Below are 57,671 nucleotides of genomic sequence, written 5' to 3' on the forward strand. Positions count from 1 at the left end.
TGCGAGAGCGATGATCCATCAGCCAAAGCTGTTACTTGCAGATGAGCCGACAGGAAATCTTGATTCTAAATCATCAAAAGCTGTAATGGAAATGCTTGAAACAATTAATAAGCAAGATGGGACAACGATGATGCTCGTAACACATGATGCACTAGCAGCTAGTTACTGTAATCGTGTTGTCTTTATCCGTGACGGAAAGTTTTATTCAGAAATTCACCGTGGTGATAACAGGCAAGCCTTCTTCCAAAGAATTATTGACACACTTTCTTTACTAGGAGGGGATGCACATGACCTTTCGTCAATTCGCGTTTAATAACGTCATTCGTAATAAAAGACTGTATGCTGCGTATTTTCTAAGCAGTCTATTCACAGTGATGGTGTTTTTTACCTTTTCAATTTTTGCTAATCATCCCTCATTAAGTGGAGATGAGATGAACAGAGTAGTGACAAAGGGCATGGGAACATCCGCAGGAATTATCTATGTTTTCTCTTTTTTCTTTATTTTGTACTCAATGAGCTCGTTTTTACAATCCCGTAAGAAGGAATTTGGTCTGCTCATGATGCAAGGCATGTCGATGAAGCAAATCCGTTTGATGGTATTCTTAGAAAACATGTTAATTGGTTTACTAGCAACGATAGGTGGTATCTTATTAGGCCTCGCGTTTGCGAAGGTTATCTTGTTAGTAGCAGAGAATGTGTTAATCATTGAAAGCGCACTACCCTTTTATTTTCCAACAAAGGCAATTAGTATAACTTTCATTTCATTCTTGCTCTTGTTCTTTATTATTTCTATCTTTGTGACATATGTATTACGAAGTAAAAAACTAATTGAATTAATTAAGGGAAATAAAATGTCAAAGGGAGAACCTAAAGCACATCTTATTTTAACAATTCTAGCAGTGTTGTTACTTGGTTCAGGTTATATTGCGGCACTTTTAGTACAAGGTGTTATGGTTGTTTTTGCAATGCTCCCTGTCATCATTGTTGTAACGATCGGTACGTATCTGCTATTCACCCAATTAAGTGTCTATTTAATTAGAAGATTGAAAAAGAATGAACATATTTTTTGGAGTAAGACGAATATGCTATTATTCTCTGATTTAGCGTTTCGTATGAAGGACAATGCCAGAACGTTTTTTATGGTAGCAATGGTATCAACGGTTGCTTTTTGTGCAATCGGCTCTTTATTCGGTTTCCAATCAGTTCTTACTTCTGGAATAAAACAGGCAAACTATACTACCTTTAAATTTACACCTCATGAGGAAGGTGAAGCAGAAAAGGTAGAACGGATTAATGAAATATTGGCTGAAGAAGATATAAAAACAGAAACAGCCCATATGATTTTAACAAATTTTGAAATGGATGCGACTCAGGTCATGATTGCCAGTGAAGCTGATTATAACAATTTTGCAACTCTCATTGGTGAAACAAAGGTAGATGTCAAAGAAGGAGAAGCTCTAGTTGTTAAATTCCAAGGTGCAAGCTTTGAAGCACCCAAGAATTTACTCGATAAAGCAATTACGTTAACGACGGGTAACACATTGAAACCTGTTGATGAGATAAGTTCGAAGGCAATACCTGCGTTAGAATCCTATTACATTGTTTCAGATCATGATTATCAAAATTTGCCTAAACCGATTTCTGAGCAAGGTGTTTATGTGTGGCAAGTAGTGGATGGTAAAGCTGAAGTGTTATCCGCATCAGAACGTCTCTATAAGGAAATTCCAAGACATGAGTTTACGTCAGTCGAATATGAGGTTTATGAAATCATGAAGTTTTACGGACCTGTTTTATTTGTCGGACTATTTATTGGAATTGTCTTTTTCGTATCAGCTGGTAGTTTCCTTTATTTTAGGCTCTATATGGATTTAGATGAGGATAAACAAAAGTTCAAGTCAATTTCGAAGATGGGTCTAACCGAAAAAGAATTAAAAAAGGTACTAAACAGACAAACAATAATTCTTTTTTTCGCCCCGATTATTGTGGCGCTTATCCATGGAGCTGTAGCACTTACTGCTTTATCAAACCTCTTCCAATTCAATATAGTAAAAGAATCGGTAATCGTGCTATCCGTATTTTTAGCTATTCAAATTGTGTACTTTTTTATTGTACGTTTTTTCTATACAAAGCAAATTAAGGCTGCACTGTAACTGGGGGACTGTCCCCGGTTATTTTTTTATAAATAAGGTTGATGAAACCATAAACACGCTTCATAAGTCATGGATTCGATAAATGAGGAAGGCTTTACTCATAAACCGTTTTAATATAAATGCCAAGATATGTACATTTTCGACTTTATACGATGTACATTTTAGAGAGAATTAATTTGTTCTACATACTAGGGATGAAGGTGTTCGGCTAGAGAGGGAGTAGAGATTCGTCTTTCATGGGAGAGATGAAGACCAAAAAGAAAAAGAGCAGGCGTAAAATGGTCTTCATGATAGGGATGAAGACCAGAAAAGAAAAAGAGCAGGCGTAAAATGTCCTTCATCAAAGCGATGAAGACCAAAAGAGAAAAAGAGCAGGCGCAAAATGTCCTTCATGATAGGGATGAAGACCAGAAAAGAAAAAGAGCAGGCGCAAAATGTCCTTCATCAAAGCGATGAAGACCAAAAGAGAAAAAGAGCAGGCGCAAAATGTCCTTCATGATAGGGATGAAGACCAAAAAAGAAAAAGAGCAGGCGTAAAATGGTCTTCATCAAAGCGATGAAGACCAAAAGAGAAAAAGAACAGAAGTAAAATGTCCTTCATCAAAGCGATGAAGACCAAATAGGGAAAAGAACAGGCGCAAAATGTCCTTCATCAAAGATAAAGGTCAAAAATGAGGGGGAGTAGACGAGAACTGCTCTTCATAATTCGATGAAAGTAAAGAACGGCAATTGGTAATGATTTATCTTTGGGAGCTAATCAAAAGTTTGCCATACATGACGACGTGGCTATGAAGCTCACTAACTCCCCGCTTTGCTGCCGTGCTGATGCTGCAATTAATCCATAACTATAACTAATTATTAAGCAATAATCGAGCAAATATATCCTCAATCATAAAAAGATGTCGATCCATGTATTTTATTAAACTATAACTATATCAATATTTGTAAAATGTTGAAGTTTAGTGTAACATTTTTGTAATATGAAACGTCTAATAAGTGAGAATATTTATGTAAAGAAGGTATGGGGAAGATGCAGCGTCAAAAGGCAAAGAACAAGCAGAAAAGAAGGAGAAGACTGATTGGGGAAATCGGATTACTTTGCTTTGTTATTCTTTTATTTGTTTATTCTTATAATCTATCACATTCTAAAGCTTCAGTCGAAGCAGATGCCGCAACAGAGGTCAAGGATGCAGTATCAGAAAAGGAAAAGGATAATCAAGTAATGCAAGTGAAAGCAAAGGAACTGCCAAATGATTTAACCGCAACAAAAGAGGATAGTCGTAAACAAGAAAAGAAAGAGTCTGAAACGGATGTACAAGAAATTGCGATTAATGCAGAAGAAAAGGAACAACCTAAGGAAACAGCTAATCCTGCATCAAATGTCGTCTACCTTACCTTTGATGATGGCCCGCATGAAGTATCAGATGAAATTCTCACTGTACTCGATGAGTATAATGCAAAGGCAACCTTTTTTATGCTTGATGGGAAAATGAAGGAATATCCGAATGCAGTGAAACAAATGGTGAAAAATGGTCATAGTGTTGGATTACATGGAGTTACGCATGATAGAAAAAAATTCTATCAATCTAGCAAATCTGTTTTAGGTGAAATGAATCAGGCAAGGCAAACTGTTTTTGAATTAACGGGCGTTAAGACGGATTTAATTCGTACTCCGTATGGGAGCTATCCACACATGACGGATACATATAAACAAGCAGTTTCGAATGAGGGCTATAAATTATGGGATTGGAATATTGATAGTCGAGATTGGCAATTAAGAAATGAGCGGTTTGTCACTTCCGTTATCGAGCAGTTAGGTTATGAGCGACACCCAGACGAACCGATTGTGATTCTATTGCATGAAAGGCCAGAAACATTAAAGCATCTTCCAAAACTGTTGGAGTATTTAAAAAAACAAAAATATGAATTGAAAGCATTGGATTCATCTATGACTCCAATTCAACTTTCTTAATAAATTCAACCCTCATCTTTTGAGGGTTTTTTATTACCCCCTTTATCCCAAATAAACATAGATTGCTAGGAGCAAATGTGTAAGTCACACTTAATACAGATTTCATCTTAGCTTTCCTCAATAATTTTTTAAAAGCTCACTGTCACAAAAACACTGCTTTAATCGTCACGTGTATAAAGTGATGAAAGGGAGTGTTTTTTTGTTGAATAAAAAGTATGATGTCATCGTAATCGGTGGAGGTCTAGCTGGATTAACAGCAGCACTATATTTAGCAAAAAGTGGGAAACGTGTAGCAGTACTTGATAAAGGAACTTCATTTGGTGGTAGAGCGAGTACGAAGGATGTTTCCGGATCGATGTACAATTTAGGTCCTCATGCTTTTTACAAAAAAGGTAAAGCAGTTAAGAGCTTGGAAGCTTTAGGAATTCGCATGAATGGTGGTTCTCCGAGTTTGAAGGGGGTTGTTTTTAGTCATGATGAGGCATTTACATTGCCTAGTGATGTTCAAAGTGTAGTAAGTACAGGTTTGCTAAATTGGAAAGAAAAAAAGGAATTTGCTTATTTAATGTGGAAAATAGCCAAGATTAATCCGAAAAATTACGAAAATCATACATTAAAACAATGGGTTGAGCAAGAAATCTCTTCGGAACGTATTCAACAAGTCGTTTATATGTTTTGTAGATTGGCTTGTTATACAAATGCACCAGAAATCGTAAACGCAGGGGTCACACTTCGTCAGCTGCAACTTTCACTAGGGGGAGCACTATATGTGAACAGGGGCTGGCAATCTGTTATAGACCAACTCACTGAAAAAAGTGCAAATCTTGGTGTGGATTTAGTAAAGCAGTGTAAGGTGGAGGAAATAAAGATAACAAATACGAATAAATCTGTATTATATTACGAAGAAGGTGAGTTGAGGGAGCTGGATGCGGAATCGATTGTTGCAACAGTTCCACCAAAAGAACTCTTGAGATTAGTAAAAGGTATAGAGGAAAGTCAGTTAGGAGGGCAATTACAAACATGTATTCCGGTAAGAGCAACATGTCTTGATGTTACCTTGAAACATTTACCTAACGCGAAACAGCACTTTTCACTAGATCTTGACAATGCTTATTATTATTCCAACCATTCAAAAGGAGCGAAACTCACATATCATCCAAATCACCACGTCATACATGTAATGAAATATCTTACACCACAAGAGAAAAGTATACCCGAGCACTTACTAGCAACTTTTTTAGGAAAAAATCAGCCGAATTGGCGGGAATATTTAGTAACGAAACGATTTATGCCAAATGTAATTGTGTCACATCGAATCCATGAACCAGGAAAAAAGAAGTATTTAGCAAGTGCTTTGTCCGAGTTTCCGGGCCTTATATTAGCTGGGGAATGGGTTAGTGATGATTGGATGTTGGCTGAGGCGGCAATTCATTCGGCCGAAGAAGCAGTAGCAATTTTAAACGGTAAGGAGAGTGCATCGATTGGAAGCTAATCATATCGAAGACCTTTATACACGTTATAAACCATTACTTTTTTCAATCGCTTATAAGATGGTAGGAACTGTATCTGAGGCGGAAGATATTGTTCAAGATACATTTTTAACTTTTTTTCAACAGGACCTGTATGCCATACAAAATGAAAAAGCATACCTCTGTAAAATCGCCACAAACCGTGCACTTGATTTATTAAAATCTTCTAGGAAGAAACGTGAGGTTTATGTAGGACCTTGGTTGCCTGAACCCTATTTAAAAGGAAATGGTGAAGATTTACTTAACCAATATTTAGATGATGAACAGCTATCCTTCACATATTTATTCATGATGGAGAAGCTAGCCCCTAATGAACGCTCGGTGTTTATTTTAAAGGAGGGGTATAGTTTTAAGTATAGTGAAATCGCACAAATACTAGATAAAACGGAAGCTAATTGTCGCAAGCTTCTTGAGAGAGCGAAACAAAAAATTCGATCGAAAACTTATGAAACAACATTAAATAATGGAAAAAATCGTGATATTACACAAAGCTTCATAAAAGCTTTTCAAGAAGGGAAAATGAATGAAGTAATCAAATTGATGTCAGAAGATGTTATTTTATATTCTGATGGTGGTGGCATTGTCAAGGCAGCAATTAAACCAATCTATCAAAGAGACCGTGTCTTGGCATTCCTACTAGGGGTTGCATCAAAGCTACCACAAGACTTTGTATTTGAACAAGCCGAAATTAATGGACAGATAGGGCTTGTTAACCGTGTGAATCATCAGACACATAGTGTTATATGTTTTCAGGTTGATAATGAGGTAATGGATAAAATATACATTGTGATGAATCCAGAAAAATTAGCACATATTAAATGAGGTGAAGCATCGTTGAACTGCTTATGTGAAACAGGACAGACAAATAATTTAAAACTAGAAGGGGATGTAGGTGCAGACCCGGTTTGGTGCAAGGAATGCGGGTGCAATTTAGAAGTGGAAGACTTTGATGTATCAGAAGCTTTAGTAAAAAAATTGTTTGAGTGGTCGTCTAGTTATGGCTTATGGATTGATTGGGAGACGGATACTTTACGTCAAAATGGATTATTACTTGAAAATAAATTTAACCAGATTGGTAAATTACTAGTAAATGAGTTGGCAATGGAGTTGGGTGATTTATACAACATAACGTTCATTCCATCAACAAGTGCGAGGTTCTATGCTACACTATAAAGAGGAATATGATGAAAGCTGAACAAAATGTCGGAGGCTATGATGAAAACAAGAAAGATAACATCGTTGTATAAATTAGTAGTTAGCATTGTGATATTTTTCGTTCTATTATCGGGATGTGTGCCGAACGAAACAATGACACTTTTAGATGCAGAAGTATCTGGTGTGAAATTATCGATTTCAAAAGGTCTAGGTGGAATGAATGAAGATATTCTTACGTCTTTTACCGATCAACATGCAATAAATGTATTTGAAAAGTCAATAACAACTGCAGTTCACAAACCGGGTAAAGTAAAAGACGACCCTCCACAATATGATGTTATGGTTGAGTATGAGGAGGATAAGGATGGAGGAGAGCTGCCTACTCATGGCATGCATCTTTGGCTAGGACAAGAGAATGAACCAAGTACATTTATCTATATTGGTGATGATGTAACGTATGAAACGACGATTCAAGTTACAAATGAGTTAAGGCAATTAATTCAGGTAGCTATTAAAAAGGAGCATTTGTAGTGGATATACCATATGCTCCTTTTGATTACTTTTTATTTAATTGTTCTAAAAGGGAAATAATTTTATCATTTTGTTCAATTATTTTTGCGTTTTGACTTCTTAACTTAGTGAAGTCATATAAATAAATGAGTAAGATAATGACAATGAAAATAGCCAAACAACAGACCTCCAAATTTAATATTTCCTTTTTTCAAAAGTTATTTCAAGGGTACATACCCAGACAGATTCACAATCTCTTGACCTTGTTCAGATTGCATCCAATCGAGAAAAGGTTTTACATGTGGGTTTTTACTCCCAGCTGTGATGGCGTAAAATTCAGAAACAATAGGATATGTTTCATTTTGAATTGTCTCTATTGTAGGAGGAATGCCGTCAATTGCAAGATGTTTAATCTTCCCACCGGTAACCATGTTTTGTGAAAAATGTCTGAAAGAAAAGCCGATAGCATTTTTTCTGTTTTGATAATTGCTTGTCTCTTCGATGATTCCACCCATTGCTGATACAATATCTTCAGAAGGAGGCTCCATTAAATGCTTCCCGTCCATTAGCTTTTGGAGTGCAGATTGACTACCACTTCCTTCAGGTCGTTGAAAGGCTTTAATTTCTTCTTTATCTCCACCAACCTCATGCCAATTAGTTATTTCGCCAGCATAAATGGACTTAATTTGCTCTAGTGTAAGTTCATCAACACGATTATTCGTATGTACGAAGAAAACAAAAGCTTCTCTCCCAATCGGAGTTAACGTTAATTCAACTCCAAGATCTTTCGCATAATTCATTTGTTCTTCAGATGGGTGTGCCATAAATGCGATGTCAGCTGAACCGTGGATAAGCTTGTCAAAGGCACCACTTGTTTGGGATGAGACAATTTCACTCTCCTCTAATGAATAGTCCTTTTTCGGATAGACAGCCTGACCAAAAGAAGCATAGACCGGGTATAATGCTGTTGCCCCATCTAATCGTGGAAGGTTTTCAATATCGTCAATTTTAAATGTTGATGGTTCATTTAACATGACTGCCTTTGTATTCTCTTGAAATGGCTGATACTCAGATAAGTCCACATCCTGATTACTAACGACTTCTAGGCCTTTTATATAAGCCTGGTAACCTTCAAAGCAAATGAGCGAAATCATACAAATTGCGACAAAGCTAATAGCAATTTGCTTTACAAATTTCTTTTTCATATGACCATGGATAGCCAAAATCATGATAGTAGCTAAGCCTGCAGCTGTAATTGGTACAAATGTTCCGTAAAACTCAGCATGTCTGGATAGACTTGCAATAATTGTTGCAATAAATCCACCAATGATGAAAAATAAAACCGTTATAACAGTAGCGAATGTTTTCATGCATTTCTCCTTCTAAACTACTTATCTATAAGATTACTTTAGCATAAATTTCCTTTTTGTATAGGTGGAATTTGGAAGCATTTTTAGCAGGAAAGACAAGTGGAACTCTAAATAATAGGGCCAGCTTCTCCATTAGAACCTTATTACAGATTAGGTGTCCATAGCGGTCATTGATTTTTTAAAAATAATCAATATCAAATAAGAGGCATGATAAAGGTTCATCAGAGGTATCAGCTTCAAATCATGCGTGCGTAGTCATTTCATAAAAATATCTGCGCTTATACATTCCAGTAAGCTCATCAACAATAGCCATTACTTTCATCTTTTCATACATGAACACATTATCAATCGTGATCGAAGCCTGTTTTAATAAGGTAAGGGCTAAAGTAATTTCACCTTTTGCAAATCTTTGATATTCTTTTTCCAATGTGACAATGCCAATAAGATGACCTTTCATATCATGGGTTATAACGAGGAGGTGGTGCATATCTTTCTCGTTATAAGTTAGCATGTAGCCGTTGTTATATTAATAAATTTGCTGTTCAAATATATAAATATCCTTATTCTTTAAAAGTGAATTGTTAGTTAACTCACCATGTCCAACCTGTTGTTCATATTGACCTTGTCCATCTCGTATCCACATATTAGCGTAACGATAGTCAATGTAATTTTTGATATTATCTAGAACGAGATTTTGTGCTTACTTAATTGGTACATAGAACTAGTTATTGATTCTAATATTTTCATTTTTTCAAATTCAGATAAATATTTAATCCTTTATTCATTTGCCTTTACTTGTGAAAGCTTTAGTTCTTTTATTTTTATTAACATATTGTTTAGAGCATGAATGACGAGAGTGAAAGCTATAGTCATGGGGGAAACTATCTGTAGATTGTGAAATGTTTCGTGATATCGGGTTGAATTTTTTATAGCAAGAGGTGACTTAGAAGTGACTGACCACTTATAATGCATTGATAATCACGATCTTGCTTATAGGTCATACGCTTTTCGTCCTAAGTCACCATGATTAGTTATCGATGAGTAATTTTCATTTTTAAGCTGTGTAACAAAGTGATTAATTGCTCATATTCATCGATGGATATATTGCAAAGCTCAATTTCTGATGCGATTTTTTCAGTGATTACTTGTTTATGTTGCTGAGCCTTTTCTTGCAAATGAATCAAAACTTTTCGTTCATCTTCAGTAGAACGATGTTTCCGTAACCACCCATTTGTTTGCATTCTAGCAAGCATCGGAGTTAATGTCCCAGTACCAAGACTAAGCTCATTGCCTAGCTCTTTCACAGTTAGGCCATCCTTATTCCATAAGGCGAGTAGTACTAAATATTGTGGGTAGGTTAATTCAAACTCTTTCAATACATTTGTGTATAACTTCGTCAACTCACTAGATGTTTCATATAATGCAAAGCAAAGCTGGTTTTTTAATGTTAAAAAGTCTATCAAAAAATCATCACCCAAATTAGTAGATTGTTTCTTATAGTACGCTCATGATGTCACGTTCAATTGTCGCTGGTTCAGTTGTAGGCGAGTAGCGGTCTATCACTTTACCATCACGGTCAATTAGGAACTTTGTGAAATTCCACTTTATCGCCTTTGAGATAACGCCCTTTTTTTGACTTTTAAGGTATTGGAATAGAGGGTCTGCCTGCTCACCATTGACATCTACTTTAGCAAAAATAGGAAAGGTTACACCATAATTAATTTGGCAAAATTCCGTCGTCTCGCTAATATCATCAAATTCCTGGTTATTAAATTGGTCACAAGGAAAACCTAGAATTTCAAGACCCTTTTCATTGTACTTATCATAAAGCTCTTGCAATCCTTTAAATTGAGGAGTTAGTCCACATTTACTAGCTGTATTAACAATAAGAAGAGCTTTCCCCTCATAATCCTTTAAAGACTTTTCTTGTCCGTTTGGCATTTTAACGTTGAAATCATAAATTGTTGGCATTTAAATCCTCCTTCATGTAAATCGCTTACGTTTTAATCGTACACGATTTATTTGTTGGTAGCAACTTTAATTTTGTCTGACAGGACTAGTTGAAGGAAATATATATGAGGTTACTAATAGTGAAATATTAGGTGAACGATCAGATGAAGACCAAAAAGTATGATGAAGAAGAAAGAAATGTCCTTCATGACAGGCCTGAAGACTACTAAAAATGTAGAATAGAAATTGTACTTAATCGCAATTCATAGGATGATGGACCCCGATAAACAAGAGAGGTACTATCAAAGTCATTTTCTTTTTTAAAGGCTCTTTTCTAAAAGTTTGTGGCTTTTTGCACTAACCTTTTTAAGGGTTTGTTGGAGTGGAAGTGCGAGACTCCTGCGGGATGCGTGGGAGAGGTGAGACCCCGCAGGCGTTTACGCTGAGGAATACGAAAAGCGTAGGCGGCTTGCCCATCGACGTACAAACTGGAGGGGCATCGACTGAGATAAAGGAATCACGATGAGCCGAATGGCGAATCGATGATGACTTATCGTAGGGAGGTGACCTGAAGTTTGCTTGTTCGTGCCGCCGGAGCTAGACAGGCTCACCACCCACCCCGCGGAAAGCGAGTACTGTAGCGGAAACAAACCCTAAACGACAACTCAGTTAAAAGCAACAATGTTTACGAAAACAGCCTTTTTAAAAGAAGTTTCCCTTCAAAAAAATGTAAGTATGAACATGACTAAAAGCATGGTAATATAGAACTATTGGTATGTATTCTATTTGATCTGGGGAAAATCTATGGAACTATTAAGAAATGGACGTCTAAAAACTAGATTATTATTTATTTTAATGCTGATACTGTTATATGGATGGATTTATCAATTTGAATCAGATGATTTGATAAGGTCCATTGGGGTTACTATATTTGCGATAATTATCGGTATTAACAGTATGCGGCATGTTTATAAGGCTTATAAATTAGACATAGAAGGGTTAAGGAAGTTTTGGTTATTACTTAATATTGGGATAGCATTTTTTATCCTGTTTGAAAGTTTATGGTTTTTCCAGACTGTATTGTTTCAAAACCCAGTATATCTCGATGTAATCAATTTTGTTTGGGATATCTATCTAATTTTTTACCTAAGCGCAATCATATATAAAATTAAGGTAATATCGCATTATCCAACACTTAATAACCCATTCATATTTAACATTATTATATTCATGACGACAGCGTTTACGATAAGTATCCAATATTTAGTGAAACCAATTCTTGATGTGACTAATGAATCAATAATGGCAACAGTTTTAGTGATTATCTATCCTATACTAAGTTTAAGTTCGATTATCGCTACTGGAATTTTATATTATATAGCACGGTTTCTAACGAAGCGAATTGAATTAATAAGTTTAACTATACTTTTCTCAGCAATAGTTATGTTTATTGCTGATTTTGGCTTTATGTATCATTTAAGTATCGAAATATTCCCTTTAGCAAGTATATGGGATCCGTTATGGATTATTAGTATTTGGTTGTTAGGTTTGGCAGGAAAAAAGGGGCAAATGTCTTGTAATTATCAAAAGGGTAGTGATGATAAATTAAGTAATTTATACACATCACCATATCCATACTTTAGTATTCTTTTATTAGTTTTTTTAACAATTCATCAATTCCACTATAAGGTGAATGCATTATTTATTGGTTTATGTATGACAATTCTATTGGTGATCTTTAGACAGGTTCTTCTGTTAAGACATAATAAACAGATTATGAAAAAGTATAAATATTTAGCCTACCATGATCCATTAACAGGTCTTTTAAACCGGACAAGCTTTAAAATAAGGCTAAAAGCTGAGATTGATGAGGCAAAAGCAAGTAATAGTAAGCTTGCGGTCATTTTGTTAGACCTAGACAGATTTAAGAATATTAATGACACGTTGGGCCACCATGTTGGAGATTCTTTATTAAAAGAAGTTTCTAATCGGCTAGTTCTGGGATTGAATGTTGGTGAAGTTTGTTTTCGAATTGGAGGTGACGAATTTGTCATTATCCTTACAGAGACATCAGATGAACAAGCTAAAAAATTTGCTGAAAAGCTTATGACTCAGTTTTCTTCTGCTTTCCAAGTCGACGATTACTCAATTAATGTTTCACCAAGTGTTGGAATTAGTATGTACCCTGATAACGGCATTAGCCATGATACGCTATTTAAATACGCAGATGCTGCGATGTATTTGGCAAAAGAACGCGGTAACAATACGTATCAATTTTTTAATGGAACCTTACATGAAAAAATTGAAAGAAAAATACTGCTTGAAAATGGCTTAAGGAATGCAATTCAAAATCAAGAGTTACATGTTGTCTATCATCCGAAAGTAATTTTAGCTACTAGAGAAATATTTGGTATGGAAGCCTTATTACGATGGAAACATCCTGTGCTTGGATACATATCACCAGCCGAGTTTATTCCGATTGCAGAGGAAACTGGACAAATTATTCCGATAGGCGAATGGATGTTAAGGAAAGCATGTGAACAAGCAAAACAATGGGAAGACAGCGGCTTTCCACCTTTATATGTAGCTGTAAACGTTTCTGTCCGCCAATTTCAACAAAAGGACTTTGTTGAAAAAGTGACGAACATTATTCATGAAACCGGGATGAATCCAAATTACTTAGAACTAGAAATTACCGAGAGTATCATACAGGATATTGATGAATCAATAAATGTGTTAAAAGGATTACAGGAATTGGGAATCAGCCCGTCGATTGATGATTTTGGAACAGGCTACTCTTCTTTATACATTTTAAAGGAACTACCGATTGATATAATTAAAATTGACAAATCCTTCATTGATTATATAACTGAAAAAAAGGATAAACAGATGGTTAAAACGATTATTGAATTAGGTCTTAGCTTAGATTTGCGAGTAGTTGCAGAAGGCATTGAAACAGAAGAACAGCTAGCGAAACTAATTGAATATGATTGTAAGTTTGGACAAGGCTATTTATTTGCAAAACCATTAGATGCAGTCCAGTTTGAGCAATTACTTTTAAGCAAAATAAATGATAACATCTAGATTATTGCCATAGGCTAGTTCATGTAACGTACTTATTTTAAAGAAGACAGTTGGAATACTACAAACTAACGAATCTTTTTACTAACGGAGCAATTAGCCATTAATTGCTCTTTTTTTATACACTGAAAAATGAAAGGTTAACAAAAAGGTTATTGGAAATTAATTGAAGCGTGATATAATAGTAGATAACTATAAAATGAGATTATAGATAAAGCGCATACAAAATTAAATGTAAGCGTTTAATTTACTATTCTTTTGAACTTATGAAAGAAATCTAGTGAGAACTGGATGGGGTGGTGTTTTTTGTTGCCAATAAGAGTATATAGTTGCTGTTAGCAATTTCATACTAAAGAAGAGACATTCTGCCACACACTAATAAGTAGAAAACATATTATCAAAAATCAAAATCACGAAAACGTCAACAAAGAAAATTATAAGAAAAATAGTCTATAGAAATGTATAAAAAGGTTTAGACTAATGTCAGTTTGGGTATTGAACTCTATCAAGTTTGAGATATTGCGGAGGGATCGATGGTGACAATTGGTTCAAAAGTATACTATAGAAATGAAATTTATAGAATTATCTATATATATAATACAGGTATGTGTGAGATCCAAAAAGAAGATGCGACGTATAAAGTAGAGTTGGTACAAATCACGGAGGTTTCGGAAAGATAAACTTACATAGCAAAATGGGGAATAACCGATTTCAGTTAGATTCCCCATTAATCATATACATAATTAGTTTACTGTTCTGCTTAATAACATCGATTCTAATTCAATAGCTGGGACAGGAGGACTAAAGTAGTAGCCTTGTACCTCATCACAATTCTCTGAAATAAGAAACTCTAGCTGATCAAGTACTTCTACGCCTTCAGCAATGACTGTTAGATTTAGACTTTTAGAAACGGAAATAATAGCTTTTACGATTGCCGCGCTTTGTTGGTCAGATAAAATATTATGGATAAAGGACTTGTCTATTTTTAAAACATCTAAAGGAAACTTGTGCAAATAATTTAATGAAGAGTAGCCAGTTCCAAAGTCATCGAGAGAAATACTAACTCCTAATGACTTTAATTGTCCTAGTTTTTCAACGGATTGATCTAAATCGTGCATCGCCATCGTTTCAGTGATTTCAAGGTTTAAATATTTTGCGTCTAATTGAGTTTCTTGTAACGTTCGCTCAATCATTTCTAGTAAGTTCAATTGCTGAAACTGCCGGGCAGAGAGATTTATTGACATATTAATAGGTGAGTAGCCCAAGTCTTGCCATAATTTATTTTGCTTACAAGCAGTTTGTAATACCCATTCACCAATTGGGATAATTAATCCTGTTTCCTCTGCTATAGGGATGAACTCACCAGGTGAAATCATGCCCAACTCCTTCGAATTCCAACGTATTAAAGCTTCTACGCCTACTAGCTGTCTAGTGTGCACATTGATTTTCGGTTGATAAAATAATTGTAATTCACCTTTTGCCAACGCATTTCTTAATGATCCTTCGAGCAGTAATTTGCGTTTATTTTGCTTGTTCATTTCCACAGAGTAAAATTTAACATTGTTCATACCCTTTGCTTTTGCATATGACATTGCGGTGTCTGCATTTTTTAGCAATGTATCAGAGTTGTCTCCATTATAAGGGTAAAAACTTACCCCAATACTCAATGTAATAAAAACATCTTGACCATTTATTTCAATAGGTTGTTGTAATTGTTGAAGTACTTTATTCGTAAGTTGTGAAACTGTCGATTGACTGGCATCTTTTAAAAGGATTGAAAACTCATCATCACTTTGTCTCGCAATAAGGTTACTACCTGAAATAACTGATTTTATCCGTTTTGCTACTTTAATAAGAAGCTGGTCACCGATATGTGAGCCAAATGTTTTATTGAAAAACTTAAAACGGTTAATATCAAAGTAAATAATTGCTAATTGCTGGTCTACCTGTTTCTCATTAAGACTTTGGATCAGTTCTTCTAAGTGACTTTTAAAGTAACGACGATTATATAAACCTGTCAAACGATCGACATATGCCATTTGCCACATCTTTTCCTCTGCAATTTTTCGCTCTCTTATATCACGAGAAATCGCAAGGCCATATTGTTTGTCACCTAAACGGAGAAGTCGGACACTAATTTCACTCGGAATTTTCTCACCTGTCTTTGTCATATACTCACCTTCAAAGGTAGTATGGTTATGTTCGATCAGTTCTTGCTGGGTATCACTTACTTTACCCTTGCGCTTAGATGAGGTGATGTCTAGTGGTGACATGGTGAGAAGCTCTTCTTTTGTGTAACCAAATCGTTCACATGCTGACTGATTAATGTCAATGAAGTTTTTCGGCATACCGTTATCGTCCATTGCGAATAAGTATATGGCATCGTTTGCATATTCAAATAATGTTCGATATTTTATCTCATTATGAATCCGTTCTTCACTTGCCTTTTTCTTATAAGAGATATTTCGAGAAATACTGAGTACTGCCTTTTGACCATTGTAATCAATTGAAAAGGAAAGTGTTTCTACATGTAATTCATTTCCATCGAGACTAATCGCCTTCTGTTCAATCAAATCTAAGTTGCTTTTTTCGCTAAGCAGCATGAGACGAGTTCTTGCTTGCTCATGTACTGAAGGATGGAGAAATTGGTATATCGATTTTTGGATGAAATCCTCTGGGTCATCGGAACCAAGTATTTTGGCACCATTTCTATTAATATATAAGATTATTCCGTTTTGGTGGATGATGACTGTTTCTGGAATCATTTCAAGTAGGTTGAAGTAATTCTTTTGGTCTACCTGTTGCTGAGACGTGGAATTCTTTTTTACAATAGAAATGTACAAAAGAACAAGTATCAATGGTAAAGTAATGAACATACTTTTGAGAAGAGTATTTATCTGTAACGAGAGGATGAAAGCTGTTAGTAAGAAGAAGCCTACTATTGAAATCAGAATCGCAAAGGATGGTTTCTTATGAATTATGTTCTTCATTATTGTCAATTCCTTTAAGGTTATAGGTAACTCACAGTTTTGATTTCATAATTTTAATTATAGGGGGATTAATCAGAAAAAGCCAGATAAAGTTGAAGTATGTCGAATTCTGCAAAAGATAAAAAGGGCACGAAAAGTGAATAACGATAATCAAAAGAAAAAATAACAGGTGATGATCATATTGAATAAAATAATCGTAATTGGCTCTGGCATTCTCGGAGCTTCAACAGCGTTTCATTTAGCAAAGGAAGGGGCTATTGTAACGTTAGTTGATCGGAAGGATAGAGGTCAAGCTACCGATGCTGCTGCTGGAATTGTTTGTCCATGGCTAACGCAACGTCGTAACAAGGCATGGTACAAGCTAGTCAAAGGTGGGGCACGATATTATCCAGAATTAGTGGAGCAGCTTGAGGGAGAAACAGGGTACAAGAAGGTTGGAGCACTTAGTTTACATACAAATAAAGACAAATTAGCTAAAATTGCTGAAAGAGCCTATAAACGTCGAGAGGATGCACCAGAGATTGGAGAAATATCGATTCTAACTCCAGCAGAAACAAAGGGGCTATTTCCACCAATATCAGATGAATATGGAGCAGTACATATTACTGGTGGTGCCAGGGTTAATGGCAGAGCGTTACGAGATGCATTAATTCTGGCTGCATGTAAAAAGGGAGCAACCGTTTATCAAGGTGATGCTGAGCTTTTACTAGAAAGTGATAAGGTAAAGGGTGTACAGATAGATAATGAAAAGATCTATGCAGATCAAGTGATTATAACAGGTGGAGCATGGGCGAGTGAACTATTGAAGCCGTTAGGAATTAAATATCTCGTCACACATCAAAGGGCACAAATTATTCACCTTAAACTGCAGGAAATGGATACTGGTAATTGGCCTGTTATAATGCCGCCAACGAATCAATATTTATTATCATTCCCAGGTGGAAGAGTTGTTGCCGGTTCAACACATGAGGATGATGTCAATTTTGATTATCGGGTAACCGCCGAAGGAATTCATGAAATATTGGATAAAGCATTCCATGTTGCACCTGGATTAAAAGCCAGTACCTTTCTCGAAACGAGAGTAGGATTTCGGCCGTTTACACCGGGCTTTCTACCGGTAATTGGCAAACTGCCAGCTGCTGATAATATATTGTTAGCCAACGGTCTCGGTGCTTCAGGCTTAACAAGTGGACCATATTTAGGTGCAGAGCTAGCAAAGTTAGCTCTTGGCAAGCAGTTAGAAATTGATTTAGAGTTGTACAAAGTAGAAACGGCCCTAGACTATTTGTAATCTACATAACAAAAAACGCCGAAATTGAGTGGAGGTAGCTTCCATCAAATTTTGGCGTTTTTTTAACCAATTCGTTTCTCTTGCATACAAAATCGTTAAACCTGCAATCTCCCGATCATCAATCGCTAATACCTTACTTAAAATGTATTAAGGTAATAGCAGAAATGACGTGCATCTTTTTTGCTTTAAAATCTTCATTTATTCTTTCAGAGATTGATTAAATACTATATTTAATTACATTAAAGGTAAGAATACTTAGTTGATACAGGAAAAATGTAGTGAAGCCAGCTAGTGTAAAAAAGACAAGGTAAGTTTTCGATAACGTATTTTTATTCATTTTACGAACCTCACAATCTATTAATAATAGTACTAGTATGTCCAGATTATTAATTCATAAACATCCCTTTAAATTAATTTTGGAGTGGTAGCTTCTTTTATTTTATTAAGTTACTGCAAAGTCAAAAGACTATCCGAGAAAAAGTATGTTATAAAACCTGACATCATCCAATACAGTCAATCATTTAAGAAGTATAATGAGTATATCTTTTAAGTGAAGGGGATGTTAGGATGAAAAAATCTAGTGTAGGAATATTTTCGTTTTTGATCTTGACGTTGAGGACGGTTTTCACATATTAAATAAATGAATCAATCAAGATACTGAAAATGAAGGGGAGGCCATTTTCAGTATCTTTAGTTATAGGGTAAGTAAGTATAAAATTTGTACTTTGTTTCAGGTTTAGCTCCAGCGCCTAGCCCCTCGAGTTATAAGCCACATATGAATGAAGACAAAACATCTTCTATTCATTTGTGGCTTATGATTTTCGGCAGTTCAAGGCAATTGCGCTATTATTATTAAGCTATTAAGCTGCTACATCTCGTCTCTTGAAAACAGTAAATGCAAGAGCATGGAATAAGACGAAATAAATGACTAGCATCGTAATTGAGAATCCAATCGTCATCCCTTCGACTGGTGGAACGCCGTCAAAATACACACCAAGATACGTATTCGCGAATAAAAGATATTTTGTCCAGTCGAATCGACTTGCAAGTAACGTCACGATGGTGTTACCCGTAAACAATAAGAATAATGTAATACCGATGGCAAGTGAACTATTACGGAAGATCGTTGAAATCATAAATGCTAAAGTTGTCAGCATGATAATGTCAATAGATGAGATGAAATACTCACCGATTAAGTGGGTTACGATCGATTGCTCGATTACCTTGCCGTTTGTGTAAGCTAAATGGGAAACATCATTAGTCGGCATTCCGAATAACACTAATCCAACAATTGCTGAGATGACAAAGATGAAGACTAATAAAAATAATCCGAAAAGAAGAACTGTCAAATACTTTGAAAGTAGTATTTTTGATCGCCTAATTGGTCGAATTAGTAACAGCTTAATCGTTCCTGTTGAGAACTCTGATGAAACGATTCCAGATGCGATAATAATAATAAAAACTCCGGCAAAGCCAAATATGGATACGGACTCTTTCACAAAGGTCCATAAATGTGTTTCAGTTTCAGGTGGGATATTTTCTTTTAGCCGATATTCATTAATGGCAATTTCCCTTTGATAAAACGAGTTCAAATTTGAGTTTTGCTGTCCAGTTTCTTCAAGATTCTTTTTGTTTTCAGCGATTATGCTTTCAGTTTCCTGCTTCCAATCTGCTTGTTGAGTAGGCTCTGACTGAGTTTCGGAATATTTATAAAGTCCGCCCATACCGATGACCAATAATGCGAGGATACCGACCATGACAAATGTTCCGACACGTTTAAATATTTTAATCCATTCGTTTTTAATCAAATTAACCAACGTTTTTCCCTCCTTGTTCAGTTAGTTCCAGGAAACGATCTTCCAACGATTTTGAGATAGGTTTGACTGAATATACGTTAATATCATCTTTTATCAGTTGCTTTAGTAGCAATGGAATTTGCTCTTTATCTGCATGTAACGTAAAGCCCTTTTCGGTTATAATTGCATTCATATCATTCGTTAGCCATGCCTTTGTAGATCCAAGCTCACCCGTTTCAAATTCAAATAGCTGTTGTTCTGCTTGCTCTTGTTCGTTATGGATGCTTTGAATCGTTGTTAGCTTACCATTTTGGATAATCGCAATTCTGTCACACATCATTTCCATTTCAGATAGCAAATGACTTGATACGATAACACTCATTCCTTTTTCACGAGTAAGCACTTTTAAATGGTCTCGAATTTCGCGGATACCAGCTGGGTCTAACCCGTTCGTAGGCTCATCTAATATGAGTAGCTTCGGGTCATGAAGGAGACATTGAGCAAGGCCAAGTCGCTGCCTCATGCCTAATGAATAGGTTCGGACTTTATCGTGTATTCTCTTTGTAAGTCCGACAAGTTGAATCACTTCATCCACTTTCTCCTTCGTGATTCCTTTGTGCATTCGTGCATATTGCATTAAATTTTGATAGCCTGATAAATATTTATACATTTCAGGATTCTCAACGATTGCTCCAATGTTGCGAACCGCAGCTTCAAAGTCTTGTTTTATGCTTTTTCCACAAACAACAATATCACCTTTACTTATTTCCATTAGACCTACAATCATCCGAATTGTTGTTGTCTTTCCAGCTCCATTGGGCCCTAAGAACCCGAACACTTCACCTTTCGTAACCGAGAAGCTTAAATCGTTAATAATTGTTTTACCTTTAATTATTTTCGTGACATTCTTTAATGTAAGTAGTTCATCCATTTAGGAAACCTCCTCAATATTTTGAATTAATTCTTTAAACCACTGTAATACAGAAAGTCCTTGCTCTTCGCGTAATACTTCTACTTGTTCTTGGCCAATGACGGTACCGTAATAAATCGCAACGACTTCATCGAGTAGCGGTTCTATTTCGTTTATTTCATGTGTTGCAATTAAGATAATTTGGTTTTCAAAGTCAATATATTGAAGGAGACTCTTTACAATGGCATCTCTAACCATCGGGTCTAACCCCGAAAATGGTTCATCGAGTAAAATGATATCAGTGTCTCTAGCTAAAGTTGTGACTAGCTTTAAACGGCCGCGATTACCTTTAGATAGACTTTTGACCTTTTTACTACTGTCTAACCTCATTTCAGAAAGTAGTTTGCTAGCTCTTTCTCGGTTAAAGTCTGCAAATTGACTTGCATAAAAATCTACCGTTTCCTGAACTGTAAAGGTGTCATAAAACATGTCTAGTTCTGTTAAATAAGCGACAGATTCGCTCGTGTTACGAGTTACGGCTTCACCATTTACCTTCACTTCGCCACTAGTTGGGAAGACTAGACCGGTGATGAGTTTTAATAATGTAGATTTGCCGCTTCCGTTAGGACCAACTAAACCGTAAATTTTCCCCTTTTCGAAAGCCAGATTTGTTTCATTTAATGAGATGTTTTTTCCGTACTTTTTCATAACTTGATTAATTTGGATTGTCATAAGAGTCCTCCTCAAGATACTGTTTTAAATAAGCCATCATTTCTTGTTTCGTTACACCCATCTCTTCCATCTTTTCAACGAAATTTTGGATGATTTTATTTTGCAAAGAGCCTCTAACTTCGCTTAATAAATCCTCATTTTCAACAACGAATGTACCTTGGCCACGTTTTGTTTCCACAATGCCCATCCTTTCTAATTCAGAATATGTGCGCTGCACTGTGTTTGGGTTTACACCCATTTGAACAGCCATTTCTCGTACAGAAGGTAATTTATCACCTATTTTTTGTTTCCCACGCACAATATCAACGGTTATTTTGTCAACGATTTGCATATAAATCGGCTTCGATGATTGAAATTCGTCTGGCACGTTTTACACCTCGACTCTCTTGGTGAGTAATTTTGCTGCGATGAAAATGAGGATGATTGATAACAGCGCATAATATAGAAAAGGAACGACAGGAATAACGCCTTCATCGAAATAAACCGTCCAATTTGCCTCTTTTAGTTCTAAATTAGGAGATGTTATCAGATGTACTTCATATTTACTTATAAGTTCTTTTATAAATGGAATTCGAGCTATAAACGATTCGAACAAATTGTAGAAAAAGTATATGGCTAGCATAATAAGCCAGCGTATCGGCTTTATGATTTGTTTCGATGCTAACGAATGATAGAGAGTCCAATAGAAGCAAACCCAACAACCAAAGAAAAAGCCAAATAGTAATAGAATCAGGTTTAGATAAAGGAGTGCTTCAATAAAAAGTGGTATCCCAAGTTGTTCGTAAACCTCTCTACCAAACCAATAAAGACTGATTGCTCCATAAATTGAGAGCAGAACTTGAACGATTGCTTGATATGATAATGAAGTGACAAATTTAGAGAGAAGTAACGCCAAGCTTGAACGTGGAGAATATAGCCAAATTTGAGTTTTGCCTTCAATTTTTAACATTGCAAAAATCATGATTGGTGTATAAATGACCATCGACAAAGCTGACATGATAAAAACCGGTAATGTCCCCACAGGCTGGTTAAAATACGATGATAAACTAAACCCGGCAATCCAGGCTAAGCCATAGATAACTAAGGAAGTAATAAATTCTGAACGTGAGATGCGAAAATCTTTTTTTAGTAAGCCTTGTATAGGTCCCATAAGTAATCTCCTTTTGTATTAGTGTCCTATTTGGATAGTACACTAATACATTATGATTGGTCAAGGGGATTTGGAAATATAAAATGTAAGATATTTATAAAAATGTACTTAATCGTTAGGGGAGTGTGATGAGAGTGCAATTTAAGTGTATTGAGCTATTGGACGTTAGTATAGTAGAGGTACGCCATTGACCAACTAGCATTGAATGATAAATTGCGATTTATTTATGTATATTGATATAGAAAAAACATTAGTTTGATACTGAAATTATCGTCTTGTACAGGGGAAGAAATTATTCTATTATATTAATTGTAGTTGTTTTTATAGTATAGTTTTATCGAATAAGGTTGCGATTGTGAGGTTAAACTCGTTCTAGCAGTGAGGACGAGTTTTTTAGTTCTTAAGCAATCAGCTAGAAATACGAGTTATGTATTGAAAAAATCTCAATAATGCTAGTTTTCAATGTTATTAAAGAGCAAGTACGTATAAACTATCAAGGATAGTGCGTCTGAAAAAAGAAATATGGTATGAAAGTGAATGAATATTTCTATATGGTAGGTCCGCAAACGACAATCGTGCTTAAGTATGACACTTAGTATTCATTGTTATGTTATAAATAGAAGGAGATTGAATTGTGAAAAGAAGTGATACGCTACTAATTGGTCTTATGTTATTTTCGATGTTTTTTGGAGCGGGGAATTTAATATTTCCTCCATTTTTAGGTGCACAATCAGGTACATCCTTTTGGGCAGCAATGCTTGGCTTTATTGTGACAGGAGTAGGACTCCCATTTGCTGTGTTATATGCTGTTTCACTAGTAAAGGGCGGAGTACAAACGATAGGTAACAGGGTACATCCGTTGTTTAGTACAGTCTTTATGATTATCGTTTACTTATGTATTGGCCCGTTTTTAGCAATTCCCCGAAATGCTAATGTTGCATATGAGATGGGGGTTGAACCGTTCATTAACGGGTTTTCTCATCCAACCTTTAATTTGTACATTTTCACTTCCATTTTCTTCGGTCTTGTCTATTTTGTTAGCTTGAATCCTGAAAAAATGGAAAGATACATGAGTAAATGGATTACACCGATTTTATTGATTTCAATGATCGTTCTCTGTGTTGTCGGATTTGTAAGACTTGATACACCACTGCAAAGTCCTACAGAAGCATATGCTACAGGTGCATTTTCAAAAGGATTTATTGAGGGATACAATACAATGGATGCACTTGCAGCACTGGCATTTGGTATAGTTATATTAACATCGATCCAAGGTAGAGGAATTACCGACCGTAAAGATCTGACACGCTATACGTTGAAAGCAGGACTTATTGCGGGAGGGCTTCTATCACTCGTCTATATTAGTCTTGGACTAATTGGTGGGAAAATGGCTGCAGTTGACACGTTTAAAAATGGGACAGCTATCTTGTCAGCTACTTCAACATTATTACTTGGAACGAGTGGGAAAACATTGCTAGGCATTATTTTTACGCTTGCTTGTTTTACTACGGTTGTGGGTTTAACAACTGCTTGTGGTCAATATTTTTCAAAACTATTGAAAAATGTGAGTTATAAAATGGTTGTTATCATTGTGACGGCTATTGGTTTTGTGCTCTCTAATATGGGACTTGAACAAATTTTGACATTTTCAGTGCCGTTTCTAGTGACAGCCTATCCGATAACAATTGTGCTCATCATCTTAACGTTTTTAAATCGCTTTTTCAGAAATTCACGTATTGTCTATGGGATAACAATCTTGTTTACTGCAATATTTGCGATAATTGGTGGTCTCGCTTCGACTGGACTTCATTTAGGTTATTTACAAAGTGTCATATCCTACTTACCATTCGCATCAATCGGACTTGAGTGGATCGTTCCAGCGCTTGTTGGATTGCTCATCGGATTAGTCGTCAGTAGATTTAAGACAACTCAGCAAGACCTCTAGGAAAGAGGTCTTGTTTTTATTTATTAAGAAATAAAATATTGAACATCGATGAAAGCTATTATATACTTAAATTAACTTAGTTAACCGCTTAACTATCCGGAGGCATTATGAATCAGAAAATTACAATTAGAGATGTAGCAAAATATGCAAACGTTTCCTCTGCAACTGTATCCTATGTCCTTAACGGAGTAAACAAGGTTTCAGACGAAACAAAAAATCGTGTATTACAAGCAATTGAAGAATTAAATTACCAACCTGATTTCACAGCAATTAGTTTATCGAAACGCGAATCAAAAATGATTGGTGTCATCATGCCTTTAGTCGGCGAATCCCTTGCACCATTATTTAAAGAAAATCATTATATTAGTGAATTACTTAGCGGTGTAGAGTTTATGTGTCGCAGTAAGGGATATGATTTTCTCATCTCTGGTATCTCCAAAGCAGAAGAATGTAAAACATGGGTAATGAAACGAAATTTAGATGCATTATTAGTCTTAGGGAAGTTCCCGAAGAAAGTATTCTATGAAATGAAAACGCTATCGACACCATTGATATTCGTAGACTCCTTTGAGGATTATTCCGCTTCCTATTACAATATTCGAATCGACGATGAACATGGTGGATATTTAGGTACGAAGCACTTAATCGAACTTGGTCATCGTAATCTATGTTTTATACCAAATGGTAGGATAGACTGTGATGTCGATGGACAACGATTTCAAGGATTTAAACGAGCGCTAGCTGAAGCAAACATAGAGTTTCATCCAGGGATGGTTATTGAAGGAAGCACAAACTCCTTTGAAAGTGGCTATGAAATCGGTGAGGAGCTTGTCAGACAACGTCAACTTACAGGAATTTTTACTTCTTCAGATATAAAAGCACTAGGTATTATGAAGTCACTGACCGATATCGGTGTAAATGTGCCGCAAGATGTTTCAGTCGTAGGGTTTGATGATTTAATGATAAGCCGCTACTCATCACCTAGTTTAACTACGATTCGACAAGATGTATTTAGAAAAGGTTCTGTAGCAGCAGAGGTTGCTATACAAGTGATTGAGAAAAAAGAAGATGAACCAAAAGAAATTATGCTGCCAGTTGAATTAGTCGTTCGTGGTAGTACAACAAAAATTTAAGGAGGTGAGGGAGAACTCTACAAAGTTAACCGGTTAACCAAAAATAGAGCTTGTTCTATATTGCTGAAAGTTACACATATATTAATAACAAGGATTCAATTCAAGTTTGCAGTTATTTAGTGCATGTAAAGATAATCAAAAAAAAAAATAATAGATTAGGTGAGATAAATGACAAACGTTACTGTATGGAATGAAAATAGACATGAACAAAAAAATCCACTTGTTAGTGAGATTTATCCAAACGGAATTCATGGTGCGATCGCACAATTTTTAAAAGCGGCTGACCTCGATGTGATGACAGCTACACTTGATGAACCAAAGCACGGGCTAACAGAAGAAGTGTTACAAAAAACAGATGTTCTAATTTGGTGGGGCCATTTAGCACATGATGAAGTTCAAGACGAAATAGTAGAGAAAGTAAAACAACGCGTACTAGATGGTATGGGATTAATCGTTCTCCACTCAGGTCACTTTTCAAAAGTGTTCAAACAATTAATGGGAACGAGCTGTGATTTGAAATGGCGTGAAGCAGATGATCGTGAGCGTATTTGGGTCATTGACCCGAGCCATCCAATTGCTGACGGTATCGGCGAATATATCGAGCTTGAGAAAGAGGAAATGTATGGCGAGCATTTTGATATACCAGCGCCGGATGAACTCATTTTCACAAGTTGGTTTGAAGGTGGAGAGGTATTCCGCAGTGGCTGTGTTTTCAAGCGAGGTAATGGCCGAATCTTCTATTTCCGTCCAGGTCATGAAACTTATCCAACATACCACAATGAACAAGTTCAAACAGTGATTAAAAATGCAGTGAACTACGTAAAGCCTGTTCAACGCAAACGACCTGTTTATGGAAATGCCCAGCCATTAGAAGTGATTGCTAAGAAGTAATCGATGTTTGAAGCAGATCTTGAAGAATCCGCTTACAGGAAGGTAGATTAAAAGGCTAAAAAAATAATTTATCATAAAGGGGAATGTGTCATGAGTAAATTAAAAATTGCAGTAATTGGTTGTGGTAGTATTGCGAAGTTTCGTCACCTACCAGAATATAAAGTAAATCAACATGTTGAAATCACCGCAGTTTGCGATATTTTCGAGGAACGTGCGAATGAGATTGCAAGACAATATGAAGCTAAAGCATATACAGATTATAAAGAGCTTTTTGCAAATGAAGAGGTAGATGCAGTAAGTGTTTGTTTACCAAACTACTTACATGCACCAGTTTCGATTGATGCACTAAACAGTGGTTTTCACGTGCTTTGCGAAAAGCCGATGGCAACATCACAAGCAGAAGCAGAAGCGATGATTGAAGCAGCAGAAAGAAATGGAAAGAAACTGATGATTGCTCATAACCAACGTTTTGCACGCTCTCACCAATTAGCAAAACAACTCATTGAAAATGGTACAGTCGGAAAAATTTACAGCTTCCGTACTGCATTTGGACATCCAGGACCTGAAGGCTGGAGTGTAGATGGCAGAGATAGCTGGTTCTTCGAAAAGGATAAAGCATATATCGGAGCAATGGGTGATTTAGGTGTACATAAGTCAGACCTGATCCGTTACTTACTAGGAGAAGAAATTACGGAAGTAGGAGCATTTATTGAGACAACGGCAAAGGAAAATACAGATGTTGATGATACAGCTGTTTGTGCGCTGAAAACTGAAAGCGGTATTATTGGCACACTTGCAGCGAGCTGGTCTTATACAGCTAAGGAAGATAACTCGACCATTATTTATGGAGAAAAAGCAATTTTACGTCTAGAAGATAATCCAACATACTCACTTGTTGTGCAATATACAAATGGTGAGGTCGTAAACTATGAGCTTGGCAAAATTCAATCAAATGAAGAAGGCGGTCAAAACACATCACATGTTATCGACCATTTTGTTTCAGCAATAATTGAAGATAGAGAACCATTAATCAATGGAGAAGAGGGCATGAAATCACTAGCTGTTATTTTAGCAGCAATTAAATCAAATGAAACAAAAACAATTGCGAAAGTGTTTGAGTAACAATGAGTAAATTACGAATCGGAATTATCGGTGTAGGCGGAATTGCTCAGGGCCGTCACATCCCAGCGTTTCAATCGTTAAAAGACGATTGTGTCATTACAGCAGTTAGCGATGTTAACCTCGAACGTGCAAAAGAGGTCGCTGAGAATTTTCAAATCACACATGTTTTTGAACAGTATCAAGACATGTTTTCTGAAGTGGATGCTGTTTGTATTTGCACACCAAATAAATTTCATGCCGAAATAACCATTGCAGCATTTGCAGCAGGTGTTCATGTCATGTGCGAAAAACCAATGGCCCTTTCTGCTGCTGAATGTGAAGAAATGCTTGCTGCAGCAAAGAAAGCGAATAAAACGTTAAAAATAGCTTATCATTATCGATTTATGAAAAATGCTCAAGCGGCCAAAAAATTAATGGGCCAAGTAGGGACACCACTCGTCACAAGGGTGCAAGCATTGCGCCGAAGAAAGGTTCCTGGCTGGGGAGTGTTTACGAATAAATCACTTCAAGGTGGTGGTAGTTTAATTGATTATGGCTGCCATTTACTAGATTTAGCGATTTGGCTAATGGGAAATCCAAAACATATTACGGTTTCGGGGAGCACCTATCAAGCTTTAAGTACGAAACCAGAAGGCACAAATGAATGGGGAGCATTTGACCGTAAAACATTTGATGTCGATGACCATGTTACAGCCTATATTAAATTTGAAAATGGTGCGTCCCTATTACTAGAAACATCATGGGCTGCAAATATATTAGAAGATAAAGAGCTTGTAAGTATTTCAGGTGTTGATGGAGGAATTAGCGTATTCCCGCTAGAACTCTATACAGAGAAAGATGGAATGCAACTAAATAGTAGTGCAGCCTGGTTAGCTGGAGAGGAAGACCCGGGTCTGGCACAGGCGAAAAATTTCGTCGACACATGCCTAGGTCGTACTGAACTCGTAGTCAAGCCGGAAGAAGCTCTACAAGTATCACAAATCATTGATGACATTTATAGGTCAGGGGAGGAATTTAAATGAAATTAGGTGTTTTTACAGTATTATTTAATGACAAGTCATTCGAGGAAATGTTAGACAGAGTAAAGGAAGCTGGCTTACATGCTGTTGAAATCGGAACTGGTGCATACCCAGGCAATAAACATTGTGATTTAGATGCTTTACTTGAAGACGAACAAAAGCGAAACGACTATTTAGCTAAAGTAACAGACCGCGGTCTAACAATAAGTGCGTTCAGTTGTCACGGTAATCCAATTTCACCTGATCAAGCTTTTGCAAAAGAATGCCATGATACACTTTTAAAAACAATCAAACTAGCATCATTATTAAATGTTCCTGTCGTCAATACATTCTCAGGTACTCCTGGTGATCATGAAGAAGCGAAATACCCGAACTGGCCTGTGACACCATGGCCAAATGAATATGGCGATGTTTTGAAATGGCAATGGGAAGAAAAGCTAATTCCATATTGGAAAGAGGTAGGACAGTACGCAGAGCAGCATAATGTGAAAATTGGTTTAGAACTGCACGGAGGCTTCCTCGTCCATACACCATATACTTTACTAAAGCTACGTGAAGCAACATGTGACGCCATTGGTGCAAACCTTGACCCAAGTCACTTATGGTGGCAAGGAATAGACCCAGTTGCAGCGATTAAAATACTTGGAAAAGCAAATGCTATCCATCACTTCCATGCTAAGGACACATATATTGATCAAGATAATGTGAATATGTATGGTCTCACAGATATGCAACCATATGGAGAAGTTCAAACACGCGCATGGACATTCCGTTCCGTCGGATGTGGCCACAGCTTAACAGAATGGAACGACATCATGAGTGCACTTCGCTTATATAATTACGATTACGTCGTCAGCATCGAGCACGAAGACCCAATCATGTCAATTGACGAAGGCTTCGATCGTGCCGTAAGAAATCTGCAATCAGTACTTATAAACGAAACGCCATCGCAAATGTGGTGGGTGTAAGCTTACACTAATAGCATAATTATGAACAGACAGTGGCTGGGTACGCTCGCTACTGTCTTTTTTATAGTAATCTATAATATTGGATGACTACGTTATGTTTGGATGGATAAGCCATAAATAGGAGAAGGTACTGTAAGGACTATTCTTAGAAAAGGGTATGAAGGCTAAAACGAGAAAGAGCAGGATCATATGGTTCTCATTAAGGGATATGAGGACGAAAATGAGAGAGAACCAGAGCGGAAATATTCTTCATAGAAGTGATGAAGCCCAAAACTGCTAAGAGTCAGAGCAGAAATGTCCTTCATAGAAGTGATGAAGCCCAAAACTGCTAAGAGCCAGAGCAGAAATGTCCTTCATAGAAGTGATGAAGTCCAAAACGACGAAGAGCCAGAGCAAAAATGTTCTTCATAAAAGTGATGAAGCCCAAAACGATAAAGAGCCAGAGCAGAAATGTCCTTCATAAAGGTGATGAAGCCCAAAACTGCTAAGAGCCAGAGCAGAAATGTCCTTCATAAAGGTGATGAAGCCCAAAACTTCTAAGAGTCAGAGCAGAAATGTCCTTCATAAAGGTGATGAAGCCCAAAACTGCTAAGAGCTAGAGCAGAAATGTTCTTCATAGAAGTGATGAAGCCCAAAACTGCTAAGAGCCAGAGCAGAAATGTCCTTCATAAAGGTGATGAAGCCCAAAACGACATAGAGTCAAAGCAAAAATGTTCATCAACTTGATGAAGCACAAAATGCAGAACTCCTTAATAGTAATAGTCCTCACCTAGTAGGTGAAGACCACAAGAAAATTCATATAATAACCCAAGCAATAACAGATAAAATCACCAATCAAATGTCCACTCAAAACTAGAGCAATCTACAAATTACCTACCACGAAACTTACTGTCATATAGCAAGTAATATAGAGTGTGCACATCAACTCAACCTTCTACTAAACCCTTCCGATCTGCTGCCAACGGTGGTTGTTCTAACCATTCGTTGTTAATAAGGATGTTAACTCCATCTTCAGCATATTTCAGAATTTCTGCAGTTAAACGTGAGAAATCAACAGCTAAGTCACTACGCATACTTTCGGAAATCCCTGCTCCGTAATTACCGATTCCAGAGTAAATCATCATGCTAAAGTGATATAGCATTAATTTTTCTGAGAAAGGTGATTCTGTCGATTCAGTCACTTCCTGGTCAGAAGACATCGGGATCGGAAGTGAATTGTTTTCTAAGTAATCAGTGAACACTTTAATATGCTTTATAGCGATATCCTTCCCCCGTAAAAAATACTGTTGAATCTTTTTTGTTGATGAAACTTGGCTGAAGGCAGTTGCTAATGTTGTGCCGATTTGATTTGTTTGGATATTAAAAAATAAATTTGTCACTTCACTACCAGTAAGAGCATCTCGTCTACCGAGCCCTTCTAAAAAGAAGGATTGTTTTTTCACAAATTCCTCTTTCTCCGGATAAGGAATATGTGGGGAACGGATTGGTATGCCCTTTTTCAATAACATATCGGTTGACATACGGTCCAAGTCACGAGCAGCATTTAAACAATTTTCAAAGAAAGTACGAATGTCGTTACGGAAAACATTAGGTAAGACTCGTCCATATGATTGGAGTCCCCCAGTCGCCATATGCTTTATATATTTTAAGTAAAATACATCCGAAAATAATCGTTTTGCCTGCAAGTTGACATCTGACGAATTAAAAGCAATTGGCACTTCGATTTGTTCATCGATAAAAAGCTCTTTTATAAACGTCACATGTTTTTTTGATGACGATAGTGAATGATTAAGTAAGGTTTTAATGTCTTCATCCTGAATATGTTGGAGAAAATAATGGATGACTTGCACAGACATTGTTTCCGCCTGGTAAATATTCCACAAATATGATAGTTCAGAAGCGGTTAATTTTATATGTTGATGGTCCAATTATATTCACCCTCCCTCATAAAAGATAATGTTTCCACCAATTGCAGATTTATGAGAAATTTCTAGAAGAATTTTATTTTTGGTCGAATTATCTGTATGATAAGTAAAGAATAAAAATTAACGAATGAATGGTGAGAAGATGCAGGCAGTAAAAATATATGCAAAAAAAGACTTTGTCAAAAACTTCAAGTCCGGTTATCCACTTATTAACAGAGATATGATTAGTAATAGTGAAGTGTTAAAAAAGGAAGGTTCAATAATTGAGCTCTATGATGAGCGAAATCAATTCCTTGGAAAAGGGTATTTTGGGATTCAAAACAAGGGAATAGGTTGGATACTCACAAACAATAAAGAAGAACAAATAAATCAGTTGTTTTTTGAAAGAAAGCTTAATACGGCTTTAAGTGAACGAAGAAAGTTATATCAAGATTCTGAGACAACTGCATTCCGCGTTTTTAATGGTGAAGGCGATGGAATTGGTGGACTTACAATCGATTACTACGATGGTTATTATGTAGTAAGCTGGTATAGTGAAGGGATTTATACATTTAAAGATTACGTAATTCAAACATTGTTGAACGAAAAAGGAACTCTAGGAATTTATGAGAAAAAGCGTTTTGATCGTAAGGGAAAGTATATTGAAGACGATGATTTTGTTGCAGGTGAACGGGCAGTATTCCCACTTGTCGTTAAGCAAAATGGCATTAAGTTTGCGACTTATTTAAATGATGCTGCCATGGTTGGGGTTTTTTTAGATCAACGGGAAGTTAGAAAACAGATTAGAGACCACTATGCAAAAGGTAAAACCGTTTTAAATACTTTCTCATATACTGGTGCGTTTTCTGTATCTGCTGCATTAGGTGGTGCCACCAAAACAACGAGTGTGGACCTTGCAAATCGAAGTAAGGCGAAAACGATTGAACAGTTTCAGGTGAATGGATTAGATGAATCGGACCATGAAATTATCGTCGAGGATGTATTTCATTACTTTAAATATGCAGTCCGGAAAAAGTTGAAGTTTGACATGGTCATACTTGATCCGCCAAGCTTTGCCCGTTCAAAAAAGCATACATTCAGTGCGAGTAAAGATTATCCTGATTTATTAAAGCAAGCAATTGAAATTACGAATACAAATGGAATCATTGTGGCCTCTTCAAATTGCAGTACATTCAATATGAAGAAATTTAAAGAATTTATTCAAAAGGCCTTTGATGGTCGCAAATACAAAATAGTTGAAGAATATACATTGCCAAGTGATTTTAAAACAATTAAGGAATTTAAAGAGGGAAATTATTTAAAAGTAGTATTTATTAAAAAACTTTCCTAAGTATAAGAGAGGCTCATAATTGGATGACCCCTAAAAATAATAATAGTTAGATATATTTGTAGGGGTCTAACATTTAGTTATTGAATTACGTCGCCCCACTTATTTAATTAAAAAATATGACCTGTATTCACTTATGAGTAATCTTCGTTTTTTTAAAAGCTCCTTATATTCTACAAACAACTTAGTATTTTCACGGTCACGAATCCATGCTGAAAATGCCTTTTCACATTCTTTGGATAGTTGTTGTAGCTCTTCATTTACCTCACTAAGTTTTCTTACTTCTAAAACTTGTGTCATGAAAAATCCCCATCCTTTTTAGAAATTCTTTATAAAAATTCTTGATTGTTATTGTAAAAAGCTAATAATTTTATTGTTAGAAGACATATAAGAGACAATAAGAAGGGTCTAAACAAGTTGTCATAATTGGACAAAATGAATAATTTTCCTCGTCATGTTGCTATTACCCGTAAAAATTTTGTCCTAAACAAAAAATACATTCGAAAACAGATAGAAATCATTTAAACAAACGTTTAATTAAACAAGATATCATAGAGGAGTTTGGTTCATCTTGGAGAAATAATAGTAAATTCCTGTCATGAATAGACGATTCGTTGTTGAATGAAAATTATTTCTGGGGAAATATGACGAAAGAGGGTTGAAAATGAACGTTGGATTAATTCGTCATTTAAAGGTGAAACATGTAAAGCCAAAAGGGTGGATAACTGAAGATGAACTATTTAAATGGATAAAAGGATATGATGAAGCAGCAATTGATGTGAATCACTTTACGAGAAAACAGTCAAATTGGGACAGGGTTTATTCTAGTGACTTAATCAGAGCGGTTGAAACTGCAGAACTTATGCATGACGGTGAAATTATACAAATGAAAGAGCTTAGGGAAATTAAATTATTTCCATTATTGAAACAAAAGATTAGATTACCTTATCAATTGTGGTTGGTTTTACTCAGAATGGCTTGGCTTTGTCATCATCAATCACAGCTTGAAACTAAGACAATAGTTGAAAACAGAATAAGAGGTCTAGTTGATAATCTCTTAGCAGATAATGGTGAGGATATCCTAATCGTCAGCCATGGAGCATTAATGATATATATAAGAAAGGAGCTTATTAGAAGAGGGTTCACTGGACCAAAATTTAGACATGCTAAAAATGGTATCCTATATTTATATTCAAAAAACAGATGACCTTACGTCTAGAAAGAGAAGGTCATCTTTCACGCATATTATTTTCGTTTTTTTGCTTTTTGTTGAAGCTCTGGTGTGCGTTCATCTTGGGCAGAGCCGTAGTGGATATTTGTTAATTTTCCTGTATCTGGTGGTTGTTGAGCGTTCTTCTTTGCCATGGTAATCCCTCCCTAATATTAGTTCTGTATTAGTTTGTACAAGCGTTAGAAAATTGAATGTGGGAATTGATGCCAGCGCAGAGTGATAGATGTTAAAACTTGATTTTTATATTGCCTTTGCTTTTCTTGTTCAGAAACTGTACGATAATGAAGACATAAGACAATAAGTGTACTCGTCATTGTAAAGGAGAAATAAAGATGACTGATCAAACTTTTTTAAATAATCTGAAGCCGTTTATCCAAGCAAATTGGGAAAAGGCAGAATTTCAGCAAGCAACTGCAGTCCAACTTAAAACAATTCCACCTATCCTTGAAGGGAAGGATGTTATAGCAGAGTCGCCAACAGGTACCGGTAAAACCGTAGCATATCTGTTACCGTTATTAAACCAAATCGATGAGACAAAAAAGAATAATCAGCTAGTGATCCTTGCGCCGTCAAGAGAGCTTGTGATGCAAATTTTTGATGAACTTAAAAAGTGGTCTGAAGGAAGTAGTTTAACAACTGTTTCACTCATCGGTGGGGCAAATATTAAAAGACAAGTTGAGAAATTAAAGAAAGGTCCTCAAATTATTGTAGGTACTCCAGGAAGAATAATGGAACTTATTAAATTAAAAAAGTTAAAAATGCATGAAGTAAAAAGTATTGTTCTTGATGAAGGTGATCAATTATTAACTCCTGAACATAAAAATACGATTCATGACATAATTAAAGCAACGAAGAAAGAACGTCAGGTAGTTCTTTTCTCAGCTACTGTTAACGTAGGGACGGAATCAAAGGCAAGAGATTTAATGGGTAAAAACCCTGAAATTATTAAAGTAGACCGTAATGAAGTACCAACTGGTGATGTAAAGCACGTGTATTTAGTTTGTGAACAACGTGAAAAAGTTACCCTACTTGAACGAATGGCGAAGACGATAAAAATGAAAGCATTAGGATTTGTTAAGGATATTGGTAATCTTACCGTTATTGCCGAGAAGCTCGAGTATAAAGGTGTAGAGATACATTTACTACATAGTGATACTAGGAAGGAAGAGCGGGAAGCGGCATTGAAGAAAATGCGGACAGAGAATGACGGGCTTCTATTAGCTACGGACGTGGCAGCACGTGGATTAGATATTGAAGGGCTAACTCATGTCATTCACTTTGATTTACCTACTCACTCTTCTCAATATGTGCATCGTTCAGGGAGAACAGGCAGGCAAGGTGCTTCTGGAACAGTAGTTGCCATTGTAACTGAAAGGGAAGAGCGGGAATTAAAGAAGATTGCAAAAGAGCTCAATATTCAGTTGCAAAAGAATAGACTATATAAAGGTGAATTAGTTGAGGCTTAACACTAGGAAAGCACGACACTCGAATATGAGCGTCGTGCTTTTTTCAATGATGTTTTTTCTTGGTGTAATCATACTTTATGTCGGAAACGGATTCATTATACATCTTTTTTAAAACAACTAAAAATGTTTCTTATTTGTTTTTACCTAATCATCTAGCTCCATACGCATATACTTCCTTGTATTTGGCCCGTATATCCCATCGTCCTTTAAAGCTGCATACATGGATTGGAATCGTCGCACTGCATCAGTTGTATTAGCACCATATATTCCATCAACAGCACCTGGGTTAAAGTTTAACTCTTTTAATGCTCTTTGCACTTGGCGAACGCCTTCACCTTGACTACCATTTCGTAATACTCCTGACGGTAGTGGAAAATCGTTTGAGGATACACGCTGATGATTAACTTGCTGTAGTTTATTAAGTGTGACAGGGCCGACTAAGCCATCAACAGATAGACCGAAGTCACGTTGAAATCTCATCACTGCCTTTTCTGTTTCATCACCAAACGTACCATCTGCTCCAAAGCGAGGGAGCCTATATCCCGCCTTTATTAGTTCCTGTTGAATGTCTTTTACAAATGGACCTGAAGCACCTTCGCCGACTGGTAGCTTGACTGTTGTCCCTTTTACGACAGAAGCAGGAGGTTTCGCAGTTTGTGGCTTCTGTGGTGTTGGTGTAGTCTCTGCCGGCTCTGAAGGACCGCCAAAATTCGCTAATGCTTCGGCAACGTCATCAATAAATACTGTCCAAGAGATGCCGTGATTACGTAATATATTAATTGGGTCAGTACGTCTAGCTGGGTCTAACGTTGCGTGTGCAATAATCGCTTTCCTAGGATCCAAGTTGAAGCGGTCACATAAATATGCATGGTACCATACATACCTGGCATATGCTTGCTGGAAGTTAATCTTTCCTCCATGACAAAGCTCAACTCCAATTGCTGCATCGTTGGCATTTGCTCCAAAGCGTTGATTATCACCTGTGACGTTAGCACGAACATGCCAAGCCTTTTCATTCAAAGGAATGATTTCTAGAATATATTTATCATCTATAAAGGCGTGTGCTGAAGCAGATGGTTGTTGTCTATCGAAGTAGTTGCGATTTCCATAAGCTGTAGAACCAGGGTTTCCCGTATCATGACTGACAATAAATCGGACCGTTCCAATTCGTTGACCAGATCGGGAATTTCCAGTACGAATATAGTCTCTTGTTATTTGATAAACCAACTTATTTAACACCCCTTATTATTGTAGTTGTAATTAACACACTATTACGCTTTTATTTTATGAGGTGGGCTAGTATAATGTGAAAGTTGGCTTTTTATTTTATTATCCACATTATCCACAGAACTAGATAAAAATGTGGAAAACTTTAATTGATTTTTGTGGATAATTATAGTCCTGTACATAAGGATACAAACAAGTTATCCACTTTACACACAAGAACTATTGTTGGTTATCCACAAAAAGTTACATATATATCCACAGTTGGTGATAAATTCAGAAAATTATGTAGATAAAAAAATTACCCACACCGATGTTGATGTGGGTAACTTTTCGTTTGTTATTTACGTTTTGCTTTTGCTTTTTGGCGTTGGTCAGCTGCTTTAGCACGAGCCTGTGCTTCAATATCATTTGAATCAGCTAATTCACGTGAAAATTCCTCGTCGATTCCGTCACGCTTTAAATTCTTTGGTGTTTGTGGCAATGATGACGTATTTTTATCGCGCGCACCATGACTATGTTTATTTCCACGACCCATGAAAAAACCCCCTAAATAATATTGAACATGAACCGTTCGTTCATCATTAGGTTGGCTCTTTTTTTAAAATTCATGATTGGAAATTAGTGTTGTCTTCGAGTTACATAACCACCAGCACGGTCTGCCTTTTTAAATTCGTGTGCATAGGTTACTTCTTGCATACTAGATAACGTAGATTTCGTACGGTCTCTGCGTTTTTTCTCATTAGCCATCTATATCACCTTCCCAAACATAATGTCATTCTTATTTTGGGCAAATGAAGTAAAAATATACCTATAATGGAAAAAGTGGTTTTGAGAATGGTAGTGTGTAGTTGGCTTACTAATTATGTTAAAAAATTGAATTAAAAAATCCTTCATTTAGTCAAATGAAGAAATCTCCATGACATAATGAAGGATGTTATATTTGTTACGCTTCTTTTAAATGCTGCTCTTCTGTTTCTGTCACTTGTTGATAAGTGTAGAATGTGTATAAGTCTTTTGTAATTTCAAATAGGTTAAAAAGATCTTCACCTTTGTTAATTTGCTCAAGTAGAGCTGCACGTGTTTCATTTGCGTTCACGACATATGGCAATTTTTCAGCAGCTTTCGTTGAGCGGACATTTTTTTTGCGAATTCTCAAAAATATCGTATCTATATCAAGCTCGTAAAATAATTCATGAAAGAAAGCATCTTTTGCAAGTTTATTATAGCCTTTACCATGATATGGTTTTCCTAGCCATGTTCCTAGGAAACCAGCATTATTTTGGACGTCAAATAGGCTAATCGTTCCGATTGGAGAGCCCCATTCGTCTAAAATGGTACGCGATATTAATTCACCACGTTCTTCCGCTTCAATCGTTTGTTTTGTTAAAAATAAATATTCCTCAAATGAATTAGCTTTATGACGTACAAATGGGAAGACATCAGGGTGTATCATTTGTTCATAAAGTGCATGACTATCATGAATATCACGTTTTTTTAGCATCTGGATCCCTCCAATATGAGGGCAGACCCCACGTGTATGGTCGTCTCCACCCTCGAAATTTTTTTATAAAAGCTTTGCGTTCAAAAAATTTCGGGGTGGGAATCGAACCCACTAGAACCAGTAAAGCTGGTGGCGCACCATTTGCCTTCCCATTACTAGATTTAATTGTCTGTAATTATCATGTTTTAAATATCTTCTTGAAGTATAATACGTCAAAATAAATAAAAAAGATACTCCTTTTTTGTCGAATTTCAAAAAAAAGTTACTTATCCTAGTATAGCTATTAATCTGACAATGTTTTGTAAATAATGGAAAGGAAGAATTTTTGTTTTCTAGTATTTTATCACGGTGAATTAGTAGAGAAGAAGCGTTTAGAAATATTGATAAAAAAATAAATTTAGACAATTACAAAGGCTTGAATTGTGATTCTGATATAATATTTTTCTGCTGCTGATGATTATTTAAGCCATATAGACTACGGTCCCGTTTATCAATGTCATTCGCGGTTTCGCAAAGTAATGAAAAGGGTGATGATTCCATAATACTAAGTCAGCATCCTTTCCAATTTCAATACTTCCGACACAATCATCTACCTTTAAGTTTCTTGCTGCAGTAATCGTGATTGCTTCAAGTGCTTTTTGTTCATCGAAGCCTTCACGTACGGCGATAGAGGCACAAACATTCAAATATTGAATAGGGGTATACGGATGGTCAGTTGTAATCGAGACATCTACTCCAGCATCTGAAAGTGCTTTGTAAGTCGCCCAACTTTTATTTTTTAATTCAATTTTTGATCTTCTTGTTAAGGTAGGACCAACACAAACTTGTGCGTTTTTACCGATGAACTCTTCTGCGATTAGATGACCTTCTGTACAATGTTCAATCCGGTAATCTAAGTTAAATTCTTCGGCAAACCGCATCGCACTTAATATATCATCAGCACGGTGTGCATGAATTCTAACAGGTATTTCACGATTTAATGCCATTTTTATTGGAGTAATTCGCATATTGTTCGGCAAATTGCTATAAGTTGCTTCGTAAAAGGCTTCGCGGAGCATTCCCATTATTCCCATTCGAGTAATCGATTCTTTATTCCCATGGCTATGCATTCGCTTTGGATTTTCACCAAGAGCGATTTTTAACCCGGCAATTTCTTTAAGCAGCATATTTTTCACATTCTTACCAAAGGTTTTAATGACGGAAGTTGTTCCCCCGATGACATTTGCACTGCCAGGCATAATGTGTGCGGTAGTAATCCCGTATTTTATTGCATCTGTAAACGCAGGATCTAGTGGATGGACACCGTCAATTGCTCGGATATGCGGGGTAAGGGGTTCGATTGTTTCATTTGCATCGTTTCCAGCCCAGCCAGTGCCTTCATCATATAAACCTATATGGGTATGAACGTCAATAAATCCAGGGAAAAGCAGTGAATCCTTACAAGAAATTACCTCCATATCACGAGTAATGTCGATGTTCTTCTCAATTGCTGCTATTTTTCCATGATCGACAAGAACATCAACTTCATATAACACCTTTGATGTCACAGGGTACACAGTTGCTTGCTTTAACAGGATTTTTTGATTCATTTACGTCGCTCCTATGTATGAAGTAAATTTGTTAATGCACTGCGGAGTGTAGGATATTTATATTGAAAATCCATATCGAGTGCCTTTTGTGGTTGAACCTTTTGGCCTTCTAAAATTAAGATGCTCATTTCTCCTAATACGATTTTCAACAAAAATGTTGGTGCAGGCAGTAAAAAAGGCCGATGAGCTATTGATGCGATTTGCTTGCCAAAGTCCTTCATTTTCACTTGTTCAGGTGCGGTGAAATTAACTGGACCTTCTATTGAAGGAGTGTTTATGATAAAGTCGAAAAGTCGAACGACATCATCGATATGAATCCACGATACCCACTGCTCACCAGTTCCTAAATTTCCGCCAGCGTACCATTTAAACGGTAAAACCATTTTCGGTAGTGCACCTTCATCTCCTAATACGATTCCAAAGCGAGCAAACACATTACGAATAGGTAACTGATTAAATTTAGCTGCTGATTGCTCCCAAGCTTTAACGGTATTAGCTAAAAAGTCATTGCCATAGCTAGTTGTTGCTTCTGAAAATGTGTCAGTTAACGAGGTGCCATAAATCCCTATCGCACTAGCATTAATATACAAGCTAGGTTTGATAGGTAATGACTTGATAATTGCATAAATTTTATCTGTCGTCTGAATTCTACTATCACGTATTTCTTGTTTGCTTTTTTTCGTCCAACGGTCATTAATCGACTTACCTGCAAGGTTAATAAAAACGTCACAGCCATTCAATTTGTTTACGAGAGATGCAGTAGGCTCATCTATATTGATGTACGTTAGGTTTTTTTCTTCGGATGTTTTTTCGCTTCGTGTTAAAATGATTATATTATGGTTTTTTTCTAGATAGAATCTTGTTAAGCTTTTACCAATAAAACCTGTACCGCCACAAATAACGATATTCATTTATCCATCTCCTAAATGGTAGAGTTACTATATATATACCCGATTCGTTCGGCGTTTCCTTTATTAAACGTTCTGTAATATAAAAAAGTAGGTGTGATAATGGCAGTTATTACGAAAATTACAACCCAAAAACATAGTGATGATAGATTGAATATTTTTTTAGACGACGGTAGCGGAGAGAAGTATGCCTTTAGTGTCGACCAGGATGTATTCATACGGTTTAATCTACAAAAGGGAAAAGAACTAGATGAGTTCGATATTCATGAAATTCAATTTGGCGATGAAATCAAAAAGGCGTATAACTCGTCGCTAGAATATCTAAGTTATCGTATGCGATCAGTTAAAGAAGTAGAAGATCACCTGCGAAAAAAGGAATACCAAGAAGAAATTATCCAAGATGTCATGAGTAAGCTTAAGGAAAATAAGTATGTAGATGATTTAGCATTTGCGATTGCATATGTACGTACGCAATGGCAAACAAACGGAAAAGGACCGGTTGTCATCAGGCGTGAACTAGCGGAAAAAGGAGTAAACGAACAATTTATTCAAGAAGTATTGAGTGCATATCGGCAAGATGAACAAGTTGAAGTAGCTGTAACACATGCAGAAAAGCTTTTGAAAAAGAATCATAAAATCTCGACAACTCTCCTTAAGAACAAGGTTGAGCAGCATTTACTCCGTAAAGGCTTCGCTTATCAAATCATTTCAATCGTGTTAGAAGATGTTCAATTTGAACAAGAAGATTCGGTTGAAATGGACAACTTAAGAAGACAAGCTGAAAAAGCAAAACGTAAATATGAGAAAGAAGAGCCTTATCTATATCGACAGAAAATGAAACAATTTTTATACCGCAAAGGTTTTTCAATAGAAATGATTGAGAACTATTTAAATGAGGACAATAGTGAAGGGGATTATTTCGATGCATAACAAACGATATAGTGAAATGTCAGAATATGAATTAACAAGTGAAATCGGTCAACTAAAAGAAAAAGCTAGAAAAGCGGAGCAGCTTGGGATCATTAATGAATTTGCTGTATTGGAAAGAAAAATTACGATGGCAAAATCGTATTTACTGAATCCTGCCAATTACAAACCTGGGGATATATATGAAATTGAAGGTGATCCAGGTGAGAAATTTAAAATTAGTTATATGAATGGAATATTTGCTTGGGGTCATCGCACTTCTTCCCCAAATGTTGAAGAAGCGTTACCGATTGCGATGTTAATTGAGCAATAAAATGAACAAAAATGAACAGGGGAATAGAATCCCCCGTAAGGTTATTTATGAGTAAGGCTTGTCACGTTTTCCGGAAGCTCTCATTCGTTCTTGAGGGTGTGTATTAATGGAATCATCAGCACGTTTTGAAGCATATTCAGTCTTTGCTCTAGGTTCCCCTTCAAGTTTATTATCATTTTGATACGGAAATCCAGTCTCTTTATTACGCATGGTAACCCCTCCAAATGCGAATTCATACTTCAATAATGAAGCGCAACCTTAGTATAAGACGTACAGAAAAAATTATGAGGTGAGAATAATGGAAATGTATTTTGAACGGTTAACGAATGAATTATTAAGCAAAAACAACACATTATCATATGCTCAAGCAAGAACATGGATTGAATTATTATGGGAAGATTTTGAATCAACACAAGCGAAAACAGGAAGAGAATACCAGGGGAAACAAGTAACAGAACAAGTAGTCAGACAGCTTATTACGAATTATGGGGAAAGGCTTCATGAATTTATTGCGACGAACCCAAAGTACAGTCATTTGTTAAAAGACGACTATTTGAAGCATTAATTAAACGTTTGTTTAAATGAGTTAGCTAAAGGAAATCAGTGTGAAAATTGAAAAAAGGGTGATTTAGGAGATTTAGACTTCTTTCCAAAGACTATTTTCGTAAACATTGTTGCTTTTACTGAGTTGTCGTTTGAGGTTTGTCTCCGCTACAGTACTCAGCAATAGCGGGGTGGGTGGTGAGCCTCATAGCTCCTTGCGGCACGAACAAGCAAACTTCAGGTCATCTCCCTATGATAAGTCATCATCGATTCGCTATACGGCTCATCGTGATTCCTTTGGTCTTAGTCGATGCCCCTCCAGTTTGTACGTCGATGGGCAAGCCGCCTACGCTTTTCGTTCTCCTCAGCGTAAACGCCTGCTCACGTCTCACCTCTCCCACGCATCCCGCAGGAGTCTCGCACTTTCGCTCCAACAAACCCATAAAAAAGGTTATTGCAAAAAGCCACTATCTTTTAGAGAAGAGCCTCTAAAGTACTATTAAGTTTAAGCAGTTTAAATTTCTACTCAGGGATAAGCTCCAGCTTTTTGCGGAGCTTTTCTTCACTGAATATCCATCCTGTGTAGGAACTAACGATATTCAAATCGGTGTCGAGTTGGACAATTGCGACAAATGGGTAATAATTTTTACTACGGTAACGTAAATCAATGAATCGAACTTCATAATGGTCGGTGAACTCTTCAACCTCCCAGCGATACACAGGTGAAAATGATAAAAATGCGGAAATGTTTGCATCTTTTTCTGCTGCTCTTATAATATCTGTTTGTGGAACAGGAACACGTTCAAATTCATCTAAAAAATTAATTTTCCCATGGACTGCTCGTGCAACATAAAACTTTGACTTCGTTGTTACAGCAATATGCCATTGCCGAAATCTCATAGTTGGTGAGATAATGACTTGTTCTATATCTGGAATCTTCTGATGAAGACATTGGATAATACGTCTCTGCATGATAAAGCGAATGATATAATAGGTGATTAGCACAGCATAAACAGTTAAGAATGTGTAGCCGGGATGAGCACCTAGTAACCAAATGATAATCCCAATAACGTGGACGGTAAAAATAAACGGGTCAAAAGTATTTATCATACCTAAAGCTACCCACTTCTTTGAAAAGGGGCGCAGCGCTTGTGTTCCATAAGCATTAAAAATATCAACAAATACATGGAGGCTAATCGCTAATAAAGTCCAAAGCCATAAATGAAGCAAGTTACTCTCTGGGAAAAATAACATTCCGAGTCCAGTAATTAATATCGACCATATAAAAATTGCAGGAATAGAATGAGTAATACCGCGATGATTGCGAATATACCTAGCGTTGTTGCTAAGCTTTAATATCGTATCAAGGTCCGGGGCTTGTGAACCGATAACTGTACCGAGCATAACTGCGTGTGCGGTTGGATTATTCATCCCAACTGCAGGGTCTAATGTTGCTAAACCACCTAATGCAATTCCCATGACAATATGTGTACCAGTATCCAAAAATGTAACCTCCTAGTTTTACTCGAAGGGAGTAGAGAGATTCAGGTTGAATATATTCATCTGAATATATATGTACTCATCTTGTCCTTTGTGAGTACCTCTTATTAAACTTAACAAAATAGTAAAAAACAATTCATTTTACCTTTACAATCCATAAAACATCATTAAAGGGGAAAACAATGACAAACATTCATGAAAAGCTTTATGATTTTCCGATCGCGGATTTTCAATCAGACTTAATTGACTGGTTTTTACGAGAAAAAAGAGATTTGCCATGGAGGAAGGATCAAGACCCATATAAAGTATGGGTATCTGAAATTATGCTCCAGCAAACGCGAGTTGATACTGTTATTCCTTATTTTAACGCATTTATTGCAAAATTTCCTTCAATAGAGTCTTTAGCAGAAGCAAATGAGGAAGAAGTTTTAAAAGCTTGGGAAGGATTAGGATATTATTCTCGAGTTCGTAATTTGCAAACGGCTGTTAAAGAAGTAAAGGAAAGCTATGGGGGAATCGTGCCTAATACGCCAGAAGAGTTAGGAAAGTTAAAAGGGGTTGGACCTTACACGAAAGGGGCGATATTAAGTATTGCCTACAACATACCTGAACCAGCAGTTGACGGAAATGTTATGCGAGTATTATCAAGAATTTTATCAATCTGGGAAGACATTGCGAAGCCAAAGTCTCGGAAGTTATTCGAAACAGCTATATATGAATTAATTAGTAAAGAGGACCCATCTTCTTTCAATCAAGCGTTAATGGAGCTCGGCGCATTAATTTGTACACCGACTTCACCGTCATGTTTATTATGTCCGGTTAGAGAGCATTGCGCGGCATTTAGTGAAGGCGTTCAACAAGAGCTGCCTATTAAAAGTAAAAAGAAGAAGCCAAAGCCTTTACAAATGGCTGCAGCGGTACTATACGATGAGAACGGGAACTACTATATTCATAAACGACCAGCAACAGGCTTACTAGCTAACCTTTGGGAACATCCAAACACAGAAGTAAACCGTTCGTATGATAAAAACTATCGCGAACAGCTTAGTGACTATATAAAAGATGAATTTGGGATCGAGATAGAACTAACTGACTTAAAGGGAACAGTAGAGCACGTCTTTTCACACCTAATATGGACAATCTCAATCTACTTCGGCAAAGTCAAACAAACACCGAATGAAAAACTTATCAAAGTAACAAAACAGCAACTCGAACAACACGCCTTCCCAGTCTCCCACCAAAAAATCACAAAATTGTACAACGGGGACAGTCCCCCACTGCTTTAAAGCAGTGGGGGACTGTCCCTCTTTAATCATATTGAGCCTTAGTCCCCTGTGTATACGTTGCTTCACCGCGGTTCAACCCACCACGAGATGTAATTTCTTCGACAATTTCACGATGAATCGTTTGCCCTTCTGCATTTAAATATGGGACGACTTGCTGCAAGGAATGATGAAAAAAGGCAAGTTCAGAATCCTCCCATTCACTTTTCGGCATCATTTGCAGTTCTGTCATATCACGACCTACATACATCAGTAACCCTCCTTTTAGAAATACAATGATTCTCTTTCTTCTATTTAATGGTGCAAACTTGCAATATATTCAAGTGGAATTAATTAGTACAAACATGTTCCACACAACCCGATAAGTACACTCTATACCCCCAAAAAAACGATAGTGTCAACAAATGCTAAAAATACCTCTCACGCTTAAATAGCAACAAAAATAGAAGTTTCTCCTTATTATCTGATACAATATATTCAACTATTCGAGTTTTACATAGAAAGGATTGTCAAAATGAACCAGCAAAGAAAGCTAGCATTAATAACCGGAAGTAGTCGCGGAATTGGTCGAGCTGTAGCAATTCGACTCGCAGAAAAGGGATACGATATCGTTGTAAACTATGCACGCAGTAAAACTGCTGCACTAGAGGTAGTAGAAGAAATTGAAAAACTAGGGGTTAAAGCAGTTGCTATCAAAGCAAACGTCGGTAAACCGGAAAAAATTAAAGAGTTATTTGCGCAAATTGATGAGCAATTTGGCAGACTTGACGTATTTGTCAGCAATGCTGCCTCAGGTGTACAAAAGCCGGCGATGGAGCTTGAAGAGAATCATTGGGATTGGACAATGAATATAAACAGTAAAGCACTATTATTCTGTGCTCAAGAAGCTGCTAAGCTAATGGAAAGAAACGGCGGAGGCTATATCGTAAGTACAAGCTCCCTCGGTTCAATTCGATATCTTGAAAACTATACAACAGTTGGAGTATCAAAAGCTGCACTGGAAGCACTAACACGTTATTTAGCAGTTGAACTATCACCAAAGAACATTATTGTCAACGCAGTTTCAGGTGGTGCGGTCGATACAGATGCACTGAAGCATTTCCCAAATCGTGATGAATTGCTAGCAGATGCAAGAGAAAATACTCCAGCAGGCAGAATGGTGCAAATTGAAGATATGGTGAATGCAATAGAATTCCTGTTAACCGATAAGGCACAAATGATAAGAGGACAAACGATAATCGTTGATGGGGGACGCTCATTACTCGTCTGACCTTAAAACTTTAAACGATTGGACATCTTATCCAAAGATAAGTAGTATGAAGAATCAACAACACCGGTATTGAAAATCACCTAAATAAAAAATTATAAAAATTTTTAATAAATCTTGGATAGAAATATCACCTCCGGGACAATCTATATTTCGTGGAGGTGATATTAAAATGGCACAAAACAACCGTGGTAAAACAAGCACTGGTACAAACATTCAAAACGTAAGACAACAAAACGCTCAATCTGCACAAGGTTCACAAGCAGGCCAATTCGGTACTGAATTTGCTAGTGAAACGAATGCACAAGAGGTTAGAAGACAAAACCAACAAGCTGAACAAAACAAAAGCCAAAACTCTTAATTAAAGAATCATTCTTTAATTAAGTGATGAAAGACACCTCTCTAATCCGTGGAGAGGTGTCTTTTTATTTGCTCAATCGATGAGTGAGAACATAATCTAATCAAACTAAGTATCATCGAAACATATAAATTATACTAAACGACAAAACTTCCTTTCCCTCTACATAAGTAGTCAAAGGATTAAAAGAATGGATGGAGAAATAAAGTAAAGCGAGACAAATTTTCTCTTAGGCTGAAAGGAGAGGAACGATGAACTTTGAGCAGCTTGTTGGTGAACAATTAAAAACGATGGATAAATTGCTGTACTTACAATCTGAAATCGAGCGGTGTCAAACGATAAAAAATGAATTAGACGAGTTGCAAGATATCGCAAAGGTACGTTCAATACAGGAAGAAATTACACAAAAAAAGATTGAATTATCACATATACAAAAAATGTTTGAGGAGCAGACGGAAGAAGTGATCCGCTCATATGAAAAGCAAAAATTTGAAACCGTATCGTAACGCACTAGGGTCATTTCGCAAAGGAAATGGCTCTTTTATTTTCTTTTTTTACATACAAACGTTATAATAGTAAGAAGTATATAATGAGATGAATTTTAGATAGGTATTACATTTTAAATTTTTTCAGGCTTTTTTCGTGGATTTGAGTATATATTTATGGGTTGATTACACGATAGGAGGTACATTACCACCTCGCAACTTTGTAAAATACTACGAAAACGACCTATTATAAAAACCTTTTTAACAAGAGAGTGGAACAAGTCACTCTGCGGTTAGAAAAAAGACTACATCAGCATAAGAAAAGAATCGAAAAATCGAAAGAAGGGGAGAAAATTGGGCATTCCCAGGGAAGGAGACAAAATCCAAATTCATAGTTATAAGCATAATGGATATATACACAGAGTCTGGGATGAATCAACTGTATTAAAAGGATCACAACATTGTATAATCGGTGGAAATGACCGTACAGTTGTTACAGAATCTGACGGGAGAACTTGGATAACGAGAGAGCCGGCAATTTGTTATTTTCATGCTAGACATTGGTTTAATATTATTGGCATGCTACGTGAAGATGGAGTGTACTATTATTGCAATATTAGCTCACCATTTGTTTGGGACGATGAAGCATTAAAATATATTGACTATGACCTAGATGTTAAAGTGTACCCTGATATGACTTATACGATATTGGATGAAGATGAGTACGAACAGCACAGTAAGGAAATGAATTATCCGGAAGTCATCGACTTAATTTTAAAAAATAATTTAGAGACGTTAATTCGCTGGATACGGCAGAAAAAAGGTCCGTTTGCACCGGAATTTATTGATGAATGGTATGAAAGATACTTAACATATGTAAGATAATAGAGAAATGCAAGGGGTGACACACTTACTCCATCAATGATAAAGCAAATTGATGGAAAGGGTCAGCCTTTTTTACTTAAACCGATCATATGCAAAAGACCATGTGTGAAATTCAACTTGAAACAACGACCGCATCAAATATGTACTTGCTTAGGAAATGAAAATCTTGAAATGTAGATAAACGCTTCGACATCCAGCTCTAGTGCCTAGCCACAAATGATCGAGGACGTTCTTTGTCTTCGATTCATTTGCGTACTTATTTGCCCGAGGCTGATCAAGGCGCCCTGAGCTTTTGTACTGCAACAGAAACGAGGGATTTATTTGGGGTCAATCAAACGCTATATGGCATTTGTCAAACCATACCGTTGGCAAATACTCGGTACGATTATTATCGGTATTATAAAATTTGCAATTCCGTTACTATTACCATTACTAATTAAATATGTTGTCGATGATATTATTGGCGGTACTGGTACAGCAGACGAAAAATCAAAAACATTACTGACGATTATGCTAATTATGTTTATTTTGTTTGTTGTCATTAGACCACCGATTGAATATTTCCGACAATACTTCGCCCAATGGGTAGGAAGTAAAATTTTGTACGACATCCGCGACAAACTATTTACACATTTACAAAAGCTCAGCTTAAGGTATTATGCAAACACTCGGGCTGGTGAAATTATTTCAAGAGTCATTAATGATGTAGAACAGACGAAAAACTTTGTCATTACAGGATTAATGAATGTCTGGCTTGATGTCGTAACGATCCTAATTGCAATTGGAATTATGCTAACGATGGACATTAAGTTGACACTCATTTCAATTATTCTGTTTCCGTTTTACGGAATATCGGTAAAATACTTTTACGGTAAATTACGTGTTTTAACGAGAGACCGTTCTCAGGCGCTTGCAGAAGTTCAAGGACATCTTCATGAACGGGTTCAGGGGATGCCTGTAATAAGGAGCTTCGCAACAGAAGATTTTGAACAAAATCAATTTGCAAAAGAAAATACAAATTTTCTTAAAAAGGCACTCGACCACACAAGCTGGAATGCCCGGACTTTTGCTGTCGTAAACACGTTAACAGACATCGCTCCACTAGTCGTCATTACTTATGCAGGTTATCATGTCATTTACGGTTCATTGTCAATCGGAACAATGGTCGCATTTATCGCTTATATCGATCAATTGTATAATCCATTACGAAGATTAATAAACTCTTCGACAACGTTAACACAGGCACTAGCATCGATGGACCGTGTTTTTGAATTTATTGATGAACCTTATGAAGTCGTTGATAAACCGGATGCAACTATAGCAAAAGATGTAAAAGGTGAAGTTGAGTTTCAAAATATTTCGTTTAAATACAATGATGAAGAATCGCTTATCATTGATAATTTATCGCTACAAGTGAGCAAAGGTGAAACGGTTGCATTAGTAGGAATGAGTGGTGGCGGAAAATCAACGTTAGTTAGTCTGCTGCCGCGTTTTTATGATGTAACCGAAGGACGGATTTTACTAGATAACATCGACCTTCGTGATTATCAGGCACAAAGCTTACGCGAACATATAGGTATGGTTCTCCAAGATACATTTTTATTTAGTAATACAGTAAAAGACAATATCTTAATTGGTAAACCGGATGCGACAGATGAAGAAGTCGTAGAAGCTGCCAAAGCGGCAAATGCTCATGATTTTATTATGAAACTGCCAAATGGGTATGACACAAAGGTCGGTGAAAGAGGTGTCAAGCTATCAGGTGGTCAAAAGCAAAGGGTAGCGATTGCGAGAGTATTCTTGAAAAACCCGCCAATCCTAATCCTAGATGAAGCTACATCAGCACTTGACCTTGAAAGCGAACACCTTATTCAAGAGGCGTTAGAAAAACTAGCGAAAAACCGGACAACATTTATTGTGGCACATCGCCTATCTACAATTACACATGCAAATAAAATTGTCCTGATTGAAGACGGAAAAGTTGTTGAACAAGGCACACATCAACAGTTAATGGATATGCAAGGTCAATATTATAAACTGTTTCAAATCCAGCATTTAGATTAAACCGCCCTATCCTATGATAGGGTTTTTTTCATGTTTTTCCGCTTTTCAATTGAACCCAAACATAATAGAAGCCCCAGAATAGGATCATAAGTGTTCATCGCCAGTATATAGAAAATAGAGATTAAATCCCTGTCACTATAAGAGGTGGTGCAATAATTTATTCCATTTCGTAGATGAGCAGCTCCTTTCTTTATCTTTCCATATAATAGCAAAGGTATCGATTAATAAAAATACAGAATAATCATAACGGCCTTTACACATGATATCTTTAACTGATTTGTAAAGGAGACAAACTAGTGAAAAGAATATTGTTCATTTTTACAAGTGTATTTACAATTCTAATAGGAAGTCATTCAGTTGTTCATGCCCAGTATGAAAAAGTACCAACTGCAAAGCTCGAGATTAATGGGAAAGCGGTAAATGGAATTGACCCGATTAAACTTGAAGGTACCTACTACTTACCATTTGTTCCGCTAGCAAAAAGCTTAGGCTATAACGATATTAAATTCGAAAAAAATACACTAACCTATGAAGTAACTGACGGATCAACGAAGATTCGCACAACGATGGGCGGTTCCCAAGCGAAAAAGGGGAACGAGCTCGTTAACATTAAACCGCCACGCTGGATAAATGAAACAGCATATATTTCATTACATGCTGGTGGCGCACTTTTTAATACGTACATTACGTTCAAAGCAGAAAATGGTTCAATCCAAATTCAAAAACCAGCACAGCAATATATCGTCCATTCTGGAGATAGCCTCTGGAACATTGCTCGACTCCATCATACGACGGTTGATGAATTAAAAGCAGCAAATAAGCTAACTTCAACAATTATTAAAGATGGACAAGTGTTAAAACTCCCATTAAAAGGTACTGCGAAAGAAATCGAACCAACTCGTGAACATGAACCGATTAAAAATATAGCGAAAACTAATGTAGCAACACAAAGACAACAAGTACTTCAATTCGCGAAAAAATATATCGGCGCTGGCTATAAATTTGGTGCAACTTTAAAAGACGCACCAAAGCTATTCGATTGCTCATCTTATACACAGTTAGTCTTTAAGGAAACCGGTATTGATTTACCGCGTGTCTCAAGAGACCAGGCAAGCAAAGGTGCAACAGTGACCAATCTTGAAGCTGGAGATTTAATGTTCTTTACAAATAAAGATTTATACTCAGATGGCAGGATTGGACATGTCGGTATTTACATGGGCGATGGAAATATGGTTCACGCCTCAACATCAGCAGGTGTTACCATTACGAAAAATGTGTTGAAAAACTCATACTGGGGCAAAAATTACTTATTTTCAAAGCGAGTTATTCAATAAATTGAGCTAGTTGACCCTCAGATTGGTGGTAAAACACTAGTCTGAGGGTCTTTACTTCGGGTATATCAACGTAGATGGTCGTAAATCTCTCAACTTTTGGGAAAAATCTGTCAACTTTTTAAAATAATCTCTCAACTTTAGTAGAAAATCTGTCAACTTTAATAGAAAATCTGTCATTCGACAGTTTTCGCCAAAAATCATCCAGTTGCAGAAGCAATTATGAAGCGTTACTACATTATGTAGTAACGCACTTTTTATGAAGATTTCAATTATATACATAGATTTTCTAGGTACTATATGTTATGATTAAGGAAAATGTTAACAATTAGTAATGATAAAAATTTGAGGTGAAAAAATGGGGTTAACAGGACTATTAGCGTTGTTCATTGTTTTTATTATGGTGCTTTTCATCATAATCGGGATATCTCAACACAAGAAAAGAGATACCAATCGTAAACCTAGTAAATTAGCAGTTAGTGCACTTTTATTTCAAATCACTCTGCTCGTTTTATTTTTTAGTGAGATATTAATGATTGACGGTCAGTTTGAGGTTATCCTTTGGTGGGGGTCCGTTTTATTCGGATTCATAGCAGGAATAAGAGAATATAAAAATCATGTCATTTTCTCTCTTATAGTTATATTCCTTAGTATAGTGATTACAATTCTCATGTTATTAACGGTACTCATTGCGTCAATGTAGAAGTGTAACGCCCAGAGATTATATTACCTTCTGGGCGTATTTCTTTGGATATGAACGTTGTTTTATTGTCTAACTCCTGCGCCTAGCCCCCGAGTCATAAACCACAAATAAATTGAAGACAAAGTGCGTCTTATGCTAATCGTGTCTATTCAATTCGCCCTGAACTTTTTCTTATTTCGCAGTATCTATTTTCACTTCATTATCCTCTTTATGGTAGCTATGAAAGCTTCCGATTAATGTTTCCAAATGCTCGAGCTGCTCGCTATAGTCGATAATTGATGAGATTAATGGAAGCAGGTGGTAATACTCCGTTGGATGGTTCTGATAGTATTCCATAAAAGCATCTGTTAGTTGTTGTTTATTGAATTGGCCTTCTTCCACTAATTTTGTTTGTGGATGTGCTTTAATTTTACCAATAAACCGTAATAATGCTTCTTCGTGTACATAAAGCAAATATTCGAGCTCATTGGTTAGGACCTTTTGCAACGATTCAGGTAATTGAATTAATTCATTTTCTAAGCGGTGTAATCTTTTTAATGTAAATAAGGCCCGGTTTGTTGTATAAATCATTTGCCTAAACAGGACAAGCTTTCTTGATTTCGCATATGTCTCCCGTTTGAAATAATTACGTTCTTCACGGTAGTTCCGATATAGCGTATCGAGCTTGTGAGCCTGGTCCCGTAAGTTTTCAATTTCATCTTTTAAGATGATGTGTTCAGCGGATTGTCTAAGACACATGCGAATCCATTTAATGATATCCTCAGTATTTTCCGATATCTTCATATATAATTTATTTTCATATTTAGGTGGCAAAAAGATTAAGTTGACGACAAATGCAGCTAAGACACCGAGCATAATTGTAAATAAGCGAATGAGTGCAGTCTCAATGAACGTTTCGCCAGGACTTCCTAGTATTGCGATAACTGTAACGAGAGTGACTGGGATAGTACTTTCTGCTTTAATTTTAATGTTTAACGCAATGACAATAATGGCAGTAATCCCGGTAATGACTGGATGTGAACCAAAGATGAGACCAAAACTAATCGCAAGAATGGCTCCGATAATATTAGCTTGAAATTGTTCGATGATTGATAAATAAGACCGGTATATTGTCGGTTGAATTGCAAAAATCGCAGAAATACCTGCAAAAGCAACGGATGGCAATTGAAAGGCTTCTGCTAAAAATAGCGCTAGTGTTATGGCAATCCCGGTTTTGAGAATGCGTGCACCTAGTTTCATGGATGTATAGTGACATTCCCTTCTAATAGTAATCATTTATAGTCTGTTTTTATCGCTACAGAAAAAAAGTGTTCTAATGAAAAAGTTCTACATGCTTTTTCAAATTAACCAAATTTATTTCTGATAAGACCAATATCGTACTATACAACGTTTAAATGCTTTATACAAGATAGAAATGCCCTTTTTAAATAGAAACTAAAAATATAACACAATTCTGACAAATGAAAGGGGTTTAAAGATGATAAAAACCCCCATATTCTTTAAAAAATGGGGGTTGGATTTTGAAGGAACAAATTAGAGCTGACTGAAAGCAGACTCAACAGCTTTCAATGTTGTTTCGATATCTTCCTTCGTATGAGCAGTTGTTAAAAACCATGCTTCGTACTTTGAGGGTGCAAGATTAACTCCTTGCTGAAGCATGAGCTTGAAAAATTTAGCAAACATTTCACCATCTGTGTTTTCGGCCTGCTCATAGTTTGTAATTTTTTCATCTGTAAAGTATACAGTTAATGCCCCTTTTAAACGATTAATCGTTATCGGGATATTATATGTACGAGCATGCTTTAATATACCCTCTTCTAAAATTGCCCCTAATTTATCAAGTTCTTCGTAAACACCGTCCTGTTTTAAAACTTCAAGACAAGCAATACCTGATAAAATCGATGCAGGGTTTCCGGCCATCGTACCAGCCTGATAAGCAGGTCCAAGTGGTGCAACCTGTTCCATAATTTCTTTGCGGCCGCCATATGCTCCGATAGGCAGTCCACCACCGATTATCTTTCCGAGTGCTGTTAAATCAGGGTAAATCTCTAATAAATCCTGTGCGCCACCATACATAAACCGGAATGCAGTAATGACTTCATCATAAATCACGAGTGCTCCAACGTCATGGACGAGTTCATTAACCTTTTCTAAAAATCCAGGCTTAGGCTCAACAATACCGAAGTTACCAACAATCGGTTCTACTAAAATAGCTGCAACCTCGTCACCCCATTTAGTAAGTGCTTCTTGTAATGGTTCAATTTCATTAAAAGGTACGGTGATAACCTCTTGTGCAATACTTTTCGGTACACCGGCTGAGTCTGGTGTTCCTAATGTTGAAGGGCCAGATCCTGCGGCAACGAGTACTAAGTCGGAATGACCGTGGTAGCACCCAGCAAACTTAATGATTTTGTCACGTCCTGTATAGGCTCTTGCGACACGAATTGTTGTCATAACTGCTTCGGTTCCTGAATTAACAAAGCGAACCTTGTCCATTGCTGGCATTGCTTCTTTTAACATTTTTGCAAAGGTTATCTCATGTGGTGTAGGTGTTCCGTATAGTACACCAGTTTCTGCTGCCGTTTGAATCGCTTTTGTAATATGAGGGTGTGCGTGTCCCGTAATAATTGGACCATATGCAGCTAAATAATCGATATATTTATTGCCATCAACGTCCCAAAAATAAGCACCTTTCCCTCGTTCCATCACGACAGGTGCACCTCCGCCAACTGCTTTATACGAACGGGAAGGAGAATTAACCCCACCGACTATATGTTGTAATGCTTCTTCATGTAATGCTTCTGATTTTGAAAAATTCATAATGACCTCCTACATTTCTTATCGAGTCACTCCTATTTTACCACAAGCGAAGCACGGGGACGGTTCTCTTGCTTCATGAAATGAAGCAGAAGAACCGTCCGAAGCCATTGAAAAAGTATACTGATTTCAGATAAGTATATGTTTTAAGCAATTTATTGTACATTTAATGTGCTTATCCTACGTAAAGTTTGGTTGGAGCTGACCTGAGAGACTCCTGCGGGATGCGTGGGAGAGCTGAGACCCCGCAGGCGTTTACGCTGAGGAATACGAAAGGCGTAGGCGGTTTGCCCATCGACGTACAAACTGGAGGGGCATCGACTGAGATAAAGGAATCACGATGAGCCGAATGGCGAATCGATGATGACTTATCGTAGGGAGGTGACCTGAAGTTTGCTTGTTCGTGCCGCAAGGAGCTATGAGGCTCAGCACCCACCCCGCGGAAAGCGAGTACTCGTGCTGCAACCAAACTGAACGTCAACTCTGTAAGATATATTCTATTTTTCTATAAACAAGACTTTTTCAGTGGTCTCGAACCGTCCCCGTGCTTCCACGCTTTCATTCTTGAGCAAAATTCGTTAAACTATTCGTTGTGAAGAAATGTGGGGGGAAGAGGATGTCTACTATTATTGAAGTCAATAAGCTAAGAAAAGAATTTAGATCATATTCAAGCCGCCAAGGGTTAAAAGGGGCTTTTCGTGATTTATTGAATCGTCAATCGAAAATAGTCCCTGCTGTGAACGATGTTACGTTTTCAGTGAAACAGGGAGAAATGGTCGGCTATATAGGTGAGAACGGTGCAGGAAAATCAACATCGATTAAAATGCTGACAGGAATTTTAACACCTACCTCAGGTGAAATTCTCGTGAATGGGATGAATCCACATAAAGAACGAGAGAAGTTCGTGCGGACGATTGGCGTTGTATTTGGTCAACGTTCCCAGCTATGGTGGGATATTGCTGTACAGGAATCATTCCGTCTTTTAAAGAAGGTATACAAAGTTTCAGATGCTGATTATAACGAGCATATGGACCATGTCATTAAAACATTAGATATTGGACCACTTTTAGATAAACCAGTGCGAAAGCTGTCACTTGGACAACGGATGCGTTGTGAGCTTGCGGCTGCATTAATACATAATCCACCACTATTGTTTTTAGATGAACCGACAATCGGGCTTGACGTGTTAGTGAAGCTAAAGATTCGCCAGTTTTTAAAAGAAATGAATGAAAAATATAAAACAACAATCCTGTTAACGACCCATGACCTGTCAGATATCGAAGCATTATGTGAACGTGTTGTCATGCTTGATGAAGGGAAGGTCATTTACGACGGAGCATTAGAGAAGCTACGTAGCCACTGGGGTGATGGTAAGCAAATTCAATTTCAATTTTCGGATGAAGTGTATGAAAATGAATTAACAGCATTGACGAATCATTTAGATGTATCGTGGCAAAAGGGTGAGAAACTAAATGTTTGGACAGCGGTCGTGAGCGATAAAGAGGCACAAATGTCTGAGTTAATTGGCCTTGTCGTCGGTGCACATCAAATTATCGATTTAACCGTCGCAGAAATTTCAACTGAAGAAGTTATCCGTAAAATTTATGAAAAGGGAGAAGCATTATAAGAACGGGGGTAGAATGATGGATAAATATATTGAAATGATTCGAATCCGCTTTCTAATGATGCTTGCATACCGAACAAATTATTATAGCGGAATTTTAATTTATAGTATAAATATTGGTGCATATTATTTTCTTTGGACAGCAATCTACGGTGGAAAAGAATCGATTGAAGGCATGTCCGCAGTACAAATGACAACATATGTAGCCGTTTCGTGGATGGCAAGAGCATTTTACTTTAATAATATTGACCGTGAAATTGCCCTAGAAATAAAAGAGGGTAAAGTCGCGGTTGAGCTGATTAGGCCTTATAACTATTTAGGAATGAAAACGATGGCAGCGTTCGGAGAAGGGATTTTCCGATTAGTGTTTTTCTCAATTCCTGGAATGGTCATTGTCACTCTAGTCTTTCCAATGGAATTTTCATCAAATAGTACAACGTGGTTATTATTTGCCAGTTCACTCGTTTTCAGTTTTATCATTAATACGCAAATTAACTTAATTACCGGTATGCTGACCTTCTTCTTATTTAATAATGACGGATTAATGCGAGCGAAACGTGTCATAATTGATTTGTTTTCTGGTTTGCTTTTACCGATTAGCTTTTACCCATTATGGGCACAAGATATTATGAAATATTTCCCATTCCAAGCAATCAGTTACATTCCAAGTATGATTTTCACTGAAGGAATTAAGGGGAATGAAGTACTACAAGCGATTTTACTGCAAGGCTTA

At 36.7% G+C, this 57,671-nt stretch carries 56 protein-coding genes and 3 pseudogenes (2 of these 59 cut by a window edge); 33 read left to right on the forward strand and 26 right to left on the reverse strand.

Annotated features, from left to right (window positions below; genetic code table 11):
- The 8 genes from J2S19_RS13955 to J2S19_RS13990 form a co-directional block, all read left to right on the forward strand.
- On the forward strand, positions 1-313 hold the 3' end of the coding sequence (locus J2S19_RS13955) for an ABC transporter ATP-binding protein (protein WP_307343077.1). The gene continues 452 nt to the left of window position 1, outside the view; the window shows 313 of its 765 coding nt (coding positions 453-765); its start codon lies off the left edge, out of view; it ends in the stop codon at positions 311-313.
- Positions 288-2,150: an ABC transporter permease gene (locus J2S19_RS13960; protein WP_307343080.1), complete on the forward strand. Its 1,863-nt coding sequence runs from the start codon at positions 288-290 to the stop codon at positions 2,148-2,150. Before J2S19_RS13955 ends, J2S19_RS13960 begins: the two co-directional genes overlap by 26 nt.
- Positions 2,151-2,584: 434 nt before the next feature.
- Complete coding sequence (locus tag J2S19_RS13965; protein ID WP_307343083.1) at positions 2,585-2,710, forward strand: hypothetical protein; 126 nt, start codon at positions 2,585-2,587, stop codon at positions 2,708-2,710.
- Between the two features lie 470 nt (positions 2,711-3,180).
- Entirely contained in the window at positions 3,181-4,122 is a 942-nt protein-coding gene (locus J2S19_RS13970) for a polysaccharide deacetylase family protein (RefSeq protein WP_307343086.1), read from the forward strand.
- A 202-nt stretch (positions 4,123-4,324) separates the two neighbouring features.
- A complete protein-coding gene (locus J2S19_RS13975; RefSeq protein ID WP_307343089.1) occupies positions 4,325-5,614 on the forward strand; it encodes a phytoene desaturase family protein in 1,290 nt (429 codons plus the stop codon).
- On the forward strand, positions 5,604-6,473 hold the full coding sequence (locus J2S19_RS13980; protein WP_307343092.1) for an RNA polymerase sigma-70 factor: 870 nt from the start codon (positions 5,604-5,606) through the stop codon (positions 6,471-6,473). The genes J2S19_RS13975 and J2S19_RS13980 overlap by 11 nt, the downstream gene beginning before the upstream one ends.
- 12 nt (positions 6,474-6,485) lie before the next feature.
- A complete protein-coding gene (locus J2S19_RS13985; RefSeq protein WP_307343095.1) occupies positions 6,486-6,824 on the forward strand; it encodes an immunity protein CdiI family protein in 339 nt (112 codons plus the stop codon).
- 42 nt (positions 6,825-6,866) lie between these two features.
- Positions 6,867-7,337: a YhfM domain-containing protein gene (locus J2S19_RS13990; RefSeq protein WP_307343098.1), complete on the forward strand. Its 471-nt coding sequence runs from the start codon at positions 6,867-6,869 to the stop codon at positions 7,335-7,337.
- Positions 7,338-7,362: 25 nt separating this feature from the next.
- On the opposite strand, the gene J2S19_RS13995 is transcribed toward J2S19_RS13990, so the two are convergent.
- The 5 genes from J2S19_RS13995 to J2S19_RS14015 form a co-directional block, all read right to left on the reverse strand.
- Entirely contained in the window at positions 7,363-7,494 is a 132-nt protein-coding gene (locus J2S19_RS13995; protein WP_307343101.1) for a hypothetical protein, read from the reverse strand.
- Positions 7,495-7,534: 40 nt separating this feature from the next.
- Positions 7,535-8,686, reverse strand: coding sequence for a PstS family phosphate ABC transporter substrate-binding protein (locus tag J2S19_RS14000; RefSeq protein ID WP_307343104.1), 1,152 nt, complete (start codon positions 8,684-8,686; stop codon positions 7,535-7,537).
- Between the two features lie 241 nt (positions 8,687-8,927).
- The gene (locus J2S19_RS14005) at positions 8,928-9,173 is read right to left on the reverse strand and encodes a hypothetical protein (RefSeq protein WP_307343107.1); all 246 of its coding nucleotides are present in this window, start codon (positions 9,171-9,173) and stop codon (positions 8,928-8,930) included.
- A gap of 544 nt (positions 9,174-9,717) precedes the next feature.
- On the reverse strand, positions 9,718-10,149 hold the full coding sequence (locus J2S19_RS14010; RefSeq protein ID WP_307343110.1) for a MarR family winged helix-turn-helix transcriptional regulator: 432 nt from the start codon (positions 10,147-10,149) through the stop codon (positions 9,718-9,720).
- Positions 10,150-10,180: 31 nt separating this feature from the next.
- The gene (locus J2S19_RS14015) at positions 10,181-10,657 is read right to left on the reverse strand and encodes a glutathione peroxidase (protein WP_307343113.1); all 477 of its coding nucleotides are present in this window, start codon (positions 10,655-10,657) and stop codon (positions 10,181-10,183) included.
- 361 nt (positions 10,658-11,018) lie between these two features.
- On the opposite strand from J2S19_RS14015, the gene J2S19_RS14020 reads away from it, so the two are divergent.
- Together J2S19_RS14020 and J2S19_RS14025 are read left to right on the forward strand one after the other, a co-directional pair.
- A complete protein-coding gene (locus J2S19_RS14020; RefSeq protein ID WP_307343116.1) occupies positions 11,019-11,162 on the forward strand; it encodes a hypothetical protein in 144 nt (47 codons plus the stop codon).
- 278 nt (positions 11,163-11,440) lie between these two features.
- On the forward strand, positions 11,441-13,720 hold the full coding sequence (locus J2S19_RS14025; protein WP_307343120.1) for a putative bifunctional diguanylate cyclase/phosphodiesterase: 2,280 nt from the start codon (positions 11,441-11,443) through the stop codon (positions 13,718-13,720).
- Between the two features lie 740 nt (positions 13,721-14,460).
- Here the strand turns inward: J2S19_RS14025 and J2S19_RS14030 are convergent.
- Entirely contained in the window at positions 14,461-16,707 is a 2,247-nt protein-coding gene (locus J2S19_RS14030) for a sensor domain-containing protein (protein WP_307343123.1), read from the reverse strand.
- A 181-nt stretch (positions 16,708-16,888) separates the two neighbouring features.
- Between J2S19_RS14030 and J2S19_RS14035 the strand changes: the two genes are divergently transcribed.
- Positions 16,889-17,998 (forward strand): NAD(P)/FAD-dependent oxidoreductase, encoded by a 1,110-nt coding sequence (locus J2S19_RS14035; RefSeq protein ID WP_307343126.1) that lies wholly within the window; start codon positions 16,889-16,891, stop codon positions 17,996-17,998.
- Between the two features lie 860 nt (positions 17,999-18,858).
- On the opposite strand, the gene J2S19_RS14040 is transcribed toward J2S19_RS14035, so the two are convergent.
- The 5 genes and pseudogenes from J2S19_RS14040 to J2S19_RS14060 form a co-directional block, all read right to left on the reverse strand.
- Positions 18,859-19,815, reverse strand: a complete 957-nt coding sequence (locus J2S19_RS14040) for an ABC transporter permease (protein ID WP_307343129.1) — start codon at positions 19,813-19,815, stop codon at positions 18,859-18,861.
- A gap of 264 nt (positions 19,816-20,079) precedes the next feature.
- A pseudogene (locus J2S19_RS14045) lies at positions 20,080-20,725 on the reverse strand (ABC transporter ATP-binding protein); the annotation flags it as partial.
- The gene (locus J2S19_RS14050) at positions 20,726-21,436 is read right to left on the reverse strand and encodes an ATP-binding cassette domain-containing protein (RefSeq protein WP_307343134.1); all 711 of its coding nucleotides are present in this window, start codon (positions 21,434-21,436) and stop codon (positions 20,726-20,728) included.
- A complete protein-coding gene (locus J2S19_RS14055) occupies positions 21,420-21,803 on the reverse strand; it encodes a GntR family transcriptional regulator (protein WP_307343137.1) in 384 nt (127 codons plus the stop codon). Before J2S19_RS14055 ends, J2S19_RS14050 begins: the two co-directional genes overlap by 17 nt.
- Before the next feature lie 3 nt (positions 21,804-21,806).
- Positions 21,807-22,586: a hypothetical protein gene (locus tag J2S19_RS14060; RefSeq protein WP_307343140.1), complete on the reverse strand. Its 780-nt coding sequence runs from the start codon at positions 22,584-22,586 to the stop codon at positions 21,807-21,809.
- Positions 22,587-23,220: 634 nt separating this feature from the next.
- Here J2S19_RS14060 and brnQ point away from each other — a divergent pair.
- The 6 genes from brnQ (at position 23,221) to J2S19_RS14090 (ending at position 29,664) form a co-directional block, all read left to right on the forward strand.
- Positions 23,221-24,531 (forward strand): branched-chain amino acid transport system II carrier protein, encoded by a 1,311-nt coding sequence (gene brnQ, locus J2S19_RS14065; RefSeq protein WP_307343143.1) that lies wholly within the window; start codon positions 23,221-23,223, stop codon positions 24,529-24,531.
- A gap of 107 nt (positions 24,532-24,638) precedes the next feature.
- On the forward strand, positions 24,639-25,664 hold the full coding sequence (locus tag J2S19_RS14070; protein WP_307343145.1) for a LacI family DNA-binding transcriptional regulator: 1,026 nt from the start codon (positions 24,639-24,641) through the stop codon (positions 25,662-25,664).
- 168 nt (positions 25,665-25,832) lie between these two features.
- Positions 25,833-26,555, forward strand: coding sequence for a ThuA domain-containing protein (locus J2S19_RS14075; protein WP_307343148.1), 723 nt, complete (start codon positions 25,833-25,835; stop codon positions 26,553-26,555).
- Positions 26,556-26,645: 90 nt separating this feature from the next.
- Complete coding sequence (locus J2S19_RS14080) at positions 26,646-27,677, forward strand: Gfo/Idh/MocA family protein (protein ID WP_307343151.1); 1,032 nt, start codon at positions 26,646-26,648, stop codon at positions 27,675-27,677.
- Between the two features lie 2 nt (positions 27,678-27,679).
- The gene (locus J2S19_RS14085; protein WP_307343154.1) at positions 27,680-28,699 is read left to right on the forward strand and encodes a Gfo/Idh/MocA family protein; all 1,020 of its coding nucleotides are present in this window, start codon (positions 27,680-27,682) and stop codon (positions 28,697-28,699) included.
- On the forward strand, positions 28,696-29,664 hold the full coding sequence (locus J2S19_RS14090; protein ID WP_307343158.1) for a sugar phosphate isomerase/epimerase family protein: 969 nt from the start codon (positions 28,696-28,698) through the stop codon (positions 29,662-29,664). Before J2S19_RS14085 ends, J2S19_RS14090 begins: the two co-directional genes overlap by 4 nt.
- Before the next feature lie 926 nt (positions 29,665-30,590).
- On the opposite strand, the gene J2S19_RS14095 is transcribed toward J2S19_RS14090, so the two are convergent.
- Positions 30,591-31,592 carry a DUF3231 family protein gene (locus J2S19_RS14095; RefSeq protein WP_307343161.1) on the reverse strand — a complete coding sequence of 334 codons (1,002 nt, stop codon included), beginning with the start codon at positions 31,590-31,592 and terminating at the stop codon, positions 30,591-30,593.
- 139 nt (positions 31,593-31,731) lie between these two features.
- Between J2S19_RS14095 and J2S19_RS14100 the strand changes: the two genes are divergently transcribed.
- Positions 31,732-32,919, forward strand: coding sequence for a class I SAM-dependent rRNA methyltransferase (locus tag J2S19_RS14100; protein ID WP_307343164.1), 1,188 nt, complete (start codon positions 31,732-31,734; stop codon positions 32,917-32,919).
- 99 nt (positions 32,920-33,018) lie between these two features.
- Here J2S19_RS14100 and J2S19_RS14105 read toward each other — a convergent pair whose 3' ends face one another.
- Positions 33,019-33,216, reverse strand: coding sequence for a hypothetical protein (locus J2S19_RS14105; RefSeq protein ID WP_307343168.1), 198 nt, complete (start codon positions 33,214-33,216; stop codon positions 33,019-33,021).
- Positions 33,217-33,580: 364 nt separating this feature from the next.
- On the opposite strand from J2S19_RS14105, the gene J2S19_RS14110 reads away from it, so the two are divergent.
- Positions 33,581-34,123 (forward strand): histidine phosphatase family protein, encoded by a 543-nt coding sequence (locus J2S19_RS14110; protein ID WP_307343171.1) that lies wholly within the window; start codon positions 33,581-33,583, stop codon positions 34,121-34,123.
- 356 nt (positions 34,124-34,479) lie between these two features.
- Positions 34,480-35,613 carry a DEAD/DEAH box helicase gene (locus J2S19_RS14115; RefSeq protein WP_307343174.1) on the forward strand — a complete coding sequence of 378 codons (1,134 nt, stop codon included), beginning with the start codon at positions 34,480-34,482 and terminating at the stop codon, positions 35,611-35,613.
- A gap of 144 nt (positions 35,614-35,757) precedes the next feature.
- Here the strand turns inward: J2S19_RS14115 and J2S19_RS14120 are convergent.
- From J2S19_RS14120 to J2S19_RS14150, 7 genes and pseudogenes are all read right to left on the reverse strand, one after another.
- Positions 35,758-36,189 (reverse strand): annotated as a pseudogene (locus J2S19_RS14120) (peptidoglycan-binding domain-containing protein); the annotation flags it as partial.
- A 129-nt stretch (positions 36,190-36,318) separates the two neighbouring features.
- Positions 36,319-36,840, reverse strand: a pseudogene (locus tag J2S19_RS14125) (peptidoglycan recognition protein family protein); the annotation flags it as partial.
- Positions 36,841-37,177: 337 nt separating this feature from the next.
- Complete coding sequence (locus J2S19_RS14130; RefSeq protein WP_307343177.1) at positions 37,178-37,375, reverse strand: YfhD family protein; 198 nt, start codon at positions 37,373-37,375, stop codon at positions 37,178-37,180.
- A gap of 83 nt (positions 37,376-37,458) precedes the next feature.
- Positions 37,459-37,587, reverse strand: coding sequence for a YfhE family protein (locus J2S19_RS14135; protein WP_307343180.1), 129 nt, complete (start codon positions 37,585-37,587; stop codon positions 37,459-37,461).
- Positions 37,588-37,783: 196 nt separating this feature from the next.
- Positions 37,784-38,341, reverse strand: a complete 558-nt coding sequence (locus tag J2S19_RS14140) for a GNAT family N-acetyltransferase (RefSeq protein ID WP_307343183.1) — start codon at positions 38,339-38,341, stop codon at positions 37,784-37,786.
- A gap of 461 nt (positions 38,342-38,802) precedes the next feature.
- Positions 38,803-39,930 (reverse strand): amidohydrolase, encoded by a 1,128-nt coding sequence (locus tag J2S19_RS14145; protein ID WP_307343186.1) that lies wholly within the window; start codon positions 39,928-39,930, stop codon positions 38,803-38,805.
- An 11-nt stretch (positions 39,931-39,941) separates the two neighbouring features.
- Complete coding sequence (locus tag J2S19_RS14150) at positions 39,942-40,841, reverse strand: TIGR01777 family oxidoreductase (RefSeq protein WP_307343189.1); 900 nt, start codon at positions 40,839-40,841, stop codon at positions 39,942-39,944.
- 99 nt (positions 40,842-40,940) lie between these two features.
- Between J2S19_RS14150 and recX the strand changes: the two genes are divergently transcribed.
- Together recX and J2S19_RS14160 are read left to right on the forward strand one after the other, a co-directional pair.
- Complete coding sequence (gene recX / locus J2S19_RS14155) at positions 40,941-41,768, forward strand: recombination regulator RecX (protein ID WP_307343192.1); 828 nt, start codon at positions 40,941-40,943, stop codon at positions 41,766-41,768.
- Positions 41,761-42,078, forward strand: coding sequence for a YfhH family protein (locus J2S19_RS14160; protein WP_307343195.1), 318 nt, complete (start codon positions 41,761-41,763; stop codon positions 42,076-42,078). Before recX ends, J2S19_RS14160 begins: the two co-directional genes overlap by 8 nt.
- A gap of 45 nt (positions 42,079-42,123) precedes the next feature.
- On the opposite strand, the gene J2S19_RS14165 is transcribed toward J2S19_RS14160, so the two are convergent.
- The gene (locus J2S19_RS14165; RefSeq protein WP_307343198.1) at positions 42,124-42,288 is read right to left on the reverse strand and encodes a small, acid-soluble spore protein K; all 165 of its coding nucleotides are present in this window, start codon (positions 42,286-42,288) and stop codon (positions 42,124-42,126) included.
- An 88-nt stretch (positions 42,289-42,376) separates the two neighbouring features.
- Here J2S19_RS14165 and J2S19_RS14170 point away from each other — a divergent pair, with 88 nt between their 5' ends.
- The gene (locus tag J2S19_RS14170) at positions 42,377-42,643 is read left to right on the forward strand and encodes a YfhJ family protein (RefSeq protein ID WP_307343202.1); all 267 of its coding nucleotides are present in this window, start codon (positions 42,377-42,379) and stop codon (positions 42,641-42,643) included.
- 241 nt (positions 42,644-42,884) lie between these two features.
- On the opposite strand, the gene J2S19_RS14175 is transcribed toward J2S19_RS14170, so the two are convergent.
- Together J2S19_RS14175 and J2S19_RS14180 are read right to left on the reverse strand one after the other, a co-directional pair.
- A complete protein-coding gene (locus tag J2S19_RS14175; protein WP_307343205.1) occupies positions 42,885-43,013 on the reverse strand; it encodes a hypothetical protein in 129 nt (42 codons plus the stop codon).
- A 130-nt stretch (positions 43,014-43,143) separates the two neighbouring features.
- Positions 43,144-44,124 carry a metal-dependent hydrolase gene (locus J2S19_RS14180; RefSeq protein ID WP_307343207.1) on the reverse strand — a complete coding sequence of 327 codons (981 nt, stop codon included), beginning with the start codon at positions 44,122-44,124 and terminating at the stop codon, positions 43,144-43,146.
- Between the two features lie 179 nt (positions 44,125-44,303).
- On the opposite strand from J2S19_RS14180, the gene mutY reads away from it, so the two are divergent.
- Positions 44,304-45,407: an A/G-specific adenine glycosylase gene (mutY, locus tag J2S19_RS14185; protein WP_307343210.1), complete on the forward strand. Its 1,104-nt coding sequence runs from the start codon at positions 44,304-44,306 to the stop codon at positions 45,405-45,407.
- A gap of 22 nt (positions 45,408-45,429) precedes the next feature.
- On the opposite strand, the gene yfhS is transcribed toward mutY, so the two are convergent.
- Positions 45,430-45,654 (reverse strand): mother cell protein YfhS, encoded by a 225-nt coding sequence (gene yfhS / locus J2S19_RS14190; protein WP_307343212.1) that lies wholly within the window; start codon positions 45,652-45,654, stop codon positions 45,430-45,432.
- Between the two features lie 264 nt (positions 45,655-45,918).
- On the opposite strand from yfhS, the gene fabL reads away from it, so the two are divergent.
- The 7 genes from fabL (at position 45,919) to J2S19_RS14225 (ending at position 52,497) form a co-directional block, all read left to right on the forward strand.
- Positions 45,919-46,674 (forward strand): enoyl-[acyl-carrier-protein] reductase FabL, encoded by a 756-nt coding sequence (gene fabL, locus J2S19_RS14195; protein ID WP_307343215.1) that lies wholly within the window; start codon positions 45,919-45,921, stop codon positions 46,672-46,674.
- A 169-nt stretch (positions 46,675-46,843) separates the two neighbouring features.
- Positions 46,844-47,032, forward strand: a complete 189-nt coding sequence (locus J2S19_RS14200; RefSeq protein WP_307343217.1) for a gamma-type small acid-soluble spore protein — start codon at positions 46,844-46,846, stop codon at positions 47,030-47,032.
- A gap of 248 nt (positions 47,033-47,280) precedes the next feature.
- Complete coding sequence (locus tag J2S19_RS14205) at positions 47,281-47,535, forward strand: YgaB family protein (RefSeq protein ID WP_307343220.1); 255 nt, start codon at positions 47,281-47,283, stop codon at positions 47,533-47,535.
- A 333-nt stretch (positions 47,536-47,868) separates the two neighbouring features.
- Positions 47,869-48,399, forward strand: a complete 531-nt coding sequence (gene ntdP / locus J2S19_RS14210) for a nucleoside tri-diphosphate phosphatase (RefSeq protein WP_307343223.1) — start codon at positions 47,869-47,871, stop codon at positions 48,397-48,399.
- A gap of 321 nt (positions 48,400-48,720) precedes the next feature.
- Positions 48,721-50,463 (forward strand): ABC transporter ATP-binding protein, encoded by a 1,743-nt coding sequence (locus J2S19_RS14215; protein WP_307343226.1) that lies wholly within the window; start codon positions 48,721-48,723, stop codon positions 50,461-50,463.
- A 296-nt stretch (positions 50,464-50,759) separates the two neighbouring features.
- The gene (locus J2S19_RS14220; protein WP_307343229.1) at positions 50,760-51,797 is read left to right on the forward strand and encodes an NlpC/P60 family protein; all 1,038 of its coding nucleotides are present in this window, start codon (positions 50,760-50,762) and stop codon (positions 51,795-51,797) included.
- Positions 51,798-52,152: 355 nt separating this feature from the next.
- Positions 52,153-52,497: a hypothetical protein gene (locus J2S19_RS14225; protein ID WP_307343231.1), complete on the forward strand. Its 345-nt coding sequence runs from the start codon at positions 52,153-52,155 to the stop codon at positions 52,495-52,497.
- 171 nt (positions 52,498-52,668) lie between these two features.
- Here J2S19_RS14225 and J2S19_RS14230 read toward each other — a convergent pair whose 3' ends face one another.
- Positions 52,669-53,736 carry an FUSC family protein gene (locus J2S19_RS14230; protein WP_307343234.1) on the reverse strand — a complete coding sequence of 356 codons (1,068 nt, stop codon included), beginning with the start codon at positions 53,734-53,736 and terminating at the stop codon, positions 52,669-52,671.
- Between the two features lie 294 nt (positions 53,737-54,030).
- The gene (locus J2S19_RS14235; RefSeq protein WP_307343237.1) at positions 54,031-55,317 is read right to left on the reverse strand and encodes a glutamate-1-semialdehyde 2,1-aminomutase; all 1,287 of its coding nucleotides are present in this window, start codon (positions 55,315-55,317) and stop codon (positions 54,031-54,033) included.
- Positions 55,318-55,930: 613 nt separating this feature from the next.
- Here J2S19_RS14235 and J2S19_RS14240 point away from each other — a divergent pair.
- Both J2S19_RS14240 and J2S19_RS14245 read left to right on the forward strand, forming a co-directional pair.
- Positions 55,931-56,941, forward strand: a complete 1,011-nt coding sequence (locus tag J2S19_RS14240; protein ID WP_307343239.1) for an ABC transporter ATP-binding protein — start codon at positions 55,931-55,933, stop codon at positions 56,939-56,941.
- Positions 56,942-56,957: 16 nt separating this feature from the next.
- A protein-coding gene (locus J2S19_RS14245) for an ABC transporter permease (RefSeq protein ID WP_307343242.1) crosses the window boundary here: on the forward strand, positions 56,958-57,671 show its 5' portion. The gene runs 78 nt beyond the window's last position; the window shows 714 of its 792 coding nt (coding positions 1-714); it begins with the start codon at positions 56,958-56,960; its stop codon lies off the right edge, out of view.

Source organism: Metabacillus malikii (assembly GCF_030813355.1).
Taxonomy (GTDB): Bacteria; Bacillota; Bacilli; order Bacillales; family Bacillaceae; genus Metabacillus; species Metabacillus malikii.

What these genes read in the sequence shown, in the direction of transcription:
- J2S19_RS13960 (WP_307343080.1), top strand. Translation starts at nt 288, where the DNA reads ATGACCTTTCGTCAATTCGCGTTTAATAACGTCATTCGTAATAAAAGA.
- J2S19_RS13965 (WP_307343083.1), top strand. Translation starts at nt 2,585, where the DNA reads ATGTCCTTCATCAAAGCGATGAAGACCAAAAGAGAAAAAGAGCAGGCG.
- J2S19_RS13970 (WP_307343086.1), top strand. Translation starts at nt 3,181, where the DNA reads ATGCAGCGTCAAAAGGCAAAGAACAAGCAGAAAAGAAGGAGAAGACTG.
- J2S19_RS13990 (WP_307343098.1), top strand. Translation starts at nt 6,867, where the DNA reads ATGAAAACAAGAAAGATAACATCGTTGTATAAATTAGTAGTTAGCATT.
- J2S19_RS14000 (WP_307343104.1), bottom strand. Translation starts at nt 8,686, where the DNA reads ATGAAAACATTCGCTACTGTTATAACGGTTTTATTTTTCATCATTGGT.
- J2S19_RS14005 (WP_307343107.1), bottom strand. Translation starts at nt 9,173, where the DNA reads ATGCACCACCTCCTCGTTATAACCCATGATATGAAAGGTCATCTTATT.
- J2S19_RS14015 (WP_307343113.1), bottom strand. Translation starts at nt 10,657, where the DNA reads ATGCCAACAATTTATGATTTCAACGTTAAAATGCCAAACGGACAAGAA.
- J2S19_RS14025 (WP_307343120.1), top strand. Translation starts at nt 11,441, where the DNA reads ATGGAACTATTAAGAAATGGACGTCTAAAAACTAGATTATTATTTATT.
- J2S19_RS14030 (WP_307343123.1), bottom strand. Translation starts at nt 16,707, where the DNA reads ATGAAGAACATAATTCATAAGAAACCATCCTTTGCGATTCTGATTTCA.
- J2S19_RS14050 (WP_307343134.1), bottom strand. Translation starts at nt 21,436, where the DNA reads ATGACAATCCAAATTAATCAAGTTATGAAAAAGTACGGAAAAAACATC.
- J2S19_RS14060 (WP_307343140.1), bottom strand. Translation starts at nt 22,586, where the DNA reads ATGGGACCTATACAAGGCTTACTAAAAAAAGATTTTCGCATCTCACGT.
- J2S19_RS14070 (WP_307343145.1), top strand. Translation starts at nt 24,639, where the DNA reads ATGAATCAGAAAATTACAATTAGAGATGTAGCAAAATATGCAAACGTT.
- J2S19_RS14075 (WP_307343148.1), top strand. Translation starts at nt 25,833, where the DNA reads ATGACAAACGTTACTGTATGGAATGAAAATAGACATGAACAAAAAAAT.
- J2S19_RS14080 (WP_307343151.1), top strand. Translation starts at nt 26,646, where the DNA reads ATGAGTAAATTAAAAATTGCAGTAATTGGTTGTGGTAGTATTGCGAAG.
- J2S19_RS14085 (WP_307343154.1), top strand. Translation starts at nt 27,680, where the DNA reads ATGAGTAAATTACGAATCGGAATTATCGGTGTAGGCGGAATTGCTCAG.
- J2S19_RS14090 (WP_307343158.1), top strand. Translation starts at nt 28,696, where the DNA reads ATGAAATTAGGTGTTTTTACAGTATTATTTAATGACAAGTCATTCGAG.
- J2S19_RS14100 (WP_307343164.1), top strand. Translation starts at nt 31,732, where the DNA reads ATGCAGGCAGTAAAAATATATGCAAAAAAAGACTTTGTCAAAAACTTC.
- J2S19_RS14105 (WP_307343168.1), bottom strand. Translation starts at nt 33,216, where the DNA reads ATGACACAAGTTTTAGAAGTAAGAAAACTTAGTGAGGTAAATGAAGAG.
- J2S19_RS14110 (WP_307343171.1), top strand. Translation starts at nt 33,581, where the DNA reads ATGAACGTTGGATTAATTCGTCATTTAAAGGTGAAACATGTAAAGCCA.
- J2S19_RS14115 (WP_307343174.1), top strand. Translation starts at nt 34,480, where the DNA reads ATGACTGATCAAACTTTTTTAAATAATCTGAAGCCGTTTATCCAAGCA.
- J2S19_RS14130 (WP_307343177.1), bottom strand. Translation starts at nt 37,375, where the DNA reads ATGGGTCGTGGAAATAAACATAGTCATGGTGCGCGCGATAAAAATACG.
- J2S19_RS14135 (WP_307343180.1), bottom strand. Translation starts at nt 37,587, where the DNA reads ATGGCTAATGAGAAAAAACGCAGAGACCGTACGAAATCTACGTTATCT.
- J2S19_RS14140 (WP_307343183.1), bottom strand. Translation starts at nt 38,341, where the DNA reads ATGCTAAAAAAACGTGATATTCATGATAGTCATGCACTTTATGAACAA.
- J2S19_RS14145 (WP_307343186.1), bottom strand. Translation starts at nt 39,930, where the DNA reads ATGAATCAAAAAATCCTGTTAAAGCAAGCAACTGTGTACCCTGTGACA.
- J2S19_RS14150 (WP_307343189.1), bottom strand. Translation starts at nt 40,841, where the DNA reads ATGAATATCGTTATTTGTGGCGGTACAGGTTTTATTGGTAAAAGCTTA.
- recX (WP_307343192.1), top strand. Translation starts at nt 40,941, where the DNA reads ATGGCAGTTATTACGAAAATTACAACCCAAAAACATAGTGATGATAGA.
- J2S19_RS14160 (WP_307343195.1), top strand. Translation starts at nt 41,761, where the DNA reads ATGCATAACAAACGATATAGTGAAATGTCAGAATATGAATTAACAAGT.
- J2S19_RS14165 (WP_307343198.1), bottom strand. Translation starts at nt 42,288, where the DNA reads ATGCGTAATAAAGAGACTGGATTTCCGTATCAAAATGATAATAAACTT.
- J2S19_RS14170 (WP_307343202.1), top strand. Translation starts at nt 42,377, where the DNA reads ATGGAAATGTATTTTGAACGGTTAACGAATGAATTATTAAGCAAAAAC.
- mutY (WP_307343210.1), top strand. Translation starts at nt 44,304, where the DNA reads ATGACAAACATTCATGAAAAGCTTTATGATTTTCCGATCGCGGATTTT.
- yfhS (WP_307343212.1), bottom strand. Translation starts at nt 45,654, where the DNA reads ATGTATGTAGGTCGTGATATGACAGAACTGCAAATGATGCCGAAAAGT.
- fabL (WP_307343215.1), top strand. Translation starts at nt 45,919, where the DNA reads ATGAACCAGCAAAGAAAGCTAGCATTAATAACCGGAAGTAGTCGCGGA.
- J2S19_RS14200 (WP_307343217.1), top strand. Translation starts at nt 46,844, where the DNA reads ATGGCACAAAACAACCGTGGTAAAACAAGCACTGGTACAAACATTCAA.
- J2S19_RS14205 (WP_307343220.1), top strand. Translation starts at nt 47,281, where the DNA reads ATGAACTTTGAGCAGCTTGTTGGTGAACAATTAAAAACGATGGATAAA.
- J2S19_RS14225 (WP_307343231.1), top strand. Translation starts at nt 52,153, where the DNA reads ATGGGGTTAACAGGACTATTAGCGTTGTTCATTGTTTTTATTATGGTG.
- J2S19_RS14230 (WP_307343234.1), bottom strand. Translation starts at nt 53,736, where the DNA reads ATGAAACTAGGTGCACGCATTCTCAAAACCGGGATTGCCATAACACTA.
- J2S19_RS14235 (WP_307343237.1), bottom strand. Translation starts at nt 55,317, where the DNA reads ATGAATTTTTCAAAATCAGAAGCATTACATGAAGAAGCATTACAACAT.
- J2S19_RS14240 (WP_307343239.1), top strand. Translation starts at nt 55,931, where the DNA reads ATGTCTACTATTATTGAAGTCAATAAGCTAAGAAAAGAATTTAGATCA.